Genomic DNA, 51,242 nt, shown 5'->3' with positions numbered 1-51,242 from the left:
CTAGTACCCCAGCCATTTTTCTGTTCTCTTCCACGTTTGTGGTTGACAACAAACGGCTATGTAGCTCAGTTGGTTAGAGCATCGCACTCATAATGCGGGGGTCACAGGTTCGAATCCCGTCATAGCCACCATGTTTGAAAAACGTTCCTTCAATCATCCGATTGCAAAGAACACTGTTGGGGCATCGCCAAGCGGTAAGGCAGCGGGTTTTGATCTCGCCATACCTAGGTTCGAATCCTAGTGCCCCAGCCATTTTTGCTTGTATTCGACGCAAGTCGTGCACAAGACGGCTATGTAGCTCAGTTGGTTAGAGCATCGCACTCATAATGCGGGGGTCACAGGTTCGAATCCCGTCATAGCCACCATTATTCTTGCGGAAGTGGCGAAATTGGTAGACGCACCAGATTTAGGTTCTGGCGCCCTAGGCGTGAGAGTTCGAGTCTCTCCTTCCGCACCATCGAAAGCAGTACCAAACAGACCAGCTCAGGCTGGTTTTTTTGTATCCGGCGTTTGCCGCTCTTCTTCCCCTCTCCACACCATCGTGCGCCTGCAACGCCCCGTATGTATCAACGGCTGCGCCTTGTGTTCTCCTCTGCGACGGCGCAATGCCCTGCTCCGGCGTGATGCCGCCCTTTTCATCTCGCAGAGCGCTGCGGGCAATAAAAAGGCGGCCCGCAGGCCGCCATATCGCTTGCTGTCGTCAGAACGGGAAGAACCAGGGGATGGCGATGACGCTCACCACCATCACCAGCAAGGTGAAGGGCACGCCGATGCGCACGAAGTCCATGAACTTGTAGTTGCCCGGGCCCAGCACCAGGGTGTTGACCGGCGACGAGACCGGCGTCATGAAGGCTGCCGAGGCGGCGATGGCGATGGTCATGGCAAAGGGATAAGGCGACACCCCCATCTGATGGGCCGTACCCAGCGCGATGGGCGCCATCAGCACCGCCGTCGCCGTGTTGGAGATGAAGAGCCCGATGACGGCACAGAGCACGAAGAGGCTGGCCAGCATCACCCTGGGGCCCATCTCCCCCACTGCCGAGATGAGCGCGCCGACGATGAGATCCACCCCGCCGGTCTGCTGCAATGCAAGGGCAAAGGGCAACATGCCCACGATGAGGATCAGGGTCGGCCAGTGGATGGACTTGTAGGCACTCTCCAGATCGATGCAGCGGAACTTGCCCATCAGCAGGCAGGCGATGAGCGCCGCGATGACGTTGGGCACGGGATCCGTCACCATCAGCACTATCATGACCCCGAGGGCAATCAGGGCGTGGATGGCCTGGCTGCGGGCCGGCGCCATCTCGTCCACTTCCGCAGGCAGGCCCAGCAGCAGAAAATCGCGATGATGGGTCTGCAACTGACGAATGAGGCTCCAGTTCCCCACCACCAGCAGGGTATCCCCCATCTGCAGCGCCTCGTCCACCAGCTTGCCGGTCAGCGCCTCTCCATCCCGGCGGATCCCCACCACGCTCAGACCGTAACGGGAACGGAAGGTCACCTCGCGGATGCTCTTGCCGAGCAGCCGGGAGCCAGGGATGAGGGAGACCTCCGCCATGCCCACCTCCCGCGCCTGGTCGGAGAAATACTCTCCGCGCAATATCATGGGCTCGAGCCGCGCCTCGCTGCAAAACTCCCGCACATCCACCTCGGGATCCGACATGTCGATGAGCAGCACGTCCTTGGCCTGGAACTCGGTCACCCCGGTGACACTGACCATCACCCGCCTGAACTTGCGCCAGCGCTCCATCCCGATGACGTTGGCCCCGAAGCGAGCACGCAATTGCAGCTCGTCCAGGGTCTGGCCGATCAGGGGGGAATCGGGCCGGATCGCCAGTCGGCGTGCTCGCCCGGCCAGCCGGTAGTCACGGATGAGATCCCGCATGGTGCTGCGTCCCATCTGCTTGCCCTTGCCCTCCTCTCCTTCACGCACCAGACGGTTGCGCATCAGCAGCATGTAGAGGATCCCCATCCCCAGAATGATGACCCCCATGGGGGTAAAGCCGAAGAAGCCGAACCCCTGGATGTCGTGCCGCATCAGTTCACTGTTCACCACCATGTTGGGAGGGGTTGCCACCAGCGTCATCATGCCGCTGATAAGGCCGGCAAAGCCGAGCGGCATCATCAGTCTGCCCGCCGGGATCCCCATCCGGTTCGCCACGCTCAGCACCACGGGGATGAAGATGGCCACCACCCCGGTCGAACTCATCACGGCACCCAGGGTCGCCACCGCCACCATCAGCAGCACCAGCATGCGGGTTTCGCTGCTGCCGGCCACCTTCACCAGGGCATCTCCCACCTGATAGGCGATGCCGGTACGCACCAGCCCCTCCCCCACCACGAACAGGGCGGCAATCAGAATGACGTTGGGATCACTGAATCCTGCCAGCGCCTGCGGCAGGGTCAGGGTGCCACTCAACACGAACAGGATGATGATCAACAAGGCGACCACGTCCATGCGTACCTTGTTGGTAATAAACAGGAGAATGGCACCCACCAGCATGCTGAGCACCCAGATCAACTCGGAATTCACACTTGCTCCTTTTGTTCAACGTCAACCACGGCCGGCCTCGGACGCCATCAGACCACAGAGCCCATCCCCCTGATTTGTTACATATCAAGAAAGAGGAGACCGCATCATCTCACATTCAGGTTCAGTTGCGGCCATTTTACCGGTCCGTGAACGCAGTCGGTCGCCCTTCACATGTCGGGGTAAAAAGTGCTGCACGCTCCCACCGCCCCTCCTAAAATGGGTCCGCCGCGGCCTGAGCCGCCCTCTCACCCCTTGCCCTTCGGAGACGACATGACCCAGCACACCCCGGCCTACCCGGCATTCACCTTCTTCAGCCGCTTTGTCGCCGACATCCAGGCTGGCCGAAAGACCATCACCATCCGCGACGAGAGCGAGGCAAACTGGCGGCCCGGCCAGCGCCTGGCCCTGTTCACCAACCCGGAACACCAGCCTTTTGGCACCATTGAAGTCATCTCGGTCAAGGCGGTCGCCTTTGAGGCGCTGAGCGACGAGCACGCCCGTCAGGAGAACATGACCCTCCCCGAGCTTAAAGATGTGATCCGCGATATCTACCCCGCACTGCCGCCCCTCTATGTGATTGAATTCGTGCTGATTGAAGCCTGATTTTGTGAGCTGCCTCAGCTAACGCCGGTTGCGCTCACGGGCCAAAAGCGCACAATGACTGTTTTTATATACAGTCATTGGTGTCTTATGGAAAAACAACTCGAACCGGCCATCGCAGCCATGGTGGCAGACTTCATCGCCGCAGGTCGTCCCAAGGCGAGCCAGCTGAGCTGGCAGGCGCGCCGTGACGGCTACCTAGCCTCTGCCCTGTTGGGCGGTGAGCGGGAAGAGGTGGGCGCCATCGAAGAGTGGCAGGCCGATCACCACGCCATCCGCTGCTATCGGCCCGCAGACAAACCGGACCCCGCGTATCCGGTGCTGATCTATTTTCACGGCGGCTGTTTTGTCAGCGGGGATTTCGAGACCCACGATCGCCAGATGCGGATGCTGTGCAACCGGGCCAGTGCCCTGATCTTCGCCGTACACACCCGCCTCGCCCCGGAACACACCTATCCTGCGGCTCACGACGATGCGCTGGCCGCCACACGGGCCATCATGGCCGAGGTGGAGAAATGGCATGGGGATCCGGCACGTCTCGCCATTGCTGGCGACAGCGCAGGGGGTCATCTCGCCCTGATCACCACCTTGCGGCTCAAGGCTGCCAACGCCCCCTTGCCCAAGGCCCTGCTGCTTCTCTATCCCATGCTGGATGCCCTCTGCGAGAGCCAAAGCTACCGCGATCTCGGTGACGACTACCTCATCACCCGGGACATGCTCGCAAGCGGTTTTCACGCCTACCTTGGCAGCCTGCCCCCCAGCCATCCCGAAGCCAGCCCGCTCCACCATCCCGCCCTGTCAGGATTACCGCCGACCCATATCGTCACGGCGGAATATGATCCGCTGCGCGACGAAGGGGAAGCCCTGTATGGCAAGCTGGTGCAGGCTGGCGTCGATGCCACTTGCCAGCGGCAGCATGGCGTCATCCATGGCTACTTCCAACTGGCGGCCATCAGCCCTGCCGCTCGTCAGCTCATCGACCAGATAGCCATGATGCTCAGAAGACTCTGAGTTGGAACCGGCCCCCATGCCGTGTTAAAAGTGTCTCTTTTGAATCAGAGAGGTAACCCGAGTGTTCGAGATAGCGAGCCTGAAAGAGGGTATGATGCACGGGGTGGAGCTGTTCCAGCTGCTGCTGGAGATCATCTCCATCGCCTGCGTGGTCATCGGCCTTGGCAAGACCCTCTGGCTGGCGGCCAGAGTGCGGGATCACGAGCCCGGCTTTCCCCGCATCCGGCTCTGCTTTGGCAGCTGGCTTATCCTGGCGCTGGAGTTCCAGCTCGCCGCCGACATCCTGGCCACCACGGTGGCGCCGAGCAAGGAGGAGCTGGTGCGCCTCGCCATCATCGCGGTCATCCGCACCTTCCTGAACTACTTCCTCGGCAAGGAGCTCGATGCCCAGGCCGAGCGCCAGCAGGAAAAACAGACATAAGCCTGAGCCACAACCCCGGGTGGATTACATGAGCCGCGACATGGGAACACTGCCAGGCCCATGTCGTTCAATGATAAATAAATGACCGTAACAGATTGAAAATAAATGAGTAAATAATCGAATCCACGCTGATTATTTATCCCGTTTGATGCAAGTAACACCCCCTCTTACTATGTTTGTGACCTATCCATGGCCGGCCCCCTGTCGCCGGCCTTTACACTGGCATAGCAAGTGGACAATGCATGATCACCACAGACGGTAATAACGCGGTCGCCTCAGTGGCCTACCGCACCAGCGAAGTCATCGCCATCTACCCCATCACCCCCAGTTCCAGCATGGCGGAGCAGGCGTCGGCCTGGTCGAGCGATCGGGGCCTGAACCTGTGGGGCGACGTGCCTCGCGTGGTCGAGATGCAGTCGGAGGGCGGGGCCATCGCCACCGTCCACGGCGCCTTGCAGACCGGCGCACTGGCGACCTCCTTTACCTCGTCCCAGGGCCTGCTGCTGATGATCCCCAACCTCTACAAGTTGGCGGGTCAGCTCATTCCCTTCGTACTCCACGTGGCGGCGCGTACCGTGGCGACCCATGCCCTGTCGATTTTTGGCGATCACTCGGACGTGATGGCGGTGCGCCAGACCGGCTGCGCCATGCTCTGTGCCAGCAACGTGCAGGAGGCGCAGGATTTTGCCCTGATCGCCCAGGTGGCCAGCCTCAACAGCCGGCTGCCCTTCATCCACTTCTTCGACGGCTTTCGCACCTCCCACGAGATAGCCAAGATAGTGCCGCTGGCGGACGACACCCTGCGTGCCCTGCTGCCGGAAGCCGCCATCCGTGCCCACCGCGAGCGCGCCCTGAGCCCGGATCACCCCGTCGTGCGCGGCACCGCCGCCAACCCGGACACCTATTTCCAGTGCCGGGAGGCCACCAACCCCTGGTATGACGACGCTTATCGTCACGTGAGCGAGGCGATGCAAGCCTTCGGCGAACAGACCGGGCGCCACTACCAGCCGTTCGAATATCTGGGTCATCCAGAAGCCGAGCGGGTGCTGGTGCTGATGGGTTCCGCCATCGGCACCTGTGAGGAGGTGATAGCGCGTCTGATCGAGAAAGGGGAGAAGGTGGGGCTGGTGAAGGTACGCCTCTACCGCCCCTTCTCAGCCTCCCACCTGCTGGCTGTCATTCCCGAGAGCGCCCGCAAGATTGCGGTGCTGGATCGCACCAAGGAGCCGGGCGCCCAGGCCGAGCCGCTCTATCTGGATGTGATGAGCGCGCTGGCCGAGGCGGTCAGCCGGGGCGAGCGTGCCAGCCTGCCGCGGGTCATCGGCGGTCGCTACGGCCTCTCCTCCAAGGAGTTCAATCCGGCCTGCGTGCTGGCCATCTTCGATGAGCTGGCACTGGACAACCCGAGGCCGCGCTTCACCGTCGGCATCTTCGACGACGTCACCGGCCTCTCCCTGCCCCTGCCGAAACTCGATTATCCGAGCCCCGGCCTTGGCAACCAGCACAAGCTGGAGGCGCTCTTCTACGGCCTTGGCAGCGACGGCACCGTCTCAGCGGCCAAGAACAGCATCAAGATCCTCGGCAATCACACCCCGCTCTATCCCCAGGGCTACTTCGTCTACGACTCCAAGAAGGCGGGGGGCCTCACCGTCTCCCACCTGAGGGTGAATGAACGGCCGGTGCAATCGGCCTACCTGGTGGACGAGGCGGACTTCATCGGCTGCCACCAGTGGCAGTTCATCGACATGTACCAGATGGCGGAGCGGCTCAAGCCGAACGGGATCTTCCTGCTCAACAGCCCCTACGACGCCGAACAGCTCTGGCAGCGACTGCCGCAAGAGGTGCAACAGGTGTTGCGCGAGAAACGCGCCCGCCTCTACACCATCAACGCCGCCAGGATTGCCCGGGAATGCCAGCTCGGCAACCGCATCAATACCGTGATGCAGATGGCCTTCTTCCAGCTGACCGCCATCATACCGCCGACAGAGGCCACCGAGTTGCTCAAGCAGGCCATCGCATCGAGCTATGGCAACAAGAGCGCCGAGCTGGTCGAGCGCAACTGGCAGGCACTGGCCGCCACCTGCGAGGCTCTCACCCCAGTGCCGCTGCAGGCACTTGACCCATCCAGCCACCAGCGCCCCTCCGTGGTGTCGGCCAAAGCCCCCGACTTCGTGCAGACCGTCACCGCCGCCATGCTGGCTGGGCTCGGCGACAGCCTGCCGGTCTCGGCCTTCCCGCCGGACGGCACCTGGCCTGTGGGCACCACCCGCTGGGAGAAACGCAACATCGCCAAGGAGGTGCCGATCTGGCAGGCGGACTTGTGCACCCAGTGCAACTACTGCGTAGCGGCCTGCCCGCACTCGGCCATCCGCGCCAAGGTGGTGGACAAGGACGCGCTGGCCGATGCCCCCGCGACCCTGGACGCGCTGGATGTGAAGGCCCGCGATATGCGCGGTCAGCAATATGTGCTGCAGGTGGCGCCTGAGGATTGCACCGGCTGCAACCTCTGCGTCGAGGTGTGCCCGGCCAAGGATCGCACCGATCCGAGCCGCAAGGCGATCAACATGGAGTCCAGGCTCGGCCACCTCGATGCCCAGAAGGCGAACTACGACTTCTTCCTGGACCTGCCTGAGCGCACGGCTGAGCAGTTGGAGCGCATCGACATTCGCACCTCCCAGCTCATCTCGCCGCTGTTCGAATACTCCGGCGCTTGCTCAGGCTGTGGTGAAACCCCCTACATCAAGCTGCTGACCCAGCTCTACGGGGACAGGCTGCTGATCGCCAACGCCACCGGTTGCTCGTCGATTTATGGCGGCAACCTGCCCACCACCCCCTACACCACCAACGCCGAGGGCCGTGGCCCGGCCTGGGCGAACTCCTTGTTCGAAGACAACGCCGAATTTGGCTTGGGCTTCAGGCTCACCGTGGATCAGCATCGCGACCGGGTACGCCGCCTGATGGCGGGTCTGGGTGATGTCGTCCCGGCCGAGCTGCAGCAAGGGCTGCAAGACGCCAGCCTGCCGGTCTCCGAGCAACGCGCCCATATCGAACAGTTGCGCAGCCTGCTGCAGGGCCGCACCGAGCCGGGCGCGGCTGAGTTGGCCCGGGATGCGGACCACCTGGTGGACAAGTCGGTCTGGCTCATCGGCGGCGATGGCTGGGCCTATGACATCGGCTTCGGCGGCCTGGATCACGTGCTGAGTCTGGGGGAGAACATCAACGTGCTGGTGCTCGACACCCAGTGCTACTCCAACACCGGTGGCCAGCAATCCAAGGCGACACCGCTCGGCGCCATCACCAAGTTTGGCGAGCAGGGCAAGCGCAAGGCGCGCAAGGATCTCGGCGCCAGCGTCATGATGTATGGCCACGTCTATGTGGCGCAGATCTCCCTCGGCGCCCAGATGAACCAGACGGTGAAGGCCATTCAGGAGGCGGAAGCCTACCCGGGCCCGTCCCTCATCATCGCCTACAGCCCCTGCGAGGAGCACGGCTACGATCTGGCCCAGAGCCACGAGCAGATGAAGCAGCTGACCGCCACCGGCTTCTGGCCGCTCTACCGCTACGACCCCCGTCGCAGCGAGGAGGGCAAGGCGCCGCTGGCGCTGGATTCCAGGGCCCCCAGCGTATCGCTTGCCGAGACCCTGCAACAGGAGCCCCGCTTCAAGCGCCTCGAGCGCCAGCTGCCGGAGATCGCCTCCCAGCTCTATCGGGAGGCGGAGCTGGATGCGAACCGTCGCTTCGCCTGGCTGAGCCAGCTCGCCGGCAAGGAGGCGCCAGCGCAGGAGTAAACGGCCCACACATGAGCGGTTAACGGCCAAACAAAGAGGGCTCCCCATGGGGAGCCCTCTTTGTATCCGATAGCAACCATCAGGCGTGCTTGCTGGCCAGCTCGTGGCGCTTCAATGCCAGCAAGGTGACCAGCAGGGCGGCGGTGGCGATCAGCGCCATGCCGATATAGGTGGCGCTGAAACCAGGTGCCAGTTCGGCCGGGCTCAGGCTGGCCAGATTGGGGCTGCTGCCTGCTGGCAGGGCGGCATGGAACAACACAGCGCAGATGGCGACACCGACCGCCCCGCCCAGCTCCCGGCCGAAGTTGAACAGGGACATGCCGATGCCGCGATCTTCTCGCGGCAGGGCATTTTGCACCACCACCGACAGCGCCGGCAGCACCAGACCAAGGCCGATACCGGCAAACGCCAGTCCCAGTCTGGCCCAGACGTCGAAGTGGATCTGCCACAGGGCCAGCGCTGCCAGGGCAAAACCTGCCACCACGAAACGCTTGTAGTGACCGGTGCGACCGATGAGCTTGCCGCCGACGAAGGCCCCCGCCGTGATGCAGACCATGAAGATCACCATGATCTCGCCACTGTCACTGGCGCTCATCCCCTTTTGCCACTGCATCTGCAACGGCAGGTAGACCAGCACGGCAAACATCAGCAGCTGGGAGGCCAGCGCCAGCAGCACGCTCACCAGATAACCCGGCAGGCGCACCAGGTGGGCTGGCAGTATGGGGTCGTGCGCCCGCCGCTCAGCCAGGACGAGCAGCAACAGGGCAACCCCCAGCGCAGCCGCGAGCCAGACGGCGGGCAAGGCCGCTTCCGGCGAGAGCAGCAACAGGGTGAGGGTGGTGACCGTAATGAGCAGTGCCGCTCCCTTCCAGTCGAAGCGGCTGTGGCGACGCACATTGAGGTGACCCAGATTGCGGTTCACCAGCCAGAGGGCGATGGCACCGAGAGGCAGATTGATCCAGAAGATCCAGCGCCAGCTGAGCTGCTCGGTAAAATAGCCACCGAGCAGCGGGCCTGCGATGCTGGAGACCGCATAGACCGCCGAGATATACCCCTGATACTTGCCCACCTCCCGTGGCGGAATACAGTCGGCGATGACGGTGAAGGCGAGCGCGATCAGCCCCCCGCCCCCCAACCCTTGCAGCACGCGGGCGGCCAGCAGGGTTGGCAGATCCTGGGCCAGGGCGCAGGCCACGGATCCCGCCAGAAACAGGCCGATACCGATGTTGAGCATGCGTACCCGGCCGAACATGTCGCTCAACTTGCCATAGATGGGCAGGGCCGCAGTGGCCGCCAGTAGATAGGCGGTCACGACCCAGGTGAGGGCGGCACCGGCGTTCAGCTCAACCCCTATGATGGGCAAGGGGGTGGTGACGATGCTCTTTTCCAGTGAGCCCAGGGCGATCACCAGGGCCACGCTCGAGAAGACGGTTTTGGGGGACATAGGCAGGCTCGCTCATGTGAGATATCGGCACAGGGGGTGCAAGGCACATTATTGTCTCATAAATCATTAGTCGATGGTCAAAACCACTGCCAACCATGATGAAGGTCGCGACATCTGCGCGCTGGATCTGCTAGGGTGAGTCTTTGCCGAAGAGGACGCCCCCCATGCCCCAGTCATCCCCCTGCGATCATCACCAGAGTGAACAGCCCCGATTCGACGAGTACGACGCCCTGATCTTCGACATGGATGGTACCCTGGTGGACTCCATGCCTCTGCACCTGGATGCCTGGGAAATCACCAGTGCCGAGTTCGGCCTGCCGTTTGATCGGGCACAGCTCAACGAGTACGGCGGCATCCCCACCCGCAAGATAGTGACCATGCTGGCAGAGCAGCACGGGATGACCATCGACGTGGAAGCCTTTGCCCGGCGCAAGGTGGCCCTCTACCTGGCACGGATCGACGACGTCCGGGTGTTTCCCGCCATGTGGGAGCTGGTCAGGCAGTACCACGGCAAGGTCCCCATGGGCATAGGCACCGGCTCAACCCGGGAACATGCGGCGCACATCCTGCGTCAGACCGGGCTCGATGCCTTCATCTCCGTGCTGGTGAGTGCCGATGATGTGGTCAATCACAAGCCCCACCCGGACACCTTCCTGAAAGTGGCCGAGCAGCTCGGCGCCAACCCGGCCAACTGCCTGGTGTTTGAAGACACCCGGATAGGCATTCAGGCGGGCAAGGCCGCCGGCATGACCACCTTGCTGGCCACCGAAGGGACGCTGCAACGGGTGTGAGCGGTGCGGGCCCATCCTAACCGACGGGCCCGCACCAGCTTACTCGGCCTCATTCTCCCCCTCCTTCCCACCTGCCGGTACCGGGCCGTCCGGCCGCTCAAATCCCAGATCTGACATGCAGTTGTCAAATTCCGACTCCCCCGGTTTGCCATGCTCCTTGCAGTTCTCAAACGCCGCTTTCATCTCGACCGACAGCTCGTGCGGAGGCTTGGGCGGGGTACGGCTGCCCTGATCGCCCGCTGCGGCGGTCAGAGTAGTGAGGGAAAACAGCAAAGGCAGAACAATCTTCATGGCATGACTCCAAAACAGGTGGCATACACCGGCACGGTGCGGCGATGGCCCACGGCAGCGGGCGGCATCATGCTAGCGAATCGCCGCGAACTGATGGGTCAAGGGGAGGTAAAGAGGGTGTCAGGTCGGCGTAAATCCATAAAAAAACGCCCCAGGCGGGGCGTTGTTTTCATGGCGGCCATTACATGGCGTTGGTGGATTCGAAGATCTTGTCGGCCGACGCTTCGACGAAGCCAGGGTAGAGCACGCCGTCGGCCTGCGGGTAGCGCAGGGCAAACTCGTAGAAGCAGCTCGGGATGGTGCGCACGCCGTCGCTGAAGGGCACCTCGGCCTTGTCTGCCATGGTGGAGGATTGCTCCAGCATCACCTCGGGATCGCCCTTCACCTCGCCGCCAACGGTGTTGAGCACGAAGCCTGCCGCCTTGAGCGCCGCATTCACCTGCTGGATGGTGTCGAAGTCCTTCAGGCGGTTGATGTTGACGGTGAAGTGGTTGGCACGATAACCCCAGGCGGCCATCCAGGCGGCATACTCGCTCTCTGCCAGCAGGGTCTGGTAGTCGGTGTGGGAGACCTGCCAGGGCGCGCCGGCGTAGAGGAAAGCCGGGGTGTCGGTGAGGTGATCGGGTACCTGATCCACCAGCTTGTGGATGATGGCCTGGGCACCTTCGGAGAGCTCTTCCACCTTCAGCTCGCTGATGAACACCTTGGGCGCATCAGGATCTTTATGCTCGAAGTGTTTGGCATAGAGCTTCTTGGCCTTGAACACATACTCGCCCTTCTCTTCGTACCCCAGGGCACGGAAGTGGGCCGCCAGTTTCTCGAGACCGAGCTTGGGCAGGTTGTAGGTCCGAAACGCCACGTGATCGTTGATGATGGGGGCACCGCCGCCCAGCAGTTGATGAACCTTGTGAGCACTGGGGGTGACCTGAATGTAGTTGTCCCACAGATGGCCAAACAGGGTGTCGATATCCTTTTGCATCTCTCTTTCCTTTGATTGCGGGTACAGACAGGGGCACCTGTTCAGTGCCCCTCTTTTATTTTCTTGTTATCAGAAGGTCAGACCGGGAGACAGCTGATCCGGCATAGCAGCCTTGCTGTCTTCGACGGAGGCGACCGGGTAAGCACAGTAGTCGGCGGCGTAGTAGGCGCTCGCCCTGTGGTTGCCGGAGGCACCGATGCCGCCGAAGGGGGCGGCACTGGAGGCGCCGGTGATGGGCTTGTTCCAGTTGACGATACCGGCACGGATCCGCTTGAAGAAGTGGTTCCAGTCCGCTTCGTTGTCACCGAGCAGACCGGCCGAGAGACCGAAACTGGTGGCGTTCGCCTTCTCGATGGCCACATCGAAGTCGTCGTAGCGGACGAGTTGCAGCAGCGGGCCGAAGTACTCCTCATCCGGCAGCGCGCTGACCGCGGTCACGTCTATGATGCCCGGGGAGACAAAGCCGGTGCCCACTTCCAGGTGCTTGAGGGCAAGCAGGCTTTCACCACCTAGGCGCTGCAGGTTGGCTTGCGCCTCGACCATGCCGAGTGCGGCCTTCTCGCTGATCATGGCGCCCATGAACGGCTGCTCGGCGGCGTCATAGAGGCCGACCTTGATCTGGCCGACCACCTCCACCAGGCGCTTGACCAGGGCATCGCCTCGCTCGCCGCGCTCGACAAACAGACGGCGCGAGCAGGTGCAACGCTGGCCGGAGGTAATGAAGGCGGACTGCACGATGGCATGGACGGCGCCGTCGATGTCGCTCACATCTTTCACGATCAGCGGGTTGTTGCCACCCATCTCCAGTGCCAGGATCTTGCCCGGCTGGCCGGCAAACTGCTGATGCAGGAAGTGGCCGGTACGTGAGGAGCCGGTGAAGAAGAGGCCGTCGATGTCCGGGTTGCCGGCCAGCGCCTTGCCGGTGTCGACCTCCCCCTGCACCAGGTTGAGCACCCCCTTGGGCAGCCCCGCCTCCTGCCACACCTTGACCATGGCTTCAGCCACCATGGGGGTCAGCTCGGAAGGCTTGAACACGACCGCATTGCCGGCGATGAGCGCTGGCACAATGTGGCCGTTGGGCAGGTGGCCCGGGAAGTTGTAGGGGCCGAACACGGCCACGACGCCATGGGGCTTGTGGCGCACGAACGCCTTGGCGCCCGGCATGGGGTTTTCCACCGTGCCGGTACGCTCGTCATGAGCCCGGATGGAGATGGCGATCTTGCCCTGCATGGCCGCCACTTCAGTGCGGGTCTCCCACAGGGGCTTGCCGGTTTCACGGGCGATGGTCAGGGCCAGCGCCTCCTTGTGCTCGCCGAGCAGGTCGGCATAGCGGCGCACGATGGCAAGGCGCTCTTCAAGGGCCAGATCGGACCAATGGTAGAAGGCCGTGCGGGCCGCCTTGACGGCCGCATCCACCTGGGACTGGCTTGCCGCCTCACCACGCCAGATCACCTCGTTTTTGGCCGGGTCGATGGATTCGAACGGCTTGCCTTCACCGGCCAGCCACTGGCCATCGATATACTGGACTAAAGACATCATCAATTCACTCCCTGTGGGTACGCAGGCCGCCTCGGCAGCCTGTCTCAATGCTGTGCTGCGGGGCGGGTCAATCCAGATCGACGACGCGCACCATGTCGCCATTTTCCACCTTGAGGGCGGCCGCCATCTTGGGCGGAATGATGGCTTCGTGCTTGTCCAGATCGACCCGGATGTTGCCGTAGCAGGCGCGGTATTGCTCGAACCTGGCGTTGCAGATGAGGTAGGTATGGCCGCCGATGGGCTCACCCACCAGCACCGCCAACTTCTGGCTGCGGCGCACGCTGCGAATGTTCTTCACCTCGCATTCGACGGTGGGGCCGGCGTCGAAGATGTCGACATAACCGCGATTCACGAACCCCTCATCCTGCAGCATCTTGAGGGCAGGCCGGGTCTTTTCGTGGGTCTTGCCGATGACGGCGCGCGCCTCGTTGCTCAGCAGATTGACGTAGATGGGGTACTTGGGCATCAGCTCGGCGATGAAGCGCTTCTTGCCGATGCCGGTCAGATAGTCGACGGTGGGAAAATCCATCGAGAAGAAATGTTTTTGCAGCCACTCGTAGAAGGGGCTGTGGCCGTTGCCATCGGAGACACCACGCATCTCGGCAAAGACGGTACTGTCAAACAGCTCGGGGTGTTCGGCCATGAACAGGAAACGGTGCTTGGAGAGCAGACGGCCGTTGAGCCCCTCGCGGGCGCATTCACGCAGAAACAGGGTGCAGAGCTCGGAATTGCCGGTGTAGTCGTTGGAGAGGGTGAGGGTTTCCACGACATTGTAGATGCCGAGCTTGGGAGAGGAGTGCACCACCTTGCCGATGTGATAGTTGTAGAACGCCTGGGACAGGCCGACCGCCGCGTCGATGGCGCAGGTACCGACCATCTCCCCGGTCTCCAGATCCTCGGCCACGAAGAAATAGAGGCACTCGCCCTTGCCAGCGGGCTTGTCCAGGAAGGTCTGGGTCGAGGCATCGATCTTGCGTTGCAGCAGCTCGTCGTTGACCGGCAAGGATGTCATGCCGGTGCCGGATTCGATGGCACAGGTCTTGAGGCCGGCGAAGTCGCGCTGCTCGATAGGACGGATAACCAACATAAATGACAACTCCCTTTCATTGACGACAGGTGGGGTCCCGGCTCCTGCCGGGAGGGCTCCCCACCTCAATTTGGATCAGGCGTTGACCACCTGAGCGACCGCTTTCTCGAACCGGGCCAGCCCTTCCTTGATGTCCGCTTCCGGGATCACCAGGGAGGGGGCAAAACGCACCACGTTGGTACCGGCAACCAGCGCCATCAGGCCCTGATCGATGGAGGCCAGCAGGAAGTCGCGAGAGCGGCCCTTGAAGTCATCGTTGAGCACGGCGCCCAGCAGCAGGCCCTTGCCGCGCACTTCGCTGAAGCAGTGGTACTTGGCGTTGATGGCTTCCAGCCCTTCGCGGAACAGCTGCTCGCGCTGCTTGATACCGCTCAGCACTTCCGGGGTGTTGACCACGTCGATCACCGCCTCTGCCACCGCGCAGGCCAGCGGGTTGCCGCCGTAGGTGGAGCCGTGAGTGCCCACTTTCAGGTGGGAGGCGATCTCGGTGGTGGTCAGCATGGCGCCGATGGGGAAGCCACCGCCCAGCGCCTTGGCGCTGGTGAGGATGTCCGGCGTGACGCCCAGACCCATATAGGCAAACAGCTCGCCGGTACGACCGACACCGGATTGCACCTCGTCATAAACCAGCAGGGCGTTGTGCTTGTCGCACAACTCGCGCACCCCCTTGGCAAACTCGTCGGTGGGGCTGATGATGCCACCCTCGCCCTGCAGCGGCTCCATCACCACGGCGCAGGTGTTGTCGGAGATGACGGCAGCCAGCTCCTCCAGGTTGTTGTAGGCGACGTGGGTGATGTCGGCAGGCTTGGGACCGAAGCCATCGGAGTAGGCAGCCTGGCCGCCGACGCTGACGGTAAAGAAGGTACGGCCGTGGAAGCCCTGGTGGAAGGCGATGATCTGGGTCTTGTGGGCCCCGAACTTCTCGATGGCGTAGCGGCGGGCCAGCTTGAGGGCCGCTTCGTTCGCTTCGGCGCCGGAGTTGCAGAAATAGACCTTCTCGGCGAAGGTGGCGGCGACCAGTTTCTTGGCCAAGCGCAGGGCCGGCTCGTTGGTCATCACGTTGGAGAGGTGCCACAGCTTCTCACCCTGGGATTTCAGGGCCTCGACCAGTTTGGGATGGCAATGGCCCAGGCCATTGACCGCGATCCCGCCCGCGAAATCCACATACTCGCGGCCTTCCTGATCCCAGACACGTGACCCCTCGCCGCGCACCGGGATGATTTTGGCCGGCGCATAGTTGGGAACCATCACTTCATCAAACACTTCACGTGTCACTGCCAACAACTCTGACATATTGCTCTCCTGCTATCTCGCGGCAGAATAATCCACCGCCCAAAAGTTAAATCCGTGTAAACGTGGCGGAATTATCACAGAAAAAAAGTAAAAAGTCTGTAACTTAACCGCCTATAAGGAACAATGTTCGATTGCCTTTGAGATTTTAGGCAACCGCATTGCATAACGGCTCAGGGGGTGTTGGCAAGAGATAATTTGGACAGGGAGGAGGGTGAATAAAGTCTCAGGGAAATTTTTTTTTGCCTCATGACGGTTTTGAGACAGACATCGCAATTTTTTCAGGAAACGGCCAAAAAGTTGGCCAGCAACTGGTGCCCCTGTTCGCTCAGAATACTCTCCGGATGGAACTGCACTCCCTCCAGCGCCAGCGTTTTATGCCGCAGCCCCATGATCTCGTCCTGGCTGCCGTCGGCATGTTCGCTCCAGGCGGTGACCTCGAAACAGTCGGGGAGCGACGCCGCCTCCACCACCAGAGAATGATAGCGGGTCACCCGCAGCGGGTTGTTGAGCCCCTTGAACACCCCCTCCCCTTTGTGACGGATGAGAGAAGTCTTGCCGTGCATCACCTGACGGGCACGCACCACCCGGGCACCAAAGGCCTGTGCCAGGGACTGATGGCCGAGACAGACGCCGAGGATGGGGATCTCGCCGGCAAAACGGGAGATGGCGGCCAAAGAGATGCCCGCCTCGTTTGGCGTGCAGGGGCCGGGAGAGATCACCAGATGGCGGGGTGCAAGCCGGGCTATCTCCTCCAGGCTCAGCTCATCGTTGCGCCTGACCACCACCTCTTGCCCCAGAGCGCCGAAGTATTGCACCAGGTTCCAGGTAAAGGAGTCGTAGTTGTCGATGAGTAGCAGCATGCAAACACCCTGGGAATAAGACAGAGACGGTGATCGGACAGCCCGTTGCGAGGGCGGGCAGACAAACGCCGCGCATTCTGGCATGTCTCTTTGCGTTAATAAACCGGCGATCACCTCACCTGCTGTGCAGTCTGTCCGCTCTTCAATGGCGATCCGGGCCTGTCGACCCCACCCGGCGGTGGGCCTGTCCCCGACCGGGCAGCATCAGCCGCTCCATGTCAGGATGGCAAGGTAAAAGAGACGGGAGGCGACCGGGAAAAGGGCACAGGTCGTGACAGGCAGGTGGGAAGGAGTCACCTTGGCAAGGGAACGGACCTCAGCGGTCCAGATAACGGCCCTGTTCCAGTTCCCGTTCCCGCTGGCACTCGGCCAGATAGATGGCAGCCGCGATGGCCGGGGTCTTGTGGTGCTTGTCGATGGCGTTGGAGACCATCAACTGCAAGGTATTTAGGCTCTTGGCCTTGCGAAACTTGCGCAGCCAGTGACCCTTGTCACCCAACTCTTCACTCAGGGTTTGTGATTCGACAGACATGCTTTCTCTTGGGGCAAAGCCCGTGTTTGACATTGGGGAGGTTGCGACAAACCGGAAGGTGTAAAACAAAGAAAGCCAGGCATCCACCCAGCTCTCTTCTACTACACCTTCCCAGTATGTCAGGCTCGAGGAACGAAGCCGACGACATCATATACGCTGATCAGGGTTTTTTCAGCCCTTTCACGCGCCTTTTGTGCGCCAGCCGCCAAAATGGCCTGCAGATGGGCCTCATCCTGACGCAGCTCGCGGAAGCGCGCCTGGATGGGTTCCAGCAAGGCGACCACGGCATCGGCCGTTTCACTCTTGAGGTGGCCGTACATCTTGCCTTCGAAGTGCTGCTCCAGCTCCGGGATGGAGCGGCCGGTCACACCGGACATCAGGGTCAGCAGATTGGAGACCCCCGGCTTGTTTTCGGGATCAAAACGCACCACGGCCGGCTCATCCGAGTCGGTCATCGCCCGCTTGATCTTCTTGACGATCTGCTTGGGATCTTCCAGCAAGCCGATGAAGTTGGCCTCGTTGTCGTCGGACTTGGACATCTTCTTGGTCGGGTCCTGCAGGCTCATCACCCGGGCCCCTTCGGTCGGAATGAAGGGTTCCGGCAGGGTGAAGACTTCGCCATAGAGGTTGTTGAAGCGGGTGCAGATGTCGCGGGTCAGCTCCAGATGCTGCTTCTGGTCATTGCCAACCGGCACCTGATTGGCCTGATAAAGCAGAATGTCGGCCGCCATCAGCACCGGATAACCGAACAGGCCGACGTTGACGTTGTTCTCGAAACGGGCGGACTTGTCCTTGAACTGGGTCATGCGCGACAGCTCGCCCATCTGGGTGTAGCAGTTCAGGATCCAGCCGAGCTCGGCGTGCTGGGGCACGTGGGACTGGATGAAGACGGTGCTCTTGGCCGGGTCAATGCCCACCGCCAGATAGAGGGCGGCTGCGTCGAGGCACGCCTTGCGCAAGGCGGCCGGATCCTGGCGAGTGGTGATGGCGTGCAGATCGACGATGCAATAGAGGCAGTCGAAGTCATCCTGCATGCTGACCCACTGACGCAGGGCTCCCATGTAGTTGCCGATGGTCAGCTGGCCCGAGGGTTGGGCACCGCTCAATACGATTGGTTTAGTCATCAGAGTAGTAATCCTTGTTATCCGCCAGCCCGGTCTGGATCAGACCAGCAGGGCGTCGAGTTCGGCAAACTGCTCGCAAACCCAGTCGGGGCGAGAGTCTGCGATAGGGCGGCCATAGTTGTAGCCATAGGTGAGCCCCACCACCTTCATGCCGGCGGCCTGGGCGGCCAGCACGTCATTTTCGGAATCCCCCACCATCAGGGTGCGGGACGGGCTGACACCCAGCTCGTGGCAGGCGTGCAACAGCGGCTCCGGGCTCGGCTTCTTGACGGGTACGCAGTTGCCCCCGAGCCAGAGTGCGAAACAGTCGCTGATGCCGAGGGCCTCCAGAATGGGTTGCACGAAGTGACTCGGTTTGTTGGTCACCACGGCCTGCTGGTAACCCAGCCCCTGCAGACGGCGCAGGCTACGGGCCACTCCGTCATACATGGCCAGGCCTTCCAGCAGACAGGCCTGATAGTGACGGTCGAACAGGGGGCGGGCCTTGGCAAACTGCTCCGGGGCGTCGCGGTAATCGAGAGCCCGCTGGATCAGCTTGTCGGCGCCGTTGCCGACCCAGGTACGCACCACGGACTCGTCGGCCTCGGCCAACCCCAGCTCCGCCAGGGTACGGTTGACCGCCAGCGCCAGTTGCGGGGCGCTGTCAATCAGGGTGCCATCCAGATCGAACAGCACCAGGTCAAAGGGGCGATCAGCGACGGACATGGGCAAGCTCCGCGCGCATCTGGTCGATCACCGCCTTGTAATCCGGCTTGCCGAAGATGGCAGAGCCCGCCACGAACATGTCGGCACCCGCCTCGGCAATCTCGCGAATGTTGTCGACCTTGACCCCGCCATCGATTTCCAGGCGAATGTCGCGGCCGCTCTCGTCGATCAGACGGCGCACCTGGCGCAGCTTGTCGAGGGTGCCGGGGATGAAGCTCTGACCGCCAAAGCCCGGGTTGACCGACATCAGCAGGATCACGTCCAGCTTGTCCATCACGTACTCCAGGCAGGTGAGCGGGGTCGCGGGGTTCAGCACCAGACCAGCCTGGCAACCCTGCTCCTTGATGAGGCCCAGGGTGCGATCCACGTGATCGGAGGCTTCCGGGTGGAAGGTGATCAGGCTGGCACCGGCCTTGGCAAAATCAGGCACGATGCGATCCACCGGCTTGACCATCAGGTGCACGTCGATGAGCGCTTCGATGCCGTAATCGCGCAGCGCCTGACAGACCATGGGGCCTATGGTCAGGTTGGGGACATAATGGTTGTCCATCACATCGAAATGGACCACGTCGGCCCCGGCGGCCAGCACCTTGGCCACATCCTCACCCAGACGGGCAAAGTCGGCGGAGAGGATAGAGGGGGCAATCAGAAAGTCTTTCATCAGCGTCATCCATTGGCAGCGTGGCAGAAAAAACGGCGCAATTTTATCGCAAAAGGGCGATGAAAACGACCCGCATCTACAGAACACGCCGCTCCGGCACCATGGCTGGCACACGATGCCAGGCGCGGCTCACGGAATGCCAGCGGCAGCATCAGAAATGACAACGGCCCCCTCAGGGACCGTTGTTCACTCAGCCGACGGCAACCAGCTCCGCCTCACCGGGATAATAGCCCTGTTCGGGCTCGATGCCGGGCGGATAGAGCGCCAGCAGCTCGGCCACCTTGTTGCGACCACCGCCGTTGCGGCTGATGGTACGCTTGACCAAGATCTCGTCGAGCCGGGCGCCACGATAGAGCTCGCGGGTCAACTCGATGTCATGGTTGCTGATGAGCACGGGCACCCCTTTATGGGCGGCGGTGTGGCGAGCCAGCCTGGCCAGCAGCGCCTGATCGTCCAGGGTGAAACCGCCTGCCGAATAGGTGGTGAAACTCGCCGTGGTGGAGAGGGGGGCATAGGGCGGATCACAGTAGATCACCCAGTCTTCCTCTGCACGGGCCATGGCGTCGGCATAGCTTTCGCAGATGAACGTCGCCTTCTGCGCCTTCTCGGCAAACGCCCACAGCTCTTTCTCCGGGAAGTAGGGTTTCTTGTAGGAACCGAAGGGAACGTTGAACCCCCCCTTCTTGTTGTAACGGCACAAGCCGTTGAAACCATGGCGATTCAAAAACAGGAACAACTGAGCCCGCTCAAACCCGGCAGCGGTCTGGTTGAACTGGGTACGCAGCCGATAATAGGCGGTCTTGTGGTTGTGCTCGGCCACGAACAGCTTGCGGGCCTCGCTGATGAAGCTGTCCGGCTGCTGCTTGAGGTGGTTGTAGAGGCCAATGAGATCCGGATTGATGTCGTTGAGCACATAGGCGTCGTAATCCGTGTTGAGAAACACGGATCCCGCCCCGACGAAGGGCTCCAGCAACACACGCCCGGCCGGCAAACGCTCGGCGATCTCTTCGACCAGGGAGTATTTTCCCCCGGCCCATTTTAAAAACGCGCGTGTTTTTTTCATGGAAGTCCGGTGTTGACAAGGCTATGCCCAAAAAAGGGGGGTGATTCTACCCCCTTCTTCGGGTGGCTGGCTATTGCTTCAATTCTTTTTGTATCTGGGCGAATGACTTGGGCCAGGGTTGTCCCTTGAGCAAGGCAGGCGACAGCTTGCGAATGGCCGCCTTGGCCTGGGCACTGCTGCCGTAGTCTCCCTGCACCACCACATACCAGGGACTGCCACGGAAACGGGTCTTGTAGACCCACACCTTGCCCGCCAAGCCATGCTCGGCCACAAAGCTGTCTACCGCCTTGGTGTTGCTCGCCCCCATCAACTGGATGCTGTAGTGATTCTTCGGCTTCTTGTTGAGAGTCGCCACCGGCGTCAACGCCACCTTGGCCGCTGGGGCCGCGACCGGCGCTGTCTGCGCGCCACTGGCCGGTTGAGCCTCTGTCCGGGCGGGGACACTGTTCGGGGCCGGATTCTTGACCTGGGCCGTCGTTCCGGTCGGGACCGCACGGGAACCGCTCCCCACCAGCTCATCCACCACGGCCGTGGGCAAGGCGCCGCTGACGTTCGGCTGGTTCATCAATTTCTCGACCACTTCGTCGGAGATGACGACCCGGCGCCCCTCATAGTTGGTTGACTCCGTGGTGACCGTCTCACTTTCGACCTTCTTGGGCAAGGGCTTGGCATCGGACTGCCAATCGCGGGCAACCTGATTCCCTGACGGGATGGCAGCGGCGCCACTGTTCGCCTGAGTACCCAAAGCCCCGCTCGCCGCACCGACGTTCACAGGATCGCTTGAGACAGGATCGGGCAACGCCATCCCCTGGGACGGAGCCTGGGCGGGGTCCTGGCCTGCACTGTCGAACAGGGGCAGATAGCTCAGGGCCAGCAACCCGCCCGCCACCAGGGCAAGCACGATCGCTATCTTCTTGACGGGCAACTCGGCCTGACGTTTCTTGGGCCTTCTGTCGGTCATGGTATCCTCCAGTAACTGCATGATGGCTGACGGATGTCCGCCCGCCCCATTCAGGATCTCTTCCACTTTCGGCTTGGGCAAGAGGGCTGTCGGGATCTTGAGCTCTTTGGCCTTCTCATACAAGAAGATACGTTGCTCAGGAGCGCTCAGTGGCGCGACTTCCAGCTCGAGGGCTGGCATGGCTCGTCCCTTGAGGAGCTCCTTCTGGTTGCGACACCAGGCGTCATCACCCGAGAGCAGGATGGCCAGTTTATGAGGAGATGCCAGGGTATCGTTGTGACGACAGAGCGCCCACAACTCCCCCACCAGCTCGGCAGGCAAGGTATCGGCACGTTCGATGATGAGCAGCAGTCTGGCAGGCTTGTCACCCACCATGCGAAAGAAGCTGTCCGCCAGGGCATCCTGCGCGTTGAACAGGGGACGTGCCACCACCTGCTGCAACAGCAACTGGCGCACATCCGCCATCTTCATGGACGGGCTGCCGATGAGGCTGGCCACCCGCACCGCATCGGGCAGTTGGGCAAGCAGCGACTCGCACAGTGTGCCACGGCCACTGCCTGGCTTGCCGGAGAGAAAAACAAAGGGGTGGTTGAACTCGATCAGGTGCAGCAGCCGGTCAACCAACTGCCGCTGAGAAGGCAGTTTGAGCAATTTATTAGTGGTCACGACCAGACTCGATCACCGCCATCAATTGCTCGTCTGTCACATCGGCCACGACCTGGGCCTGTCCGATCCCGATCGGCAGCACCAGCCTCAGTTTGCCTTCCAGCACCTTCTTGTCACGGCGCATATGGCGAATGAAGGCGGCAAAATCCATATCGGACGGTGCCTTGACCGGCAAATCGGCGGCCAACAGCAGATCGCGGACTCGTGCCACCTCTTGCGCCGTCATGTCGCCACGGGCCAGGGCCGTCTCGGCCGCCAGCATGGTTCCTGCCGCCACGGCTTCACCGTGCAGCCAGTTGCCATAACCCTTCTCCGCCTCGATGGCATGGCCGAAGGTATGTCCCAGGTTCAGCAAGGCGCGCACGCCGTGCTCGGTCTCGTCCTGACCGACCACATCGGCCTTGATCTCGCAGCAGCGGCGAATGGCATAGGAGAGTGCATCACCGTCGAGGCGCTGCAGGCGGGTCATGTTGGTTTCAAGCCAGGAGAAGAAGGCGGCATCCCAGATGATGCCGTATTTGATCACCTCGGCCATGCCGGCGGCAAATTCCCGGGCAGGCAGGGTCTTGAGGCAGTCGGTATCGATGATCACATGCTTGGGCTGATAGAAGGCACCCACCATGTTCTTGCCGAGGGGATGGTTGACGGCGGTCTTGCCGCCGACGGAAGAGTCAACCTGGGAGAGCAGCGTGGTAGGCACCTGAATAAACGGAATGCCTCGTTGGTAGCTTGCCGCAGCAAAGCCGACAACATCACCTATCACACCGCCCCCCAGAGCGATCAGAGTGGTATCACGACCATGGCTGGTTTCCAGCAGAGCAGACATGATCCGCTCGAAGGTCGCCAGGGTTTTGTAGGCCTCGCCATCGGGCAGGATCAGGTGTTCCACCTGAAAACCGGACAGCAACTGAATGATCTGTTCAAGATACAGGGGCGCGACCACGGTATTGGTCACTATCATGACCCGCTTGCCCTTGATCGTCTGCGCCAGTACCTCGGGGCGTTGCAGCAGACCGGCAGCTATCTCTATCGGGTAGCTGCGTTCACCCAGTTCGACCTTCAACCTTTCCATGGACGTCCTCTAATGAATTACATACCAATCAACTTGACGATTTGATTAGCGACAACTTTGGCACTCTGGTCATCCGTCTGGATGACAAAATCGGCAACCTCTTCGTACAGGGCGTTGCGCTCTTGCGCAAGACGCTCAAGCACTTCACGGGGCGGCTCTTCGGTTTGCAGCAAGGGACGACGCTTGTCTCTCTGGGTTCGCGCCAATTGCTTTTCAATGGTGGTTTCGAGGTAGACCACAATGCCGCGTGCGGAGAGTTTGTTGCGGGTTTCACGGCTCTTGATGGCACCGCCACCCGTTGCCAGCACGATACCCTGCTGTTCGGCGAGCTCACCGATCACCTTCTCTTCGCGGATCCGGAAGCCTTCTTCGCCTTCAACATCGAACACCCAGCCGATATCGGCACCACTGCGGCGCTCAATCTCATGATCTGAGTCGAAAAACTCCATGTGCAGTTGTTCTGCCAGATGTCTACCTATGGTGCTCTTGCCCGCACCCATGGGACCTATCAGGAAAATATTGCGTTTCTCAGCCATGTCTTTTCGTTAGTAATTACAAACTGTATGGCCCCGGTAAACACTCGACCGGGGTACCTATGAACCTTATCTTGCGATGGATCAGGAGGGGGATTATCTCAGTAGAAACCAGGACTGGCAACCGCAGCCCTTACGCCCCAGCCTCATCGGGGCGTAAGGTTATATGTGTTTTACTCTCACAAGTAAAGTTTTCAGAGGGCGTCGGTCACTATCCTCGGGGTCACGAAGATCAGCAGTTCACGCTTCTTGTTTTCACTGGTGGTTTTCTTGAACAGATAGCCCAACCCGGGGATATCCCCCAGCAGCGGCACCTTGCTGACATCGCTCTTGATGGTCTGTTGATAGATGCCGCCAAGCACCAGAGTTTCACCGTTGTTGACCAACACCTGGGTGGTGATGGACTGGGCGTTGATGGACACCGCATCCCCGGTCCCGGTCGGCACGGTTTCACCCTTGGTATCCTGAGTCACGGTCAAGTCCAGGATCACCCTGTTGTCCGGGGTGATCTGCGGTGTGACTTTGAGGCTCAGCACCGCCTTCTTGAAGGTGACCGAGGTCGCCCCGCTCGAAGAGGACTCCACATAGGGGATCTCGGTCCCCTGCTCGATCAGGGCCGGCTTCTGGTTGGCCGTGGTGACACGCGGACTGGCGATGATCTCGGCCTTGCTCTCCTTTTCCAGAGCCGAGAGCTCAAGATCCAAAAGGGTGCCATTGGCAAGACGGGCAACCTGGAACGCCAACGTGCCGGCCGCGTTGGTCACCGGCAGGTTGACGTTGAGTCTGTCTTCTACGTTGGGGCGAGTGATGGTGGAACTGCCATCATTGTTTCCGGCGCCATCATTACCCTCTATGGTGCCCGAGGTGCCGTTGCCATGACCGTCTGTCTTGGTCACACCCCAGCGCACCCCCAGTGCCTCATCGAAACCATCATCAATGGTCACCATGCGCGCCTCGATCACCACCTGCTTGACCGGGATATCGAGGATATCCAGCATCCGCTTGACGTTGCTGATGACATCCGCCGTGTCCTTGACTACCAGCACGTTGGTACGTTCATCCACGCTGACCGCCCCTCTGGGGGAGAGCAGCTTGGTACTCTCGGAGGAGAGCAGGGCCGCCACTTCCGATGCCTTGGCATAGTTGATCTGCAGATACTCGGTGTAGAGGGGAGCAAGATCCGCCACCTGGTTGCGGCTCTCCATCTGCTGTTTCTCGCGAGCGGCAATCTCGTCCGCCGGCGCCACCAGCAGGATGTTGTTATCCAGCCGTTTGTCCAGCCCTCTGACCTTGAGGATGATGTCCAGCGCCTGCTCCCAGGGCACGCCATCGAGACGCAGCGTGATGTTGCCGGAGACCGAGTCCGTGGTCACCAGGTTCAGATTGTTGAAATCGGCGATGATCTGCAACACGGTACGAACAGGAATATCCTGGAAGTTCAATGAGATGGGCTTGCCTTGGTACTGCTTCGCCGCCGTGGTAGCCACCCTTTTTTTCACCTCGATGATGAACATCTTGTCGGCCTGATCGTAACGGTAGTCAAACTGGCCGTTCACCGAGAGCTCGAACAGGGTGTCATTGCCCTGGCGGAACACCTCCACCTGGGAGACCGGGGTAGCAAAGTCCTGCACATTGATGAGGTTGAGCTGATCATCAGGCACCCGGGTACCGTGGAACTTGGCCAGCACTTTCTGACCACGGCTGCTGACATCCACCGCCGCCGAACTGTTGTCCAGCGTCACGAGGAACTCCCCCTGCCCCTCCTTGCCACGGCGAAAATCCACGCCCTTGACCGAGTTGAAGTAGGCGCCCCCCATGTTTGTCTGAGACACGGACAACACCGGCTTGCCGGGGGCAACGGGCGAAGGAGCCACAGTAGGTGTGGAAGCCATGGCCGGCTGAGCCTGATACTGGGACTGGTTCTGGGCAACTCGCTGGGTGTCAATCAATGCAGACTGAGTCACCGGCTGGCTTCTGACGAGCGCAGACTGGCTGGCTGCAACAGGCGCCGCCGAGGAGGCAACCGGCTGCCCGGCCTTGTCTCCCAGCGCCACCAGCAATTTATTGCCCTGTTGATGGACCTGATAGGGGGTGAGCTGATCGAGGGCGATCTTGATGTCGAGCCCCTGCCCCTTCCCCTCCACCAGGAGGTTGTTCACCCCTTGCTGCTTGATGGGCAGGGGATTGACCGTCAGGGCACCGATGGCCCCGGGTACGTGCAGCAGAAGCTGATTGGGTTCATAGGTCAACCTGTCCGTAAAACCGCTGACCGGTTCGCTGAAGCTGAGCTCCAGCAGGAGTTGATCGGCCAGCAGGGGATTCACCTTGACCTCCTGCAACGCGGGTACTGCCCACACCTGAGTGCATCCGCCCAGCCACAGCAGCGCCACACCGGTCATCCTTCTTATTGTTGTTCTCATCTCTGCTCATCCCTGATCATAGTTTTGCGTCGAGATTGGCCATGGCCAGCTGGGTTTCTCGGGTGACCCAGCATCCTTTGCCATCCGGTACCGTCTCCATCAAGTCAACATGCGTGTTCGTTATCTTGATGACCCTGCCCTGATCCAGCCCCATGTGCTGGTTGAGCCCGACGCGCACGGCTTGCCCGTCCGGGGTTTTGATCAATGCCCACAACTGCCCCTGCTTGCCGATGGAGCCTTTCATGCTCAGGCTGGCAAGCGAGTAGCGTTCCAGCACCTCCTTTTCCCGATTGGCCACTATCTGGGCACAGTCCGGCTTGGCCTTGGCATCCAGCCTGGAACTGGTTTCCGGCTGGGGTGCAATAAACGGACTGCGCTGATCGCTGCGTTGATAGACCATGGGCGAGAAGGGCTTTATCTCCGGCAAAGGTTCGATCGGTACCGGCTTTCTGGCCTTGGTCTGTTTGACATATTCATCCATGTCCTCCTGTCCCCCACAGGCCGTCAACAGCAGCGCCGACAAGAGAAGTACGCCCACTCTCATACTCATGGCTTTTTCTCCACGGTTTTGCCGTTGTACTTGTAGGTCTTGGCCTGCATGGACATACCGATCAGCTCACCCCCCTTCCCCTGGCTGAGCTGGAAAGAATCCAGAATCACGATGCGCGGCAAAGCAGCCATGTCCGCCGTGAACTTGCCAAGTTCGTGATAGGTGCCCACGACCTCGATGCGCATGGGCAGCTCGGTGGAGAACTCGTGTTTCACCTCTGGCTCCCAGTTGATCCTGTTCAATGTCAAACCGTTGTCGGTGGCAATGAAGCTGATGTCATCCAGCAAACCGGCGACTTCGTGGGTGTTGGGCAGCTGTTTGAGCTGGGTGTCGACCAGATGTTCCAGCTGGACCATCTGCTTTCTGTATGCTTCCAGGTTCGCGGCCAGCATTGCCTTGCTCTCGAATTGTCCCTTGAGCTCGGTCTCTTTTGCGGCTTCACGACCCAGGGCCGCCAGGGAATTGGCAATCACGTAGTAATAGAGTGCCCCGCCAAGCAGAGCACAGCAGAAGAAGACAAAGATGCCCTTGGCGATCGGCGGCCAGCGGGCAATGTCATTGAGATCCAGGTCGTTGAGTTGTTGCAGGTTCATTTTTGCCCCTTAGCCACGTTGGGTAGCGCCGTGGCAATCTGGAACATCATGGAGAACTGGCTCAGGGCGATGGGGGCCACCTCGGCCGTGAAAATGGTGCTGAGCTGGGATTGTGTCAGCCAGCCGGAACCGTCGATTCGGCGCATCATGCTGGCAACCCTGCCATAGGCTTCGGTCTTTCCCTTCACATCTATCTTGTTGTTTTGCAAGGCAAGGCTATCAAGATATACCCCATTGGGGACCAGCACCGGCAGCTGATTGAACAGACGCACAGGGATGTTGCGGCGCATCTGCAACTGCTCGATGAGTTGCATGCGGTCAATCAACTCCTTGCGCCGTTCCTTAAGAAGCCTGATCTCCCCAAGCTGGGTGTCCAGGGTTGCCATCTCCTGCTGCAACCGCTGATTGCGCTGCTGCTGGTAACCGATCTGCTGCTGCACCAGCCAGTCTGCGGCAAAGGCGATGGCTGCCGTCCCCGCCAGGAACAGACCGAACAGGATGCCGAATTGTTTCTTCTGACGCTGCGCCCGAGCCTGCCGCCAGGGCAGAAGGTTTATATTTGACATGGTGTGAAGCTCCTCAGTGCCAGCCCGAGCGCCGTCATGTACTTGGCCCCATGAGTCAGCCCCCCCTCTCCCTGCGGCTTGCCAAAAAGTGCAAAGGGATCGGGATGCAGCACCTCGCAGTTGAGCTCGCTGCCGATTTGTCCGGCCAGCCCCGGCAGCAGGCTCCCCCCTCCGGTCAGCACCAGCCTGGAGAGCTCCTTGTTCCCCGAAGAGCTGCAAAACAGCTGCACGTTGCGCCGTATCTGCAACACCAGGGTGCTGAGGTGAGGCAACAGGACATCCACCTCATGATCCGCAGGCAGGGAGCCCTGGAGCTTGGCCAGTTCCGCTTCTTCCATACTCATGCTGTAAAAAGAGGCCAATGCCTGGCTGTATTGATCACCACCAAAATTCTGCAACCGGGAATAGATGACCTGGCCCCGTAGCAGGGCGGCGAAAGTCAGGGCGCTGGCACCGATGTCGACGATGCCAACCGGTTTCTCCGAGGTTTGCAGGTCAGGCAGGCAGGCCAGCACGGCGCGTCCGAGCGCATGGGCCCCCACATCCACCACCATGGTCGTCATGCCTGCCTCCGTCAGGGCACTGACCCGGCCACTGACGCTCTCGGTCCGCGCGGCACTGAGCAGGACCTCCTGACGCCCGTTGTCGCCCGCCATGCCGAGGATTTCAAAATCCAAGCTCACTTCATCGAGGGGAAAGGGGATGAGCTGCTCTGCCTCCAGGTGAACCTGGTTCTCCAGCTCGCTCTCGTTGATGTTGGTATCGACCTGAATGATCTTGGTGATGACGTTGGAACCGGTCACGGCCGTGGCCACGTTCTGGCAATCCCCTTGCACGAGCCGCTTGAGCGACTTGAGAGACTGACTGACCCGTTCAATGTCCTGAAGTTGATAGTCGACCAGCGTTCCTCTTGGCATGGGGATCTCGGCAACCGAACCGAGGTGCACCTTGCCGGGACGTCCGCTGATGGTGACGGCCTTGATGGTTTGACTGCCAAAATCAATGCCCGCCATGGAGACGAGGGATCCCTTACTTAATAGCCCAAACATATACACATCCATGCGTTATTGGGTTTTCGGACTTATTGTAGGACAGCGCGTCATGATGTGACGGCTTAACTCAATATAATGCTCTATCTATCAATGTCATAAAGTTTGTGTCAAAAGTTGACGCCCCTCTCCTTTCGGCCTTGATTGCCGCCCCCTTGGTAATTGTGCCCTGGAGTGCTACCCTCCCGCCTCTTCTCGGGGTCGCCTGTTTGCGGACAGGAAAACCTCGAATCCGCGAGGGTAAAAAGGCTATACTCTGCGCCCGTTGGCTAATTTTAAGACGATTGGTAGTTCTTCCATGCTGAAATGGCTCGTTCGCCTGTTTATTGTCATGATGCTGGGTGCTGTGCTGGGCGTTGCCAGCCTCATCGGCATCTACTTCTACATCAAGCCCCAGTTGCCGGACGTCAGCGCCCTGCGCGATGTCAAACTGGCTACCCCCATGAAGGTCTACAGCCGGGACGGGGAATTGATCTCCCAGTTTGGCGAAATTCGTCGCATCCCCCTGCGGCTGGACGAAATTCCCCAGTCCATGATCGATGCCGTACTCGCCACCGAAGATGCCCGCTTCTATGAGCACCCGGGCATAGACCCCATCGGCATCATCCGTGCCGCCACCGTCTGGGCCGTCTCCGGCCAGGCGCGTCAGGGCGCCAGTACCATTACCCAGCAGGTGGCCCGCAACTTCTTCCTGAGCAACGAGAAGACTCTTGTACGCAAGATCAAGGAAGTATTCCTCGCCTGGCGCATCGAGCAGAACCTCTCCAAGGACGAGATCCTCACCCTCTATCTCAACAAGATCCCCCTCGGCTACCGGGCATTCGGGGTCGGCGCGGCTGCCCAGGTCTACTTCGGCAAGGAGGTCAAGGATCTGACCCTGGACGAGATCGCCATCATCGCGGGTCTCCCCAAGGCCCCCTCCATGCTGAACCCGATCCGCTCCCCGGAGCGCGCCTTCGCTCGCCGCAACGTGGTACTGGGTCGCATGCTGGAAACCGGCAAGATCACCCAGGCCCAGTATGACGAAGCCTCCAAGATGCCGGTCAAGGCCCGTTTTCACGGTGCCGAAACCACGCTGAACGCCCCCTATCTGAGCGAGATGGTACGCCAGAAGATGGTGGAGCAGTTTGGTGAAGATGCCTACACCATGGGGCTGCACGTCTACACCACCGTCACCGCCAAGCGTCAGCGCGCCGCCCATCAGGCGCTGCTGGACGGTGTCTTCGACTACGACACCCGCCACGGCTACCGTGGCCCGACCGCCTTGCTGTGGAAAGCCGGTGAAACGGCCTGGGACTACGAGCAGATCATGGCCCATCTGGCCAAGCAGCCGACCTATCAGCCCCTGATGGCCGCCGTGGTCACCCAGCTCGGCGACAAGAGCGCCACCCTGGTGCTCAAGAATGGCAAACAGGCCGAACTGGGCTGGAATGGCATCAAGTGGGCGCGCGCCTTCATCACCGACGATCGCCAGGGCTTTGCCCCGAAATCGGCGCGGGATGTACTCAAAGTCGGCGCCCAGATCTGGGTCAGGGAGAAAGGGGAAGAGTTGCTGCTCTCCCAGATCCCCGACGTCAACGCCGCCCTGGTGGCCATGAACCCGCAAGACGGCGCCATCGAGGCCCTGGTCGGCGGCTTCAGCTTCGAGCTCTCCAAGTTCAACCGGGTCGATCAGGCCCGTCGTCAGGTCGGCTCCAACATCAAGCCTTTCCTCTATGCCACCGCGCTGGAGCAGGGCTATACCCTGGCGTCCCTCATCAACGATGCACCGATCAACCAGTGGGATCCTGCCAAGGGCCCCATGTGGCAACCCAAGAACTCGCCCGCCATCTATGAAGGGCCGACCACCTTGCGCCTCGGCCTTGCCAAGTCCAAGAACGTGATGTCGGTCCGCCTGATGCGCGCCATCGGGCTGGATACCTATATCGACGGCCTGACCCGCTTCGGCTTCGCCCGTGATCACATTTCCGCCAACGAATCCCTGGCGCTGGGTGCGGCGGAGTTTACCCCGCTGGAAGTGGTGCGCGGCTACTCGGTGCTGGCCAATGGCGGCTTCCAGGTCACCCCCTACTTCATCACCGAAGTGACCGACAGCTTCGGCACCCCCCTCTTCGAGGCCAACCCGGCCGCCGCCTGCCGCGACTGCGGCGTGCTGGCCGCCGCCGGTCTCGACAGCGCGGATGCCTATGCCAATACCACGGCAGACTGGAAGGCCCAGTGCCCCATCGATCCTGTCGTGCCCAACAACATGGCACCGCAGACCATCAGTGCCCAGAGCGCCTTCCTCATCACCGACACCCTGACCACCGCCATCTGGGGTGGCAATGGCTGGCGTGGTACCGGCTGGCGGGCAGCCCGTGACCTCAAGCGTCACGACATCTCGGGCAAGACGGGGACCACCAACGAATCTAGGGATGCCTGGTTCTCCGGCTATACCCCGAATCTGGTGGCCACCTCCTGGATCGGTTTTGACAACCACCAGCGCGGTCTGGGCCGGGCCGAGTTTGGCGGCGGCGCCGCCCAGCCCATCTGGATTGACTTCATGAAGACGGCTCTGCAACAGGTGCCCGAGCGCAAGATGCCGGTCCCCGAAGGGATCATGCAGGTCCGCATCGATCGTGAAACCGGTCTGCTGACCAATCGCGCCGATGGCAGTACCACGGAGGAGTTCTTCAAAGAGGGCACAGAGCCCACCCGCTACGCGAGCCAGATCTCCGATGGCAACCAGGTGTATGGCGGTGACGATGCGACCACAGACGGTCCCGTCTCCACCGACGACATCTTCTAGGTCCCCCTGGAAACAACAAAAACCGGCGCCCAGGCGCCGGTTTTTGTTTCGGGATGACGAGCGGGCTGCGTCAGCCCAGCAGGGCTTTCATCAGACTCGAGATGCGGGCCGCCAGCTCATTGAAGCAGGGACGGCGCACCGAGTAGTGACGATAGAGCAGGGAGATGGTGCGCCCTGGCACGGGGTTGATCACCGGGCGATAGCTGACGCCCCCCTCCTCCGGGTTGGCGGGCACGGCGAGCCTGGGCACCAGCGTCATGCCGCTGCCGGCGGCGACCATGTTGCGCAAGGTCTCCAGACTGGTGCCCTTGAAGCGCTGATCCTCACCGATGCCCGCGGCAAAACAGAAACCCATCGCCTGATCCCGCAGGCAGTGACCGTCGGCCAGCATCAGCAATTTCTTGCCCTTGAGATTGTGCAGGGGCACCGCCTTGGCGCTCGCCTCCGGGTGATGCTGGGGCACGGCCAGCCACATGGGCTCCTGATAGAGGGGGATGGCGCCAAACCCCTCCATCCCTTCCAGCTCCGCCAGCACGAGGCAATCCAGCTCCCCCTCCTCCAGCCGCTTGAGCAGCACCTGGGTCTGATCTTCGTAGAGGTAGAACTCCAGCTTGGGGAAGTGTTCACGCAGATCCTGGATGATGTGGGGCAGCAGATAGGGGCCCACGGTGGGAATGAAACCGATGTGGATCTCGCCGGACATGGGCTCGGCGAAGTGCTGGCCTATGCTCTTGAGCTCTCGCGCCTCTTTGAGCACCTTGCGTGCCTGACGGGCCATGGCATCGCCGGCGGGCGTGAACAGCACCTTGCGGGAGGTGCGCTCGATGAGGATCACCCCCAGTTCATCTTCCAGCTTGCGCAACTGTCCACTCAGGGTCGGCTGGCTGACAAAGCAGCGCTCCGCCGCTTTGCGAAAGTGTTTCTCCTCTTCCAGCGCTACCAGATATTCGAGATCGCGAAGGTTCATAGGTACTGCATCCTGCCGTTCAATGAGGCCGATAGCATGCACAAGAACGGTGCGGGGGACAAGGGAGGCGCGCAGACGGGTCTGCCCTCTCCCTCTCCTTTGACAAGCCGCAGGCGATGGGTGAGAGACTCACCCCATCAGGGAGGCGATGTGATCCGCGAATGCCGATGGCTCTCCCAGATAGGAGGAGACAGGCAGCGCAACGACGCGCTCCCCTTGCATCAATCCCAGGGTCGGGAACCCCTGCCCGCCGAGCCGGCGCAGCCACGCCTGGCTTGTGGCCAGATGGCCCACAAGATCGACCCGTCCAAAGGCCAGGGCGAATGCCTCCGGTGTCAGCCCCAGCTCCCGCGCGAGCGCCGCCAGCCGTGTCGGGGAACCGACCCATTCCCCATCCCGGTAGTGGGTCTCCTGGATGCGGTGCAACAAGGCAAGGCCGTCGCCGCCAAGCTCGCTCACCGCCAGAACGGCGCGAATGGGCGGCTCGGAGTCGAGGAGCAGCGACTCGTTGAGCAGGAGCTCGTTGAAGTAGCGCTCACCAAAGCGCTGTCCGGTGAGGGCGTGGATGCGCTCGTCATGGGGGCGCACATAGTCCCGCAGGGGCTGGCCCATGGCCTGGCGCCTGGCGCCCATCCAGAGGCCCCCCCCATGCAGTTCGATGCGAAGGCCCGGGATCTCGGCAGCGGCTTTCAGCAGGGGGGCGGCGCCATAGCACCAGCCACAGAGGGGGTCATAGACATAATGGAGGGTTGTTTGCGCTTCGTTCATCATCATTCTCGCTTCAAGGCTGGATAAAAAACCGGGCCCTCGGGCCCGGTAAAAAAACACAGGGAAGTAGGCGTCAGGGAGTTACCACTTCATCTCGCCGGTATTGACCTTGGCACCGATGGCCAGGCCATCGTCGACCGGCAGGGAGGGGTAAGCCTTCTTCAGCGCTTCAATCAGCTGGCCGGAGTGCTTGGTCTTGGCCAGCTCCTGCTCAAAACGCTGCACGTAGTCACGGGTGAAGGTCACGGCTTCGGTACCCTTGGGCGCAGTTCCCAGGAAGTGACCCGGCACCACACGCTCGGGTTTCAGGGCCAGCAGATTGTTCAGCGCCTTGACCCAGTTGCTGCGAGCGGCCTTGGACTGGCTGTCCGCCATCCAGACGTGCACGCCGCTGTAGACCGGCACACCACCAAAGGCCGTCTTGATGGAAGGGGCCCAGAGGTAGGCATTCGGGGTGTTCATCTCTTTGATGTCAATCTTCTCGCCATCCAGCGTCAGGTGGCTGGCCGTCATCACTTGCGGCACGGTCAGGCTCTTGGGTGCATCCTTGCCCAGGATCGGGCCCCAGTAGCTCAGCTTGGCATCCTTGGTCTGCTTGATATGGTCGACCACATGCTGGTCGGCCAGCACTTTGACATCCGGGAACGCCGCCATGACGGGTTCCAGACCGAAGTAGAAGTCGGGGTCACCGGCACTGATATAGACAGTGGTCAGCTTCTTGCCGCTCTTCTTGATCATGTCCACCAGCGCCTGACCATGTTGCACGTCGAACTGGGCATCGATCAGGATGGCCTCTTTGTCACCGGCTACCAGTGAGGAGGAGACGGGGAAGATGGCCTTCTCGCCGGGGTTGTAGACGGTCACGGTCAGGGGGGCCGCCAGGGCGGAACCCATCATCAGGAGGCTGGTCAGGGTCAGGGTACGCAGTGTGTTGTTCATCAGATAACGCTCATCGGTGTGGATTAATGGAATGAGCGCAGTTTATTGCATCACCATCGATACAAATACCGCATAATAGGCGCATCACTGTTGCACAAATCGAGCATATAGGGGCACAAGATGGATAGGCTGACCGCATTGCGGGTCTTCGTCTGCGTGGTGGAACAGGGCAGCCTGAGCGGCGCCGGGGAGAAACTGGAGATGTCCCGCGCCATGGTGTCGCGCTACCTGGCCGAGCTGGAACGCTGGATGGGGGCCAGATTGCTGCACCGCACCACCCGCCGGCTGAGCCTGACCGGGCCGGGAGAAGAGGCGCTGAACCGGGCCAGAGCCATGCTGGCCCTGGGGGAAGAGATGGAGCACCTGGCCATCCGCCATGACGAGGCCCCCAAGGGGCAACTGCGCATCACCAGCAGCTACTCTCTCTCCGAAGCCCTGCTGGTCGGGGCGGCGAACGACTACCTGGCCCGTTACCCCGGCACGGCGATCGACATCCTGCTGCTGGACCGGACGGTCAATCTGGTGGAGGAGCGAATCGATCTCGCCCTGCGCATCACCAACGACCTCGATCCCAACCTGGTGGCCCGCAGGCTCGGTACCTGCCACTCGGTGGTGTGCGCCAGCCCCGCCTACCTGGCCCGCCATGCTCCGCCGCAGCAGGTGCAGGATCTGGCACTGCACAACTGCCTCACCTACACCTATTTCGGCAAGAGCCTGTGGGAGTTTCTGGGGCCCGATGGTCCCGAATCCGTCCCGGTGAGCGGCAACCTCAGCGCCAACATCTCCAACCTGCTGCTGGCCGCCACCCTGGACGGGGCGGGGATCAGCCTGCAACCCGCCTACTCGGTTCACCCCCATCTGGCAAGCGGCGCCCTGGTCCCCCTGCTCACCCCCTGGCAGCCCAAGCGCCTCGGCGTCTATGCCGTTTATGGCACCCGCAAACAGATGTCCCCCCTGCTGCGCAGCTTCCTCGACTTTCTCGTGGAGCGGATGGCGGACGATCCCCTGTGGCAGGAAGCCCCTCCCTCTCTCTGATCCCTGCGAGCCGCCACAAAAAAAGGGCCTCGCGGCCCCTCTTTGCTCCATCCTGTGCCAGGTCAGGCTTCGAAACCGAATGCCTTGACCGGGGTCTCTCCCTCCTCGGCCTCCTGATCCTCCAGATAGATGTCGTGATAGGCGGCATAAATGGAGTAGTTGATGGCAGGCAGCACCACCAGCAGGCCCACCAACATCAGGAGTGCGCCAAAGAAGATCAGCACGGCCCCGAGCAGCCCCCACCAGAGGAAGGGCCACATGTTGCGCAGACATCCCTTGAAGCTGAGCCGGGCTGCCTGCCAGATCCCGACCTGATGGAAGAGGATAAGGGCGGGGGCGAAGGTGATGGCCATCAGCACGGGAACGAACAGTGCCAATCCCACCAGGGCGCAGACGAGGAAACCCTGTGCCTGCTCCGGGGTCAGCGCCAGGGAGCCCGGATCCGCGGACAACAGGCCGGTGAGTCCCCACTGGTGCAGCAGGAACACGCAGATCATCAGGATCCCCATGATGAGGCCGAGCACCATCAGGCCCCCCAGCATCAAGGGGGTCAACCGATGGCGGAAACCGGCAAAGAAGTCGCCAAATTGCAGTGCCTCGCCATGGTGACCCCGCCGCGCCACCGCCACCCAGCCAGCCCCCCACACCATGTAGAGCAACTGGGATATCAAGCCCCCCGCCGGCAGCTGATCCAGCACGATGCCCACCACAAACCAGAGCACTATCATGGCCACGCTGGCACCCATCCCCTTGTTGAAGATGTCGAATCCGGTGCGGATCCAGATCCAGCCCTGTCCTATGCCATGGCGTTTGGGTTCGTGGCGCAGGGCCCTGTCACTGTTCATCATTGACCTCGTCGAAAAATAGGGGCGAAGCGGCGTCTCCTCAGGGCACGCTCACCGTGACCATGATGGTGCCGGTGTAGGGGCCGGTGCGTACTACCTGGCCCGGCAGCCGGGTCGGGTAGAGCCTCACCTTGTAGTCGGTGGCCTGGGTCGCCGCCGAGTAGGGTACCGCGATGGCGGTATCGAATGGAATAGGGGTCAGGGCCCCCTGCTCGACCATGCCCACCCCGACACCGGCCAGGCTGGTGGTGATGAAGCGGTTGTCGCTCGCGAGCACCCCCGAGAAGCTGTAGCGCAGCGGCACCACGTAATCGCTCGGGATCTGGCTGCAGGTCACGCTCACATTGACGCTGCGCGGCGCATAGCCCCTGGGGATCTCCCCTTCGATGAAGGCGCTCTGGGCCACGGCGCCCAGATCGATGGGAATGCTGGTACCGGCGGGGAACTGGCAACTGGGGGTCGAGGTGACTGTGATGTTCATCGCCAGGGTGCTGAACGCATTGGCCGGACTGGTATCGGGCAGGCTGCCACGTCGCACGAACAGCTGGGCCACGGTGCCACTGAAGGTCTGGGTGCCCGTGATCCCCTTGAGCAGTTTCAGGGTTGCTCGTCCCCCGTTCACGCTGATCCCCCCCAGCAGGGAGACATTGAGTAGCCCGCCCACACAGGCACTCAGAAGCCCAGTGGTAGTGGTGTTGAAGGGGACGCTCTGGTATCCCCCCGCCGCATTGAACTCCACCTTGAGACCGAGATAGGAATTGAGCTTGATGAGGGTACCGAGGGGATCGGAGACGGTGGGCAGGCTGGTGGTGCCCTGGTAGTAGGCCGTCACCAGCAACCCGACAGAGATACCGATGCAATCACAACTGGCCGTGCCCGTGGTGGCGAAGGTCGCACTGCGGGTATCACCTGGCTGATAGAGATCGCTGACGGTGAGCGGCAAGGTGGCCACGAAGGGGCTGGTGCACTGGCCGTTCACCGCATTCCCTTCCCCGGGCCAGAGTCCGGCCCCCAGCAACAGCGCCCCCATCAACAGGGAGTCGGGGCCATGACGACCGGTTGCATCACTCATGGTGACCTCCTTGGCTTCTGAGCGGCATGAAGGGCTCCTCACGATAGCTGCCCTCATCGTCTATCCAGCGCAGCCGGCCACTCGCCCCCGCCGGGACAACCCCCATGGGCAGGTGCAGAGTGCCGTAGGGTGGCAGTACGCCCCCCTCCCGCCAGGCAAGCTGCCAGTCCCCCATCGTCAGCAACACTTCGCTCAGACTGATGTGGAAGGGGCCCGGATTGGTGACACCGAGCCCGCCTTCGGAGAGGATCTGCCACTTCAGCTGGCGGACCATCCCAGCCACGGAGCCCGAAAGGCCGGGGGGGCGGTAGAAAAGCTTGATACGGGTGCGATAGGCCAGCTGGACACTCCCCTCGGTGGCATGGGCCTTGGGGGGCAGGCCAAGCACGTTGAGCCAGAACAGGGACTCCCTGTCCCGGGGCAACCGGTTCTGCTCTCCTCCGATCACCCTCAGTGTCTGCCCCCTGCCTGGTCCGAGTCGCATCACGGGCGGCAGCACCAGAAAGGGAGTCGCCACCTCACCAGGCCCCAGGCGCTCGTCTCCCAGGTCAACCCAGGCCTGCATCAGGCTGGGTCCGGTGCCGTCGTTGCGAACCATCAGGGCGGCCTCGCCCCCCTGATGGACGAGACGGGTCTGCATCAGCCGAATCGCGGCCTCCCCCCCCTGGGTCCACAAGAGGGCCCCGAACAGAACAAAACAGCTTGTCACCCCTACCCTGCTCCCACGTCCGCGCGAGTGCAGGTCATCACGGATGCCGTTCATGGTCCCGTCTCCATGTCGATGCAGCGCGCCGCCACCTGCTGGTAGGGCATGGCCGGATCCGGCGGGGGCATCCGATAGTCGAGGCGACACCCTTCATCGCTTGACTCCCCCCACTGGACGTAGAGCGTCCCCTGCTCGCCACGCACGAAGATAAGCCCTCCCTGCCCGACCACGGCCACCGATCCCCCCCGGTCATCGACCACGTCGGCCCCGAAAGGAGGGACGCTGCCATCGTGTCGCTCGGCCTTGATGAGCAGTGGTTGCCCGACATGAGTCTCATAAGCGAGTTTCACGATGGCGCCCCGGCGGGGGGCCACCATACGGGCGCTGCCGTCGATCTCCACATCCAGTGGCAAACCGGTCGGGTCCAGCCCGATGACGTTGGTGCGATAGGGATTTAGCCCGGCCAGCACCGCATAGCCATCTCCATCCACCTCGCTGCCGATGCCGTGGCTCACCCTGGCCCCCTGGGCACCTTTGGCCTCCACCAGCGCCATGGTCTCTCCCTGGGTTTGCCCCATCACCCAGCCCTCTTCATGCACCAGCAAGGTCCCTTTGGCCGAGGCCACGTACTGGCCATACCCCTCCCCCTGGCTGGTACTGAGTCCCAACTGGGCGAACGCCGTCTGATACTGCACATTGGCCCCATACCCCCGGGTGCTGTCAGCTCCCCCAGGCCCCTGGCTCCCATAGACCCCGTAGTAGAAGCGCCCATCCCCGGAGCCTCCGCTGAGATCCAGTCTGGTGCTGGTCCCCACTCCCTTCTGATAGGAGAGGGTACTGCCAAGGCGCGGAGCCCCCAGCTTGTCACCGATGGGGATACTCAGGCTCAGTACGTACTGATCGCCAGTCCCCTCTTCCAGAGAGTGGCTGGCCGACAAGGTCAAACTGCCCCAGTCAAATCCCCGGCTGTAACCGAACTGAAGGCTGCTGCTCTCCCCCTGACCGCTCCAGTAATCCCGGCGGATGCCATTGAAATAGAAATCACCCCACTCCCCCACGGGCTGGTTGATGTTGAGCTGGAAGCGATTGCGCTCACGCTGCAGACGATCCAGTGCGCCAACCTTCATCGCCGCCACATCGCTCAGGTCGAGATAGCCTTCGCTGGAGAAGCGGTAGGCAGCCAGGGTGAAGTAGGTTCGGGTCAAATCCATCTGCTTGCTGTAGGTAAGGCGATAGCTCTGGCCGGACAGGGAGGGAGGCAGATCCGCGCCCGAGGGTAAATCACTCGCCCAGGAACCGGTGACATCGAGGGCCAGGGCGCCGTAATCGGACCCCATGGCCGCCCCCCCCAGCAGAGCGGCATACTGTTTTGCGGCTATGGTTCCCCCGTAGAGAGTCAGGGTGTCCGACAGGCCGTGTCGATAGGTGCCTTGCAGAAAATCAGGCCCGTCTGGTCCGGCATCATTGCGATAACGTCCCAGAGTCAGGCTGAAGCGGGAGGTGTCGTGTCGCAGCATCTGCACCACGGAGGAAAACGGCAGGGTGAAGCGCTGCACGCTACCATCTGCCTCCGTGACCGTCACATCCAGGTCGCCGGCGAAACTGGTGGCATAGAGGTCGTCGATGGCGAAGGCCCCCGGCGCCACCTGGGTTTCATAGATGAGGGCATCGCCCTGGCGTATGGTGACCCTGGCATTGCTCTGGGCCACCCCGCGCACCACGGGAGCAAAACCCCGCTCGAAGTCGGGCAGCATGGCGTCGTCGCTGGCGATCTGCACACCGGTGAAAGGCACACTGTCGAAGCTGTCCCCCGGTGTGAAATATTCTCCCAGGGTGAGCTGGGCCGTGCGGGAGGTGACATCCCGCTGCACATAGCTGTTGAGGGGCAGATACCCCCCGCCAGATGTGCCTTGCCAGGAACCGTTGTGGCGCAGGCGCCAGGCCCCCAGGTTGAGACCCGTGTTGAGATTGACGCTGCTGCTGACCGGATCGCCCCCGTCATCCTGGTCGTTGTAGTACAGATTGGCGTTGTAACTGACGAAGGCGGCATTGATCCCCTGTACCCATTGATCCGGTCCGACATAATCGCGCCTGACCCGGCCAAGGTAGGCCTGGGGCAGGCTGAGATCACCGCTCAGGCTGGCAAGGTCGAAGGTAAAGCTGGCTCCCGGCACCAGGGCATTGACCTCGATGCAATCGTGTGCCAGTTGCGCCTTCACTGACGGCTGATCGGGCAGCTTGTCGAGGAGCAAACCCCATTGCGTCAACTGATCGGGCTGAAAACAGAATCTGGGAGTACCGGGGTCCGCCCCTGCTCTCACCTCCACCTGCTGATTCAGGCGCTCCCGGCCATTGAGGGTAATCTCGAGAGAATAGCGACCGGGAGGAATGAAATCGGCGCGGGAGAAGCGGGCCAGATCGATGTTGATCCCCAGACTGTCCAGCAAGCTGTTGTCAAATTCGACCTCTGCGGAGGGGGGGACCTCTGCAACGGGTTCATCGGCCATGACCATCCCTCCCCATCCCCCCAGCACAAGCAACCAACAAATCGATACAGGGAAGCATAAACCCGGGGGGAAATGGCATGAGATAGGCATCTTGAACGTCGCGACAGGGCTGCCGCGTACCAGATTCATGAGCAGGCAAGCGCCGCCATCCACCGAGCTCAATGGAAGACGAATTGGCCCACCTCGCGAGCACCGTAATCGTTGAGCCAATGGAAGGTCACCTTCTTGACATTGACGGCTCCGGAAAGGTGCTCCACGGGAAAGTCGAAGCTGCCACCCGGTACCACCATGCCGCCGCTCAGATTGCTGTAGCGTTTCGACTGGGCTGTCAGCAGTTCAAGATTGCTGATGCTGACGTGATAGAGGCTTGGATTGTGAGCCTGCAGTGCATAGCCTTGCCCCTGGCGGATCAGGCGCCAGCTGAGCTGATGGGCGGCACGCTCCACGTTGCCCGGCAGCCCAGTTGGCCGATAGAACAGCTTTATCCGGGAACGAAAGGCGAGTTGCACCATGTTCTGGCCCGGCTGGGTCGATTTCACGCTCGGCGGCACCTCCAGAACGTTGAGCCAGAACACGGATTCACGATCCTGGGGCAGCCCCGTTCCCACATAGGCGAGGCGCAAGGATTGGCCACGACGGGCTTCGATGCGGGTGATAGGGGGCGTGATGAGGAAGGGGAGCGCCTCGGCGCCGGGCCGGATGCGACGATCACCGGCGTCCAGCCACACCTGCACCAACGAGGGAGCGCTTCCCTTGTTGGTCAGCTCCAGTGTGACCTCCCGCGCACTGGCTGGATAGATGACCCTGGTCCCCGAGATCTGCACATGTCCCCAGCTAAACCAGGGCAGGAGCAGCAGGCACCAGCACCACCAGCCACTCCTTGTCCTGGCGAAAACGTGGGCAAGTAAAGAGCTCATGGCGCATGACTCAGTGATAATCCAGAGAGTAGATGAGGTCTGCCGAGACCAGACCCGCACCAACGGCCCCGGTGGCAATGTACTGGGCGCTGTAGTAAAGCGTTGCCCCGCCGGTAGCACTGAAGTTCACCAGCACGTTGTTGCCTGTATTGGTCCTCAGGTCGATGGGCGTGCTGTTGGCAGAGAGGATCTGCACTTCCACGTTTTGCGCCGGATTCTTGCCTCCCGACGCGACGGCCTTGTTGCTGAGATTGCCCGAGGTCTGCTCCACGCCGATGTTTTCGAAGTAGGCGCGCACCGAGCCCGTGGTCGGGCAACTGGTGAGGGCGAGGTTGAAACCGGTCGCCCCTGCGGTCTGCCCTATGCTGCCGAGGGCATTGGTACTGACGGTGGGCAGGGTGACGGTCGCCGATGCTGTACCCCCGTTGACCGCGATGGCACAGGTACCTGCGGTCACTTCCCCGTTGATGGTAATGACCCCGTTGAAGGCAACGGCGGGCATCGTCACGATCGCCAATGCGAGTCCGAATATCGAGAGCGCTTTCGTCTTCATCACAACCTCCTCTATCCCTGGATGTCGCTGGCGACTACGGTACCCCTGCCAGAGCTTCACAGCCTTGTCGCGGTAGGTGTCATTCAAAGACACCTTTAGTGACACTCTAGTAAATAGCATGAAATTCTCATTTCCGCCCTCTACAAGGCAACCTCTGATGCACCCCATGGTCACGGTTGACGGACAGCACCGCCAGAATGTGGCATCATCTCCCCCCTCTTGCTTTCCCCCTGATCCGATGGAGCCATCATGCGCCGCCTCTTCTTTCTTCTCCTGCTGCTCGGCAGCCCTGCGCTTCACGCCGAACCGGGGTTTATCAGCCGCCTGCTCAACCACCCGGTGCCGGGGGGCGTGGCCGTGGTACCACTGGGAATCGGGGCCAAGGCGCCCGCAGTGCGCTATCAGGACAAGCCTGTGCTGGTGGTACAGGAAGACGGGAAGACGTGGATCGCCATCGTCGGCATCCCGCTCAAGAGCGCGCCCGGCCACCATCAGGTAACCACCAGCGATGGCCGCACCTTGAGTTTCACGGTCGGCACCAAGCACTACCGTGAGCAGCACATCAAGCTCAAGAACAGCCGCCAGGTCAATCCGCTGGCCGAAGACATGACCCGCATCAACCGGGAGCTTGCCGAACAGACCCGCGCCTACCAGACCTTCAGTCCGGCTCAGCCGAGCAACCTGCTGTTTGACAAGCCGGTCCAGGGCCCGCTCTCCAGTCCCTTCGGGCTGCGCCGCTTCTTCAACGGCGAGGAGCGCAACCCCCACTCCGGCCTCGACTTCGCGGTCGGAGCCGGCACTCCCATCAAGGCACCAGCCGCTGGCAAGGTCATCCTCATCGGCAACTACTTCTTCAACGGCAATACGGTGTTCGTCGACCACGGCCAGGGCCTCATCAGCATGTTCTGTCACATGTCGAAGGTGGACGTAAAGCTGGGCCAGAGCCTGCCCCGCGGCGGCATCGTCGGCCGGGTCGGCGCCACCGGTCGCGCCACCGGCCCCCACATGCACTGGAACGTCAGCCTCAACGACGCCCGCGTCGACCCCGCCATCTTTATCGGCGCCTTCAAGCCCTGAGGCCGGCGACCTGCTGCCCACAGGCAGGGGCACTCAAAATGAAAAAGGCAGCCTTGGCTGCCTTTTTCATGGACGCATGACCACATCTCAGGCAGCGCTGTGCTGGCGCCCCTCCCTGCTCATCGCCCGCCACATCACCAGGACCAGCAGAGTGCTGCAAGTGGGCAGCGCCAGCCAGACACCGGCCACTCCCCACAGGGAGGAGAAGCCCCACAGGAAACCGCCGATCAGCACCAGCTTGCCGCCGGTGAGCAGGGAAGCGATGCGGGCCCGGTTGATGGCCTGGAAATAGGTGGCCCCCACCAGCAGCAAGCCTTCCATGGGCAGCCCCCAGAAGTAGAGCCAGATACCGAGGCTGGCCACCGGCAACAGGGCAGCATTGTCCCCCGCAAACAGATAAACCACTGCCTCTGGCCACAGATACAGCGGGATCATCCCGCACAGTGCCACCGCCATGGTCACTCCCAATGCCAGGTTGCGCACCCGCAGCACTCGCGACCAGTTGCCCGCCCCGGCATTGAAGCTGGCGATGGGCTGGATGCCCATGGCGATCCCCTCGAAGATGAGATAGAAGAAGGCCTCGCTGTAGCTGATGACCCCATAGGCGGCCACGTGCAGCGAAGTGCCCACCGAGAGCAGCGCCTTGTTGTGCAGCGCCAGCACCACCGAGAGGTAGAGGTACATCAGAAAACTCGACACCCCGAGTCGCAATGTCTCCCCCATCAGCCGCCAGTCGGGCACCAGGGTATCCCAGCGAATGCGCAACTGGCTGCGGGGGGTGAAGAAGTGCCACAGGCACAGGCCCCCGGTGACCGCCTGGGAGAGCATGGTCGCGATGGCGGCCCCCGCCAGCCCCCAGGGGATCACCGCCATCAGCAGGTAGTCGAGCAGCACGTTGAGTACGCCGCCCCCCACCAGGATCCAGGTGGTGAGGCCGGGTCGCCCGTCGTTGCGCAGCAGGGCGGTAAAGGCCATGGAGAGCACCGCGAATACACCGAGCCAGGCGTACCACTTCAGATAGGCAAAGCCTGCGTCGAAGATGACCCCCTGCGCCCCCATCCAGACAAGCATGGCCTCGCCGTAACGAATGCCAATGAAGGCAAGCAGCGCGGAGGCGATGAGCACCATCACCAGGGCATTGCCGACGATGTGGCGCGCCCTGGCCTGCTCCCCCTTGCCCAGATAGAAGGAGGCCAGCGACGAGGATCCCATGCCGATCAGGGCCCCCACCGCGTAGAGCACGGCGCAGATGGGGTACGCCAGCATCATGCCGGCCAGCCCGTCCTGGCCCAGGATATGGCCGACGAAGATGCCGTCAATGGTGACATAGATGCCGGTGACCAGCATGGCGGCCACCGTGGGGGTGACGTAACGCAAGAAGAGGCGGGAAAGGGGGGCCGTGCCCAGATCGACGGAGGACATAAATTGCTCAATGAAGGGGAACGGCCAGAATAATAGCCAAACAAGACCCGGATCACCCGTTATTTGTGCCGTGGATCATTCATCTTGAGGGCTTTACCCGCCCCGGCCCCTGCTTTAGGCTAGGGCGACTTCTCCTGAACGGAAACGTGCGCCATGTTGCAACGCCTGCTCTGTCTGATGCTCTGTCTCAGCCTGTTCCCCTTCTCCGCTGTCCAGGCCGATGATGCCATCACTCAGGTAGAGGAGCTGCTGCAAAGCATCCCCAAGACGGATACCCCGGAAAATCAGCAACTGCGGGAGAGCTACCAGCAGGCCCTGCAATATGCCCGGGATGCCCAGCGCTACCGGGAACAGGGCAAGGCCTACCAGCAGATCCTCATCGACTACCCCAAGGAGTCCGCCCGTCTCAAGGAGGGGCTGCACAACTATCAGCCCCAGTCCCGCCCGTCCCTCTCCTCCCTCAAGGAGGATGCCCTTCGCCAGGCCATCAGCCTGAGCAGCAACCGCCAGCTCAACCTGCGCAAGGAGCGTCAGGCGGTGACCGACAGCCTCAACCAGCTTGAGAGCACGGGCCAGGAGTATCACCTGCGGGTCGACGAGTTGCGCAAGCAGTTGCTCCAGACCCGCTCCCTGCTCGATCGCCTGAGCTTCAGCAACGAGTCGGACAGGTTGCAGGAGGCCCAGCAACTGGCCACCCGACTCAAGGAGCAGAGCCTCTCCGACCGGATCCAGATGCTGGAGCTGGAGCAGCTCTCCGCCCAGCAGCGCAACGATCTGGGCAAGCTCAAGCTGCAGGAGCTCAACCTCGCCATCACCGACGAGGATGAGTGGCAGACCAGTCTGCTTGCCCAGCAGAACCAGCTGCGCCGGGACAAGACCGAGCAGGCCCTGGCCGAGAGCGAACGCCTGCGCCGCCAGCTCACCTCTGACCTCCCCCTCTTGCAGGAGCAACAGCAGCAAAACCAGGCCCTCTCCCTGCAACTGGGGGCCCTCGAGGACCAGATTGAACGGGTGCAGGACGAGCAACGGGGGGTGGACACCTCCCTCTCCGGGCTCAACGAGCTGGTCAATTCGGTGCGCGAACAGCTGGAGTGGTTGCAGATAAGCAACGCCTACGGCGAGAACCTGCGCAGCAAGCTGGCCGATCTGCCCGCCTACTTCCCGCTGGAGCGGCTGGAGTCCGCCATCGTCAAGGCGCGTATGGCCAAATACCAGTACGAGACCGAGCAGGATGCCCTGAAGGATCCGGTCCAGCTGCGCAACAGCCTGCTCAGTGGAGACGGCATCACCCTGGACAGGGCCCAGCGCGCCGTGCTGGACAACCTGCTCAAGGCGAGGCGGCAACTGCTGACCCGGCTCAACGATGCCTCCGACACCCTCATTCAGGAGCAGACCCGCCTCAAGCTGCTCTACAGCCGTCAGAACAGCAAGATCGACGAGATCCGCGAACTCAGCGCCAGCCATCTGTTCTGGATGCCGGACGTGCGCCCCCTGAGCCCGGCGGTGCTGCTCGGCGTCCCGGCCGCCCTCGGCCTTGCCTTCAACCCGGCCAACTGGCTGCAACTGCCCAGGGCCATCGCCGAGAACAACCCCCTGAGCCTGACCCTGGCTGGCCTCGGGCTGCTGGGGCTGGCCTGGTGCTGGCTGAAACTGGCCCGCCACCTCCTTCAATACAGCCAGTACATTGCCCCGCGCATCGGCAAGGTAACCCAGGACAAGTTCAGCCTCACCAGCCGGTTGCTGGTGCGCTCCGTGCTCGCCGCCCTGCCGCTGCCCGCCATGGTGCTCATGGTGCACGGCCTGCTGGACGGCGCCTGGCAATATCCCTTCGCGGTGGCGGTGGCCCGGGGCCTGGGTGAAATCTGGTTCCTGCTGCTGGCCCTGCTGGTGGCGCGCCACCTCACTCTGGAGAAGGGGATCCTCATCCTCCACTTCCGCTGGCAAAAGGAGCGGGTGCAGCGAGTGTGGGGACAATTTCGTACCCTGCTGCTGGTGCTGATCCCGAGCTTCTTCGTGCAGGGCATGGCGAGCAGCTATCAGGAACACGCCTTCTACGACTCCCTGGGACGCCTCGCCTTCATCATCGGGGCCCTCTGGCTGCTGCTCTTCTTTGCCCGCCTCAACCGGGAAAAACTGCCCCTCACCTGGGGTCAGGCAGACATGACCAAGCCCCATCTGCTGCACCACTTCATCTGGAACAGCCTGATGCTGGCCCCGCTGCTGGCTGTGCTGGGCGCCCTGTTCGGCTACTTCTACACCTCCCGCACCCTGCTGCGCCAGCTGGAGCTGAGCCTGCTGGCGGGGCTCGGCTGCCTGCTAGTCTACTATCTGGCCCACCGCTGGATGCTGATCCAACGCCGCCGACTCGCCTTCGATCGCGCCAAGCAGAAGCGGGCCGAGATCCTGGCGCAGCGGGAGCGGGAAGAGGACGATCTCAGCTCCGAGATCCCCGATGTGGTGGAGGAGCCCGAGCTGGATCTGGATACTATCAGCGCCCAGTCCCTCGGCCTGGTGCGCACCCTGCTGATGCTGGGCTTCACCATGCTGGTGGTGGTGCAATGGTCGGATCTCAACTCGGCATTCAGCTTCCTCAGCAGCATCGAGGTGTGGCAGGTAAGCAGCAAGGTGGCCGGCATCGAGCAGCTCTCCGCCATCACCCTGCAGGATCTGATGCTGACCGTCTTCGCCTTCATCCTGACGGTGGTCACCGCCCGCAACCTGCCCGGGTTGATGGAGCTCACCCTGCTCCAGCATCTGAGCCTCTCCCCCGGCACCGGCTTCGCCCTCACCACGGTGAGCAAGTACCTGGTGCTGCTGATTGGCGCCCTCACCGGCTTCTCCATGCTCGGCATCGACTGGTCCAAGACCCAGTGGCTGGTGGCGGCACTCTCTGTGGGGCTGGGCTTCGGCTTGCAGGAGATCTTCGCCAACTTCGTCTCCGGCCTCATCATCCTGTTCGAAAAACCGATCCGCCTGGGTGACACCGTCACCATCCGGGATCTCACCGGCACCGTCACCAAGATCAAGACCCGCGCCACCACCATAGTGGACTGGGACAGGAAGGAGATCATCGTCCCCAACAAGGCCTTCATCACCGAGCAGTTCATCAACTGGTCCCTGTCCGATGCCATCACCCGGGTCCGCTTGCGCATTCGCATCGGCCTGACCCAGAATCCCAAGCAGGTACAGCAACTGCTGGAGCAGAGCGTGCGCGAATCCACCCTGGTGCTGGATACGCCCGCCCCGGAGGTGTTCCTCATCGAGTTCACCGACTCGGCCCTCATCTACGAGATCCGGCTCTACGTCAACAACATGGATCACCGGATGCCCATTACGCACGAGGTACATTCTCTGATCCTGGAGAAACTCGGCCAGGTCGGCATGCATCTGCCACATCAGCAGATCGACATCCGGATGAGCCGGGGATGAAGCCCCCAAAGACGACAACAGGAGCCATCATGCAGATCATTGCCCATCGCGGTGCCAGCGGCCTGGCCCCGGAGAATACCCTCAAGGCGATGAGCCTGGCGCTGGATCTGGGTGCCAAAGCCATCGAGCTGGACGTGCAGTGGGCCGACGGAGAGCTCTGGGTCTTCCACGACCGGCGACTGGAGCGCTGCACCAACGGCCAGGGTGTGCTGACCGGGCAATCCCGGGAGTACCTGGCGAGCCTGGATGCGGGGGACGAGGAGCGGATCCCGACCCTGTGGCAGGTGATGGCACTGGTGGCGGGGCGCTGCGAACTGCACATCGAGCTAAAGGGCGCCCACACCGCCGAGCCGGTGGCCGCCCTGACCAGGCGGGCCGAGGCCGAGCTTGGCTTTACCCAGGCGCACTGGATCGTTTCCTCCTTTCATCATCCCGAGCTGTTACGCTTCAAGGGACTGCGACCGGAAATCAGGATCGGCGCCCTCACGGCCAGCCTGCCCCTCGACGGCGCCGCCTTCGCCGAGACGCTGGGGGCCTGGTCACTGAACTGCGACGTGGATTTCGTCGACGAGACCCTGGTGGCGGATGCCCATCGCCGGGGGCTCAAGATCCTGGTCTATACAGTCGACGAAGTGAGTGATGGGAGCGCCCTCGCCAGCATGGGTGTCGATGGCATCTTCACCAACCGGCCAGATCGATTCAGCTGAGTATCGGCGCGGCCTGGCAGGCCACAAGGACGTGAAAAGAATTGAAAAAATGCGGTGCATCGGGATACATAAAGTCCATAGCCAGCCGATACAGAGTTGGCTCATAACAATAACAAACACCATGGATCTCTGACTGACGCTCACAAGGATGTAAACATGAACCTATCCATCAAGAACAAGCTGGTCCTCTCCATCGGGGCCATCATTCTGGTCATCACCGGCCTGCAGGTCTGGTACAACACCTCCCAGTTGCGCAGTGAAACCCAGCGGCTGATCTGGAGCTTCATCGACGACAGCTCGGTCGCCAACGTCAAGGGGATCTCCCGCTGGCTCGACGCCCGCATCAATCTCGTCACCGCCACCAAGGAAGCCTTCGCCAAGGAAGACGAGCCCCTCAGCCACCTAGCCCAGTCCATGAATGCGGGCAACTTCGATCTCGTCTACGTGGGCACCAAGGATGGCCGGATGATCCAGAGCAAGCCGACCGATCTGCCGGCCGGCTATGATCCGCGCCAGCGCCCCTGGTACAAGGACGCCATGGCCGCCGGCAAGCTCGCCATCACGGCCCCCTATGCCGACATCACCACCGGCCAGCTCATCATCACCATCGCCGAGCCCTTCAGTCGCGGCAACACCGACGGCGTCATCGCCGGTGACGTCTCCATCGACGGTCTGGTGAAAGACGTGCTCGCCATGAACTCGGAAGGCACCTATGCCATTCTGGTGGACAGCAACGGCACCATCATCGCCCACCCGGACAAGGATCTGACCCTCAAACCCGCCACCGCCATCTCCCCGGAGCTGACGGCAGCCAAGGTCAACGAGCTGGCCCATGACAACACCATCTCCGAGATGGATATCAGCGGCAAGGCGAGCGTATTCGACCTCACCGAGATCCCCAACACCAACTGGTATTTCGGCATCGTGGTGGACGAAGCGGTCGCCTACCAGTCCGTCTCCCGCATGGTCACCTCCGCCCTCATTCAGGGATTGCTGACCATCCTCATCGTGGCGGGCTTCTCCTATGTCGCCATCAACGGCTCCCTGGCACCGCTGAAAACCCTGGGCGAGGCCATTGCCGATCTCTCCCGCGGCAACGGCGATCTCACCCGTCGCATCAAGATCGAGCGTGAAGACGAGGTCGGTACCGTCGCCAAGCACGTCAACACCTTCATCGAGCGCATCCACGTCATGGTGCAGGACATCTCCAACTCCTCCACCCAGCTCAACCAGCAGGCCAGGTCTTCCCACGACATGGCGGAGAAATCCAACCAGGGGCTGGCCCGCCAGCAAAACGAGATCTCCCAGATTGCGACCGCAGTGCACGAGATGTCCGCCACCGCCGTCGAAGTGGCCAGCAACGCCGAGCAGACCGCGGAAGCGGCCCGCAGCTCCTCCAGCAGTTGCGAGCACGGCAAGCAGGTGATTGCCCGCAACCAGCGCTCCATCACGGATCTCGCTACCCAGGTCAAGCAGGCCTCCGGCATCATTCAGGAACTGGAGAAGAACGCCCAGGAGATCAACACCATCCTCTCCACCATCCAGGGCATCGCCGAGCAGACCAACCTGCTGGCGCTCAACGCCGCCATCGAGGCCGCCCGGGCTGGCGAGCAGGGACGCGGCTTTGCCGTGGTGGCCGACGAGGTGCGGGTGCTTTCCCAGCGCACCCACAGCTCCACCGTCGAGATCCGCAGCATGATCGAGACCCTGCAGCGCAACACCCAGGGCGCCGTCAGTACCATGCACGAGGGTCAGCTGCTGGCCCAGAACAGCGTGGAAGATGCCAACGATGCGACCCAGGCCCTGGAGCAGATCACCACCTCCATCAACCAGATCTCCGACATGGCGACCCAGATCTCCAGCGCCGCCGAGGAACAGCGTGCCGTCACCGACGAGGTGAGCCGCAACATCCAGGCGGTCAAGGATGTCTCGGACGAGCTGGCAGTGGATGCGGACAGCTCCCGCAATCTGTCGGCCCAGCTTAAAAATATTTCAGGTGAATTGAATAATCAGGTCGGCATGTTCCGCATCTGATCGACCATGGGAAGAAAGGGGCCGTTCAGGCCCCTTTTTTTATAAACCCTTTTTGTTTCAACGGTTATAATCCCCTTTCGGGACCCTCAACCCTGTGATCGACATCTCCTTTTGCCCATGTGTGGGAGACGGGCGCAGTCTGTCATGGCTATATTCGCATTACTTTTTTGATGCCTAATCTCGATATGTCATCGTGATAATAGTTATCATTAAACTGTTTTGATAAAAAACTTAAAAACTTTATGGGTAATACCCAAAAAGAGAGGCATTTCTCATTTTTTTGAAAGAAAACTACGTATAATCTTGGAGTTAAAATCACCAGAGTAGCGAGTACGGCTGATCCA

42 protein-coding genes and 4 tRNA genes are annotated in these 51,242 nt (G+C 61.7%); 15 read left to right on the top strand and 31 right to left on the bottom strand.

All coding sequences use genetic code 11. The features are described 5' to 3' along the window. Positions 1-54: 54 nt before the first annotated feature. From BN1120_RS02380 to BN1120_RS02365, 4 genes are all read left to right on the top strand, one after another. A tRNA-Met gene (locus tag BN1120_RS02380) sits at positions 55-131 on the top strand. 46 nt (positions 132-177) lie between these two features. Further along, positions 178-252: transfer RNA gene (locus BN1120_RS02375), tRNA-Gln, on the top strand. Between the two features lie 36 nt (positions 253-288). Beyond that, positions 289-365, top strand: a tRNA-Met gene (locus tag BN1120_RS02370). 8 nt (positions 366-373) lie between these two features. Further along, positions 374-457: transfer RNA gene (locus BN1120_RS02365), tRNA-Leu, on the top strand. Between the two features lie 243 nt (positions 458-700). Here the strand turns inward: BN1120_RS02365 and BN1120_RS02360 are convergent. Continuing rightward, complete coding sequence (locus BN1120_RS02360; RefSeq protein WP_042014550.1) at positions 701-2,533, bottom strand: SLC13 family permease; 1,833 nt, start codon at positions 2,531-2,533, stop codon at positions 701-703. 270 nt (positions 2,534-2,803) lie between these two features. On the opposite strand from BN1120_RS02360, the gene yqfB reads away from it, so the two are divergent. The 4 genes from yqfB to nifJ all read left to right on the top strand — a co-directional run bounded on the left by yqfB (position 2,804) and on the right by nifJ (position 8,353). Beyond that, on the top strand, positions 2,804-3,136 hold the full coding sequence (yqfB, locus tag BN1120_RS02355; RefSeq protein WP_042014549.1) for a N(4)-acetylcytidine aminohydrolase: 333 nt from the start codon (positions 2,804-2,806) through the stop codon (positions 3,134-3,136). Between the two features lie 87 nt (positions 3,137-3,223). Beyond that, a complete protein-coding gene (locus BN1120_RS02350; protein ID WP_042014548.1) occupies positions 3,224-4,144 on the top strand; it encodes an alpha/beta hydrolase in 921 nt (306 codons plus the stop codon). A gap of 61 nt (positions 4,145-4,205) precedes the next feature. Beyond that, positions 4,206-4,565 carry a DUF1622 domain-containing protein gene (locus BN1120_RS02345; protein ID WP_111736082.1) on the top strand — a complete coding sequence of 120 codons (360 nt, stop codon included), beginning with the start codon at positions 4,206-4,208 and terminating at the stop codon, positions 4,563-4,565. A gap of 242 nt (positions 4,566-4,807) precedes the next feature. Beyond that, entirely contained in the window at positions 4,808-8,353 is a 3,546-nt protein-coding gene (gene nifJ / locus BN1120_RS02340; protein WP_042014546.1) for a pyruvate:ferredoxin (flavodoxin) oxidoreductase, read from the top strand. 79 nt (positions 8,354-8,432) lie between these two features. On the opposite strand, the gene BN1120_RS02335 is transcribed toward nifJ, so the two are convergent. Further along, positions 8,433-9,797: an MDR family MFS transporter gene (locus tag BN1120_RS02335; protein ID WP_042014545.1), complete on the bottom strand. Its 1,365-nt coding sequence runs from the start codon at positions 9,795-9,797 to the stop codon at positions 8,433-8,435. A gap of 164 nt (positions 9,798-9,961) precedes the next feature. On the opposite strand from BN1120_RS02335, the gene BN1120_RS02330 reads away from it, so the two are divergent. Beyond that, positions 9,962-10,588 carry an HAD family hydrolase gene (locus tag BN1120_RS02330; protein WP_042014544.1) on the top strand — a complete coding sequence of 209 codons (627 nt, stop codon included), beginning with the start codon at positions 9,962-9,964 and terminating at the stop codon, positions 10,586-10,588. A 39-nt stretch (positions 10,589-10,627) separates the two neighbouring features. Here the strand turns inward: BN1120_RS02330 and BN1120_RS02325 are convergent, their stop codons facing one another. The 19 genes from BN1120_RS02325 to tapM form a co-directional block, all read right to left on the bottom strand. Further along, the gene (locus BN1120_RS02325) at positions 10,628-10,879 is read right to left on the bottom strand and encodes a hypothetical protein (protein WP_010673837.1); all 252 of its coding nucleotides are present in this window, start codon (positions 10,877-10,879) and stop codon (positions 10,628-10,630) included. A gap of 181 nt (positions 10,880-11,060) precedes the next feature. After that, a complete protein-coding gene (locus tag BN1120_RS02320; RefSeq protein WP_039039589.1) occupies positions 11,061-11,858 on the bottom strand; it encodes a DUF1338 domain-containing protein in 798 nt (265 codons plus the stop codon). Positions 11,859-11,927: 69 nt separating this feature from the next. Continuing rightward, on the bottom strand, positions 11,928-13,397 hold the full coding sequence (astD, locus tag BN1120_RS02315) for a succinylglutamate-semialdehyde dehydrogenase (RefSeq protein WP_042014543.1): 1,470 nt from the start codon (positions 13,395-13,397) through the stop codon (positions 11,928-11,930). A gap of 67 nt (positions 13,398-13,464) precedes the next feature. Further along, complete coding sequence (gene astA, locus BN1120_RS02310; RefSeq protein ID WP_010673834.1) at positions 13,465-14,484, bottom strand: arginine N-succinyltransferase; 1,020 nt, start codon at positions 14,482-14,484, stop codon at positions 13,465-13,467. A 75-nt stretch (positions 14,485-14,559) separates the two neighbouring features. After that, positions 14,560-15,777, bottom strand: coding sequence for an aspartate aminotransferase family protein (locus tag BN1120_RS02305; protein ID WP_010673833.1), 1,218 nt, complete (start codon positions 15,775-15,777; stop codon positions 14,560-14,562). 278 nt (positions 15,778-16,055) lie between these two features. Further along, positions 16,056-16,637, bottom strand: a complete 582-nt coding sequence (locus tag BN1120_RS02300) for an aminodeoxychorismate synthase component II (protein ID WP_041215622.1) — start codon at positions 16,635-16,637, stop codon at positions 16,056-16,058. 316 nt (positions 16,638-16,953) lie between these two features. After that, a complete protein-coding gene (locus tag BN1120_RS02295) occupies positions 16,954-17,169 on the bottom strand; it encodes a hypothetical protein (protein WP_010673831.1) in 216 nt (71 codons plus the stop codon). A gap of 119 nt (positions 17,170-17,288) precedes the next feature. After that, complete coding sequence (gene trpS / locus BN1120_RS02290; protein ID WP_010673830.1) at positions 17,289-18,293, bottom strand: tryptophan--tRNA ligase; 1,005 nt, start codon at positions 18,291-18,293, stop codon at positions 17,289-17,291. A gap of 39 nt (positions 18,294-18,332) precedes the next feature. After that, positions 18,333-18,998 (bottom strand): phosphoglycolate phosphatase, encoded by a 666-nt coding sequence (locus BN1120_RS02285; protein WP_010673829.1) that lies wholly within the window; start codon positions 18,996-18,998, stop codon positions 18,333-18,335. Further along, positions 18,985-19,659, bottom strand: coding sequence for a ribulose-phosphate 3-epimerase (gene rpe / locus BN1120_RS02280; protein ID WP_010673828.1), 675 nt, complete (start codon positions 19,657-19,659; stop codon positions 18,985-18,987). Before rpe ends, BN1120_RS02285 begins: the two co-directional genes overlap by 14 nt. A 190-nt stretch (positions 19,660-19,849) precedes the next feature. Beyond that, complete coding sequence (locus BN1120_RS02275) at positions 19,850-20,722, bottom strand: Dam family site-specific DNA-(adenine-N6)-methyltransferase (protein WP_029314124.1); 873 nt, start codon at positions 20,720-20,722, stop codon at positions 19,850-19,852. 70 nt (positions 20,723-20,792) lie between these two features. After that, a complete protein-coding gene (locus BN1120_RS02270) occupies positions 20,793-22,349 on the bottom strand; it encodes an SPOR domain-containing protein (RefSeq protein WP_042014542.1) in 1,557 nt (518 codons plus the stop codon). Then, the gene (gene aroB, locus BN1120_RS02265) at positions 22,339-23,421 is read right to left on the bottom strand and encodes a 3-dehydroquinate synthase (RefSeq protein ID WP_039039582.1); all 1,083 of its coding nucleotides are present in this window, start codon (positions 23,419-23,421) and stop codon (positions 22,339-22,341) included. Before aroB ends, BN1120_RS02270 begins: the two co-directional genes overlap by 11 nt. Before the next feature lie 17 nt (positions 23,422-23,438). Further along, positions 23,439-23,957: a shikimate kinase AroK gene (gene aroK / locus BN1120_RS02260; RefSeq protein ID WP_010673824.1), complete on the bottom strand. Its 519-nt coding sequence runs from the start codon at positions 23,955-23,957 to the stop codon at positions 23,439-23,441. 191 nt (positions 23,958-24,148) lie between these two features. After that, entirely contained in the window at positions 24,149-26,374 is a 2,226-nt protein-coding gene (locus tag BN1120_RS02255) for a type IV pilus secretin PilQ (protein WP_042014541.1), read from the bottom strand. 16 nt (positions 26,375-26,390) lie between these two features. Beyond that, a complete protein-coding gene (locus tag BN1120_RS02250; RefSeq protein WP_407923521.1) occupies positions 26,391-26,924 on the bottom strand; it encodes a pilus assembly protein PilP in 534 nt (177 codons plus the stop codon). Further along, positions 26,921-27,517: a PilO family type IV pilus biogenesis protein TapO gene (tapO, locus tag BN1120_RS02245; RefSeq protein ID WP_041212566.1), complete on the bottom strand. Its 597-nt coding sequence runs from the start codon at positions 27,515-27,517 to the stop codon at positions 26,921-26,923. Before tapO ends, BN1120_RS02250 begins: the two co-directional genes overlap by 4 nt. After that, positions 27,514-28,083 (bottom strand): PilN family type IV pilus biogenesis protein TapN, encoded by a 570-nt coding sequence (gene tapN, locus BN1120_RS02240; protein ID WP_039039579.1) that lies wholly within the window; start codon positions 28,081-28,083, stop codon positions 27,514-27,516. The genes tapO and tapN overlap by 4 nt, the downstream gene beginning before the upstream one ends. Further along, a complete protein-coding gene (tapM, locus tag BN1120_RS02235; protein WP_041212565.1) occupies positions 28,071-29,132 on the bottom strand; it encodes a PilM family type IVa pilus assembly protein TapM in 1,062 nt (353 codons plus the stop codon). The genes tapN and tapM overlap by 13 nt, the downstream gene beginning before the upstream one ends. 298 nt (positions 29,133-29,430) lie before the next feature. Here tapM and BN1120_RS02230 point away from each other — a divergent pair, with 298 nt between their 5' ends. Then, entirely contained in the window at positions 29,431-31,920 is a 2,490-nt protein-coding gene (locus BN1120_RS02230) for a penicillin-binding protein 1A (RefSeq protein ID WP_010673818.1), read from the top strand. Between the two features lie 70 nt (positions 31,921-31,990). Here the strand turns inward: BN1120_RS02230 and oxyR are convergent, their stop codons facing one another. The 3 genes from oxyR to BN1120_RS02215 form a co-directional block, all read right to left on the bottom strand. After that, the gene (oxyR, locus tag BN1120_RS02225; RefSeq protein ID WP_010673817.1) at positions 31,991-32,887 is read right to left on the bottom strand and encodes a DNA-binding transcriptional regulator OxyR; all 897 of its coding nucleotides are present in this window, start codon (positions 32,885-32,887) and stop codon (positions 31,991-31,993) included. 129 nt (positions 32,888-33,016) lie between these two features. Next, positions 33,017-33,661, bottom strand: a complete 645-nt coding sequence (locus BN1120_RS02220; RefSeq protein ID WP_042014539.1) for a DsbA family protein — start codon at positions 33,659-33,661, stop codon at positions 33,017-33,019. A 75-nt stretch (positions 33,662-33,736) separates the two neighbouring features. After that, the gene (locus BN1120_RS02215; RefSeq protein ID WP_042014538.1) at positions 33,737-34,594 is read right to left on the bottom strand and encodes a Vmh family MBL fold metallo-hydrolase; all 858 of its coding nucleotides are present in this window, start codon (positions 34,592-34,594) and stop codon (positions 33,737-33,739) included. 120 nt (positions 34,595-34,714) lie between these two features. Between BN1120_RS02215 and BN1120_RS02210 the strand changes: the two genes are divergently transcribed. Further along, complete coding sequence (locus tag BN1120_RS02210) at positions 34,715-35,629, top strand: LysR family transcriptional regulator (protein ID WP_041215629.1); 915 nt, start codon at positions 34,715-34,717, stop codon at positions 35,627-35,629. Positions 35,630-35,691: 62 nt separating this feature from the next. Here BN1120_RS02210 and BN1120_RS02205 read toward each other — a convergent pair whose 3' ends face one another. From BN1120_RS02205 to BN1120_RS02180, 6 genes are all read right to left on the bottom strand, one after another. After that, a complete protein-coding gene (locus tag BN1120_RS02205) occupies positions 35,692-36,474 on the bottom strand; it encodes a BPSS1780 family membrane protein (RefSeq protein WP_042014559.1) in 783 nt (260 codons plus the stop codon). A gap of 40 nt (positions 36,475-36,514) precedes the next feature. Further along, positions 36,515-37,546: a fimbrial protein gene (locus BN1120_RS02200; RefSeq protein ID WP_223955674.1), complete on the bottom strand. Its 1,032-nt coding sequence runs from the start codon at positions 37,544-37,546 to the stop codon at positions 36,515-36,517. Then, positions 37,539-38,186: a fimbrial biogenesis chaperone gene (locus BN1120_RS02195; protein WP_223955675.1), complete on the bottom strand. Its 648-nt coding sequence runs from the start codon at positions 38,184-38,186 to the stop codon at positions 37,539-37,541. Before BN1120_RS02195 ends, BN1120_RS02200 begins: the two co-directional genes overlap by 8 nt. Positions 38,187-38,305: 119 nt before the next feature. Then, entirely contained in the window at positions 38,306-40,759 is a 2,454-nt protein-coding gene (locus BN1120_RS02190; protein ID WP_052455398.1) for a fimbria/pilus outer membrane usher protein, read from the bottom strand. Between the two features lie 158 nt (positions 40,760-40,917). Continuing rightward, positions 40,918-41,676, bottom strand: coding sequence for a fimbria/pilus periplasmic chaperone (locus BN1120_RS02185; protein ID WP_052455395.1), 759 nt, complete (start codon positions 41,674-41,676; stop codon positions 40,918-40,920). Positions 41,677-41,686: 10 nt separating this feature from the next. After that, complete coding sequence (locus BN1120_RS02180) at positions 41,687-42,229, bottom strand: fimbrial protein (protein ID WP_041215630.1); 543 nt, start codon at positions 42,227-42,229, stop codon at positions 41,687-41,689. 249 nt (positions 42,230-42,478) lie between these two features. Here BN1120_RS02180 and BN1120_RS02175 point away from each other — a divergent pair, with 249 nt between their 5' ends. Then, entirely contained in the window at positions 42,479-43,306 is an 828-nt protein-coding gene (locus BN1120_RS02175; protein WP_042014536.1) for a peptidoglycan DD-metalloendopeptidase family protein, read from the top strand. Positions 43,307-43,393: 87 nt separating this feature from the next. On the opposite strand, the gene BN1120_RS02170 is transcribed toward BN1120_RS02175, so the two are convergent. Next, positions 43,394-44,728 carry an MATE family efflux transporter gene (locus BN1120_RS02170; protein ID WP_042014535.1) on the bottom strand — a complete coding sequence of 445 codons (1,335 nt, stop codon included), beginning with the start codon at positions 44,726-44,728 and terminating at the stop codon, positions 43,394-43,396. Positions 44,729-44,881: 153 nt separating this feature from the next. Between BN1120_RS02170 and mscM the strand changes: the two genes are divergently transcribed. From mscM to BN1120_RS02155, 3 genes are all read left to right on the top strand, one after another. Then, complete coding sequence (mscM, locus tag BN1120_RS02165) at positions 44,882-48,157, top strand: miniconductance mechanosensitive channel MscM (protein ID WP_042014534.1); 3,276 nt, start codon at positions 44,882-44,884, stop codon at positions 48,155-48,157. 29 nt (positions 48,158-48,186) lie between these two features. Further along, a complete protein-coding gene (locus BN1120_RS02160; protein WP_042014533.1) occupies positions 48,187-48,864 on the top strand; it encodes a glycerophosphodiester phosphodiesterase in 678 nt (225 codons plus the stop codon). A gap of 156 nt (positions 48,865-49,020) precedes the next feature. After that, entirely contained in the window at positions 49,021-50,898 is a 1,878-nt protein-coding gene (locus tag BN1120_RS02155; protein WP_010673807.1) for a methyl-accepting chemotaxis protein, read from the top strand. Positions 50,899-51,242 lie beyond the last annotated feature (344 nt).

Source organism: Aeromonas caviae (genome assembly GCF_000819785.1).
Taxonomy (GTDB): domain Bacteria; phylum Pseudomonadota; class Gammaproteobacteria; order Enterobacterales; family Aeromonadaceae; genus Aeromonas; species Aeromonas caviae.
This window is presented reverse-complemented; position numbering and strand designations above follow the sequence as displayed.

Excerpts from the sequence above, each read along its gene's own strand:
- BN1120_RS02155 (WP_010673807.1), top strand. The coding sequence starts at position 49,021 with ATGAACCTATCCATCAAGAACAAGCTGGTCCTCTCCATCGGGGCCATC.
- aroB (WP_039039582.1), bottom strand. The coding sequence starts at position 23,421 with ATGGAAAGGTTGAAGGTCGAACTGGGTGAACGCAGCTACCCGATAGAG.
- astA (WP_010673834.1), bottom strand. The coding sequence starts at position 14,484 with ATGTTGGTTATCCGTCCTATCGAGCAGCGCGACTTCGCCGGCCTCAAG.
- BN1120_RS02210 (WP_041215629.1), top strand. The coding sequence starts at position 34,715 with ATGGATAGGCTGACCGCATTGCGGGTCTTCGTCTGCGTGGTGGAACAG.
- BN1120_RS02275 (WP_029314124.1), bottom strand. The coding sequence starts at position 20,722 with ATGAAAAAAACACGCGCGTTTTTAAAATGGGCCGGGGGAAAATACTCC.
- BN1120_RS02295 (WP_010673831.1), bottom strand. The coding sequence starts at position 17,169 with ATGTCTGTCGAATCACAAACCCTGAGTGAAGAGTTGGGTGACAAGGGT.
- astD (WP_042014543.1), bottom strand. The coding sequence starts at position 13,397 with ATGATGTCTTTAGTCCAGTATATCGATGGCCAGTGGCTGGCCGGTGAA.
- BN1120_RS02200 (WP_223955674.1), bottom strand. The coding sequence starts at position 37,546 with ATGAGTGATGCAACCGGTCGTCATGGCCCCGACTCCCTGTTGATGGGG.
- BN1120_RS02205 (WP_042014559.1), bottom strand. The coding sequence starts at position 36,474 with ATGAACAGTGACAGGGCCCTGCGCCACGAACCCAAACGCCATGGCATA.
- BN1120_RS02330 (WP_042014544.1), top strand. The coding sequence starts at position 9,962 with ATGCCCCAGTCATCCCCCTGCGATCATCACCAGAGTGAACAGCCCCGA.
- BN1120_RS02190 (WP_052455398.1), bottom strand. The coding sequence starts at position 40,759 with ATGGCCGATGAACCCGTTGCAGAGGTCCCCCCCTCCGCAGAGGTCGAA.
- BN1120_RS02325 (WP_010673837.1), bottom strand. The coding sequence starts at position 10,879 with ATGAAGATTGTTCTGCCTTTGCTGTTTTCCCTCACTACTCTGACCGCC.
- tapM (WP_041212565.1), bottom strand. The coding sequence starts at position 29,132 with ATGTTTGGGCTATTAAGTAAGGGATCCCTCGTCTCCATGGCGGGCATT.
- nifJ (WP_042014546.1), top strand. The coding sequence starts at position 4,808 with ATGATCACCACAGACGGTAATAACGCGGTCGCCTCAGTGGCCTACCGC.
- BN1120_RS02185 (WP_052455395.1), bottom strand. The coding sequence starts at position 41,676 with ATGAGCTCTTTACTTGCCCACGTTTTCGCCAGGACAAGGAGTGGCTGG.
- BN1120_RS02195 (WP_223955675.1), bottom strand. The coding sequence starts at position 38,186 with ATGCAGACCCGTCTCGTCCATCAGGGGGGCGAGGCCGCCCTGATGGTT.
- BN1120_RS02250 (WP_407923521.1), bottom strand. The coding sequence starts at position 26,924 with ATGAGTATGAGAGTGGGCGTACTTCTCTTGTCGGCGCTGCTGTTGACG.
- tapN (WP_039039579.1), bottom strand. The coding sequence starts at position 28,083 with ATGTCAAATATAAACCTTCTGCCCTGGCGGCAGGCTCGGGCGCAGCGT.
- BN1120_RS02255 (WP_042014541.1), bottom strand. The coding sequence starts at position 26,374 with ATGAGAACAACAATAAGAAGGATGACCGGTGTGGCGCTGCTGTGGCTG.
- trpS (WP_010673830.1), bottom strand. The coding sequence starts at position 18,293 with ATGACTAAACCAATCGTATTGAGCGGTGCCCAACCCTCGGGCCAGCTG.
- tapO (WP_041212566.1), bottom strand. The coding sequence starts at position 27,517 with ATGAACCTGCAACAACTCAACGACCTGGATCTCAATGACATTGCCCGC.
- BN1120_RS02305 (WP_010673833.1), bottom strand. The coding sequence starts at position 15,777 with ATGTCAGAGTTGTTGGCAGTGACACGTGAAGTGTTTGATGAAGTGATG.
- BN1120_RS02170 (WP_042014535.1), bottom strand. The coding sequence starts at position 44,728 with ATGTCCTCCGTCGATCTGGGCACGGCCCCCCTTTCCCGCCTCTTCTTG.
- yqfB (WP_042014549.1), top strand. The coding sequence starts at position 2,804 with ATGACCCAGCACACCCCGGCCTACCCGGCATTCACCTTCTTCAGCCGC.
- BN1120_RS02300 (WP_041215622.1), bottom strand. The coding sequence starts at position 16,637 with ATGCTGCTACTCATCGACAACTACGACTCCTTTACCTGGAACCTGGTG.
- aroK (WP_010673824.1), bottom strand. The coding sequence starts at position 23,957 with ATGGCTGAGAAACGCAATATTTTCCTGATAGGTCCCATGGGTGCGGGC.
- BN1120_RS02175 (WP_042014536.1), top strand. The coding sequence starts at position 42,479 with ATGCGCCGCCTCTTCTTTCTTCTCCTGCTGCTCGGCAGCCCTGCGCTT.
- BN1120_RS02320 (WP_039039589.1), bottom strand. The coding sequence starts at position 11,858 with ATGCAAAAGGATATCGACACCCTGTTTGGCCATCTGTGGGACAACTAC.
- BN1120_RS02285 (WP_010673829.1), bottom strand. The coding sequence starts at position 18,998 with ATGTCCGTCGCTGATCGCCCCTTTGACCTGGTGCTGTTCGATCTGGAT.
- mscM (WP_042014534.1), top strand. The coding sequence starts at position 44,882 with ATGTTGCAACGCCTGCTCTGTCTGATGCTCTGTCTCAGCCTGTTCCCC.
- BN1120_RS02160 (WP_042014533.1), top strand. The coding sequence starts at position 48,187 with ATGCAGATCATTGCCCATCGCGGTGCCAGCGGCCTGGCCCCGGAGAAT.
- oxyR (WP_010673817.1), bottom strand. The coding sequence starts at position 32,887 with ATGAACCTTCGCGATCTCGAATATCTGGTAGCGCTGGAAGAGGAGAAA.
- BN1120_RS02350 (WP_042014548.1), top strand. The coding sequence starts at position 3,224 with ATGGAAAAACAACTCGAACCGGCCATCGCAGCCATGGTGGCAGACTTC.
- BN1120_RS02335 (WP_042014545.1), bottom strand. The coding sequence starts at position 9,797 with ATGTCCCCCAAAACCGTCTTCTCGAGCGTGGCCCTGGTGATCGCCCTG.
- BN1120_RS02180 (WP_041215630.1), bottom strand. The coding sequence starts at position 42,229 with ATGAAGACGAAAGCGCTCTCGATATTCGGACTCGCATTGGCGATCGTG.
- BN1120_RS02215 (WP_042014538.1), bottom strand. The coding sequence starts at position 34,594 with ATGAACAACACACTGCGTACCCTGACCCTGACCAGCCTCCTGATGATG.
- BN1120_RS02230 (WP_010673818.1), top strand. The coding sequence starts at position 29,431 with ATGCTGAAATGGCTCGTTCGCCTGTTTATTGTCATGATGCTGGGTGCT.
- BN1120_RS02220 (WP_042014539.1), bottom strand. The coding sequence starts at position 33,661 with ATGATGATGAACGAAGCGCAAACAACCCTCCATTATGTCTATGACCCC.
- rpe (WP_010673828.1), bottom strand. The coding sequence starts at position 19,659 with ATGAAAGACTTTCTGATTGCCCCCTCTATCCTCTCCGCCGACTTTGCC.